Origin of the sequence: Oryzicola mucosus, assembly GCF_014534685.1 — a bacterium.
Taxonomy (GTDB): Bacteria; Pseudomonadota; Alphaproteobacteria; order Rhizobiales; family Rhizobiaceae; genus Oryzicola; species Oryzicola mucosus.
In genome coordinates, this window is record NZ_JACVVX010000004.1 from 57,672 (window position 1) to 113,358 (window position 55,687).

The following is a 55,687-nucleotide window of genomic DNA, read 5'->3' on the forward strand; positions in this document are numbered from 1 at the left end:
CTACAGCATCGCTTACCCAATGACCGGCAGCGCCGCAGAGGAATGGCTGCGGTCACGCACGGCCACGAACGACGTCAAACGCAGCGTCAGCAATAACGGCTGAAGCAGGATAGGCTCGGCGCCTCACTCGCTTTCGCAGTAAAACTCGCTCAGCCGCCAGTCGCCGGACTTGGAGGCGATATCCGTGATCTTCCAGGCGCCGCCGATGGTCTTGAGCGACCAGACGATCTGACGATCGGCATCGTCGTCTTCCGCGAATATCCGGAACCGCGCAGTGACCTCGGCATTGTCGCCCGAGATCTTTTCGTCGAGCTTGAGCGAGCGGGCGACTTCGCCCTCGTCATAATCCTGCGCGTCGAGTGACAGGGAAAAATCGATGCAACCGACCTTATCCTCGCTCTCGATCAGTTGGTCGTTCTCTTCGAACTTTGTTCTGGCAGGATCGGCGAAGCGATCGCGCACCTCGGGAGCGCCCTCGAATTTGAAGGTATCGTAAAAATACCGCACGGCATCCGACGCCGGGCCTGCCGAGGCAGAGACCGGCAACACAAGCATGGCGGAAAGCAGCGCGAAACGGTTCAAGGCATCCTCCATGGCCGGGAATCGCTCCCGCCTTTTCTTGTGCGCAGCCTATCTGCGAAAGCGGCTAAAAAATGAAGGGGCATCGGCTTGCGTCACGCATCGCCCGCTATCGCCGTTTCACCGAATCCGCGTATAGTCCGCCCATGCCGATCCGCCAGCTTACCGAAACGATGATCAACCAGATCGCCGCAGGCGAGGTCGTGGAACGGCCTGCCAGCGTGGTCAAGGAACTGGTTGAAAATGCGCTCGATGCCGGGGCATCCCGCATCGAAGTCGCGACAGCAGGGGGCGGGCTCGGTCTCATCCGCGTCACCGACGATGGATCGGGCATTCCCGAGGAAGAGCTGGAACTCGCCGTATCGCGGCACTGCACCTCGAAATTGTCCACCGACATCCACGATATCCGCTCGCTCGGCTTTCGCGGCGAGGCCCTGCCGTCCATCGGTTCTGTGGCGCGGCTGACCATCCGCTCGCGCACCAGGGACGCCAGCAGCGGCGCGGAGATCGGCATCGAAGGCGGCGAGCCGACGGGCACCCGCCCCGCGCCCGCCAACCGCGGCACCTCGGTCGAGGTACGGGATCTGTTTTACGCCACGCCTGCCCGGCTGAAATTCATGAAGGGCGAGCGCGCCGAGACCTCCGCGATCACCGAAATCGTCAAGCGCATCGCCATCGCCTTCCCAGCCGTGCGCTTCACCCTGTCGGGCACGGACCGCAGCACTACCGATATGCCAGCCACCGGTGACGACGAAAAAGGCCGGCTCGCCCGCATCGCGCAGGTGATGGGCAAGGATTTTCCGGACAATTCGATCGCGGTGGATGCCATGCGCGAGGGCGTGCGGCTGCATGGTCACGTTTCGATCCCGTCTTACACCCGGGCCAATGCCCTGCAGCAATATGCCTATGTCAACGGCCGCCCGGTGCGCGACAAGCTGATCGCAGGCGCCTTACGTGGCGCTTTCGCCGACGTGTTGCCGCGCGACCGGCACGCGGTCACCGTGCTGTTTCTCAGCCTCGATCCGGCTCTTGTCGACGTTAATGTGCATCCTGCCAAGGCCGACGTGCGTTTCCGCGATCCTGGCCTCGTACGCGGGCTGATCGTCGGCGCTGTCCGCGAGGCGCTTGCCGCGTCGGGTGTCCGCTCGTCCACCGCGGGCGCAAGCTCGATGATGAGCGCGTTCCGCGCCGGCGCGCCCGCCTATGCGCATGGCGGACCTGCGGGCGGGCATCGCAGCTTCAATCCCGAGCTTCGCGCAGCAACCGGCGGGTTCGATGCTGCGCGGTCGTTCCAGAGGCCGTTCGAGGCGGGCTTTGCCGAGTCGAAGCAGGCAGCCTTCGATGCCGGTCCGACCCACAGCGCCGACGCCCGCGCTGGCATGGCCGAGATAGCGGAAACGCTGCTGCAGACAGAATTGGGGGCGGCGCGGGCGCAGGTCCACGAAAACTACATCGTTGCGCAGACCAGGGACTCGCTCGTCATCGTCGACCAGCATGCGGCGCATGAGCGGCTGGTCTATGAAGCGCTGAAAACAGCGCTGCACAGCCGTCCGGTGCCAAGCCAGATGCTGCTCCTGCCGGAAATCGTCGACCTGCCGGAAGAGGACGCCGAGCGGCTGGCCATGCACGCCGACACCTTGCGTCGCTTCGGGCTCGGGATCGAACGCTTCGGACCGGGCGCGGTCGCCGTGCGGGAAACGCCCGCAATGCTGGGCGAGACCGATGTGCAGCAATTGGTGCGCGATCTCGCCGACGAAATCGCCGACCACGACACCACCGACACGCTGAAGGACAAGCTCGATCACATCGCCGCCACGATGGCCTGCCACGGCTCGGTGCGCTCCGGGCGGCGGCTTCTGCCCGACGAGATGAACGCGCTTTTGCGGCAGATGGAAGCAACGCCCGGCTCGGGCACCTGCAATCACGGCCGTCCGACCTATATCGAACTCAAGCTGGCCGACATCGAACGCCTGTTCGGTCGGCGATAAGCTTGACCTCCAACCGCTTTTGTGGCGGATGGACGGCTTGAATTTACGCGTCGCAGACGGATTGACCACGCAGGATCGACGATGAACCGTTTTGAAGGCCCCGGCGCGCGCGAAGCACGCATCCGCTATCTGGACGGCGACTTCCAGGTCACCAGCCCCGGCGCATTCGTGCGCTGCGCCGTGACCAGCGATTCCATCCCTCTCGACGAATTGAAATATTGGAGCGTCGCCCGTCAGGAGGCCTATCGCGACGCGGAAATCTCGCTCGCCCGCGAGATCGAGATCAACCCGGACCTGCGCAAGCGCCGATAAAGCGTCAGACCTTCAGCCGACGATCTTTCCAGGCTTTCACTGTAGTCATCACGATGCGCTCGGGCGTGTGGTCCAGATCGAAGCGCGCGTCGACTTCGAGCACGTTCAGCCGCGTGAGGAACGCATCGCCCGCACCGCCATGCCGCAGTCGGGCGGCGTCCTTGGCCGTGGTGATCAGTTCCAACTGTCCGACGCTGGCTGCGGTTGCGAGATCGTCCAGTTCATCGCTGCTGAAGACGTGATGGTCGGGAAACGGATGCGCCAGCACGACGGTGGCGCCAGTCGCAGCCAGCGTGTCGAAGAATTTCTGCGGATGTCCTATGCCGGCAAAGGCGAGAAACCTGCGGCCGGCGAATTTTTCCGGCGCGCGCGGCTCAGCGCGTGCTTCGAACACCGGCTTGGCGGCACGGGCGGCTTGTCGGACCACAATGTCGGCGGCGTCGCCGATGCCCATCTTCAGAAGCGCATCCGCGTAGGAAAACTGCATTGCCAGCGGCGCCCGCAGCGGTCCGGCCGGAACGACGCGGCCATTGCCAAGTCCGCGCAGCGCATCCACGACGACAAGCGCGTAGTCGATATGGATGCGTGCGCTCTGGAAGCCATCGTCCATGATGAGGAAATCGCAGTGACGGTCGGCGATCAACAGCCTGGCTCCGGCTGCCCGGTCTGGGCTGACCGCGACCGCCGCATGCTCGGCCAAAAGCAGTGGCTCATCGCCGACATGCTTGGCCGCATCGTGGGCGGGGTCGACGATATGAGGCGCTGCGAAGCTGCCGCCATGGCCGCGCGACAGGATTCCCGGCGTCAGCCCCATCCGGCGCGCCTGCTGCGCCAACGCGATTGCAACGGGCGTCTTTCCCGTTCCCCCGACCGTGAAGTTGCCGACGCACAGCACCGGCGCGTCGATCCGTTCGCGCCGGGCGTTCTTCATGCGGCGGCCGGCGACCATGCCGTAAAGTGCCGAGGCGGGCCATAGCGCTCTGGCGCGCCAGTCCGTCTGCCCCCACCAGAACGGAGGAGCTTCGCTGACCATCAGCGTCGGCCCGAACCGTTCAGCCGCGCCTGGACGATGAGCGGCTGGATGAAGGGTTCGAGCGCCTTGAGCGTACGGGCAAGCGCGCCGCGCATATCCTGAACGGTGGCCGAGCCGGCGGCGATCATGGCATAGCGCGCGGCATCGTTGGCGAGCAGGAAGTTGACCGCGCCGGCCAGCATCTCGCGGTCGCGAACGATCTTCGCCCCCCCGCTGTCGATCAGCCGCTGGTAGGATTCACGGAAATTCTGCACGTTGCGGCCGGACAAAACGGCCGTGTCCAGCATCGCCGGCTCGAGCGGATTCTGCCCGCCCTGCCCGGTCATGGACCGGCCGACAAAGGCGATTTCGGTCAGCCGAAGGTAAAGCCCCATCTCGCCGATGGTATCGCCCATAAGAATATCGGTATCGGCATCGATTCGGTCGCGACGGCTGCGCCGGGCCACGGTGAGGCCCTTGCCCGTGATCATCGCCTCCAACGCATCGCCGCGTTCGGGGTGGCGCGGCACGATGATGGTGAGCAGGCCTTTGCGCCTGTTGCGCACCATCGCATGCACCTCGGCGGCAATGTCTTCCTCGCCCTCATGCGTCGAGATGGCGGCCCAGGTGGGACGCGTACCGATTTGCTTCCGCAAGGTATCGAGCGCCTTCTCGTCCACCGGCGGCGGGTTGGTGTCGACCTTCAAATTGCCCGAAACCGAAACCGGCCGCGCGCCCAAGGTGTGGAACCGCTCCCCGTCGACATCCGATTGCGCGACGACATGAGCTAAGTTTTCAAACAGGGCTTCCGCGACGAAGGGCCGTTTCTTCCAGGATTTGAACGAACGGTCCGACAGCCTGCCATTGACCAGCACCTGGGGCACGCGTCGCGCGCCGAGTTCCAGGAGGGTCATCGGCCAAATCTCCGATTCGGCGATAATCGCCAGATCGGGGCGCCAATGATCGAGGAATTTGCTGATCGCCGGCTTGAGGTCGAGCGGCACATATTGGTGGATGACGCGGTCGCCGAGCCGATCCTGCACCACCTGGGCCGAGGTCACCGTGCCGGTTGTCAGCACAATGTTGACGCCGTAGGACAGGATGCTCTCTATCAGGGGAATGACGGCGATGGTCTCGCCGACGCTCGCCGCATGCGCCCAGATCAGCGGGCCGGACGGGCGCTCGCGGCTTGCCACGCCATAGCGCTCGCGCCGGCGCGCACGGTCTTCCTTGCCCCTGGAACTGCGCCAGGTGACATAGCCGCCCACGAAGGGATAGGCAGCGGCACCTGCGAGGCGGTACCCTCTGAGCAAGGCCCGTGCCCAGCGTTCACTCATGTGCGGCGATCCACAAGCCTGTAGGCCTCGACCGTCGCGGCATTCAGCGATGCCGTCAGTTCAAGACGCTTTTCTTCCATTTCCGCCTCGGTGGCATCCGGGGAGACCTCGACAGGCGTGCCGGCGACGATGGCGGAACGGCCGAACGGTAGGCTGATCGTGGTCTTGTCCCAACTGCGTTCCAGCACCTTGCGCCGGCTGGTGGTAATGGCCGCGGGCACGATGGGGCGGCCTGACAGGCGCGCCAGAAGGATGATGCCCATGCCGGAGTCGCGGGGGGTACCATGAGGAATGTCGGCGATCATGCAGACGTTCTTGCCGCCATCGAGCGCCTTTTTCAGGGCAATGAGCGCGGTGGCGCCACCTTTTTCACGGCCGCGCGTGTTTTCGCGCCCACCCGAGCCGCGCACGGCATCGATGCCGAAACGCTGGATGACCATGGCGTTGAGTTCGGCGTCGGCGCTGCGCGAGACCATGGCAACGAGACCGCGCTTGCTGGGATAAATGGTCGGCGCCATGAGATGCTGGCCGTGCCAGAGCGCGATGATCACCGGCTCCAGGCTGGCATGAGCGCCGGCCATCAGCGCCCGCGATTCCGGCACCAGCGGATTGGTCAGCCGGATAAACCTGAGCGCACCCGACAGCAGGCTGGCTATCGCGCTCTTGGAGAAGCGTGACTGCGCCAGCGGCTGACGAATGCGACGCCAGAAGGATTTCGACGCGGAGCTTCCGCGCGCCTTTTTGCCCGACGGACGCGATGCCGCCGGCGGTACCGGTCGCTGATCCATCACTCCTTACCAGCGGTCTTCACATCCGGTTCCAGGAGACGATGCAGGTGAACGACGAAGTAGCGCATATGCGCGTTGTCCACGGAGCCCTGCGCCTTTGCCTTCCAGGCCAGTTCCGCCGACTTGTAATCGGGAAACACCCCGACAATATCGAGATCGTTCAGATCCCGAAACTCGGTGCCGCCGAGTTTGGTCAACTCTCCACCGAACACCAGATGCAGAAGCTGCTTCTTTTCGCTTTCCTCGGCCATTTCAGTCCTTAACATTTCGCGAGAATGTCGCTTTTCCTAAACGAAAGCGCGTGAATTTGAAACCATTTCCGAACGGTCAGCGATCAAGGCGAGCCAAGGTAGAAACCATGACATGCAGAAGTTCGCCACTACCTGCCGCCAAAGCGCCGTGTTGCACGCGCGCGCTCGCATAATGCGGCCGTTCGCCCGACGGATCGAGCAGCCTTCCGCCCGCTTCCCAAAGGATGAGATCGGCAGCCGCGATGTCCCAATCATGGGAATTGGGCCTTACGAAGGTCGCATCCAGTCGACCCGCTGCAATCATGGCAACGCGATAGGCCAGCGACGGGACATAAGATATGTGCCGCATCCTAGCCTTGAGCGGCGCGGGCAGCGCACTGAGCAACGGATTGGGACCGCCGATGGATGGCGCGGCACCGATGGGCGGCACCGCAAGCCGCTCCCCATTCAGGAAGGCCCCGCCCCCGGGCAAGGCTGTGAATGTCTCGCCCTTGGCAGGGCACTCCAGCACACCGGCAATCGTACGTCCGTTGTCGACCACGGCGGCACTGACGCACCAGACATCGCCGCCGGCGAGGAACCCGCGTGTACCGTCGATCGGGTCGACCACGAAGGTGCGCCGCCGGTCCAGCCGCGAAAGATCGTCAGCCGTCTCCTCGGACAGCCAGCCATAGTCGGGGCGGGCGGCCAGAAGCGTTTCGCGGAGAAATTTGTCCGCAGCGTAATCGGCCTCGCTGACCGGCGATTGGCCGGTCTTCATCCACACCTCTGGATCCTTGCGGAAATAACGCAGCGCGATGCGCCCGGCCTCGGCAGCGGCCTCGCGCAAAAGCTCCAGGTCGGCTTCCGCGTCCGGATATGTCTCAACTGCCTGCAAGGGTCATCCCTTCGATCAGCAGCGTGGGGGCGGCGGTGCCGAAATGGCGGTCGATATCGCTGGCCGGAACCATGCGCAGGAACATGTCCTTGAGATTGGAGGCGATGGTCACTTCCGAGACCGGATAGGCCAGCTCGCCATTCTCGATCCAGAAGCCGGATGCGCCGCGGCTGTATTCGCCCGTGACCATGTCGACGCCCTGGCCGAACACCTCGGTGACGTAGAAGCCGCTCTTGATGCCGGCAATCATGTCCTTCGGCGCCATGTCGCCGGGCTCGATGGAAAAATTGGTCGAAGACGGCGAGACCGACGAGCCGCCGCGTGCGCCGCGCCCGTTGGTCTTGAGGCCGAGTTCACGCGCGACCGAGGTCGACAGAAACCAGTGGTTGAGCACGCCTTTTTCGACCATGATGAGCGTTTCACCCTCGACACCCTCGCCGTCGAACGGGCGTGAGGCCTGGCCGCGGCGCTTCAGTGGCTCGTCGATGGCGGTAATGCCTGCGGAGGCCACCTGCTTGCCCATCATCTCGCGCAGGAAGCTGGTCTTGCGCGCAACCGATGCGCCGTTGATCGCACCGGCGAGATGTCCTGCAATGCCGCGTGCCACGCGCGGATCGAACACGACGTCGACCTGCCCAGTCGCAGCCTTGCGCGCATTCAGCCGGCGCACGGCGCGCTCTCCCGCGCTGCGGCCGATAGTCTGGGGGTCTTCGAGATCGGAGAAATGCTGACGCGAGGAGAAGTCGTAATCGCGCTCCATACCGGTCCCCTCGCCGGCGATGACGCTGACGGAGCGTGAAAAGCGCGAGCCGACATAATGGCCGACGAAACCGCTCGAGGTAGCCAGAACCAGCCCGCCGAGACCGGCGCTTGCGCCACTGCCTGCGGAGTTTGCTACGCCTTTCACCGAAAGCGCCGCCTCCTCCATGGCAAGCGCGGCGTCCTTGAGCTGCTCGGCGGAAACAGTCGTCGCGTCGAACAGGTCGAGATCGCGGATCTTGGTGGCGAGCAGCGCCGGATCGGCAAGCCCCTGATAGGGATCTTCAGGTGAAACCTTGGCCATGGCGATGGCGCGCTCGGCAAGCGTCGCCGGATCGGAGGCAACCGTCGCGGACACGCTTGCGACGCGATTGCCGACGAAGACACGCAGCGACATGTCCTCGCTTTCCGAGGCCTCGGTGTTTTCCACCTTGCCCAGACGCACGGAGACGCCCGCCGAGCGGCCGCGCACCGCCACCGCATCGGCTGCGTCGGCGCCGGCTTTGCGGGCGGCTTCGACCAAAGCGGCAACGCGATCGGTCAATTTTGCGGCGTCGGTGGTGTCAGTCATGAAATCCTATCCGGCTCACCCATAAGGGCGCGACAACTCAGTTCGTCTGCACCATCTATTGTCCTGCATCGGCTTGTGCAATGGCCCGGCTCATGGTCAAACCGCTGCGAAGCTGTCGGCAGGCCCACAAATCCGGGAGGAGAAATCATGGCGGATGCTCGCGTGTTGGGCAACGACGCCAAGTTCACCACCGGATCGACCATGCGCCATGTGATCGTCATGGCGGGTACGGGCTCGATCGGCCTGATCGCGGTTTTCATCGTCGATGCGCTGAACCTTTTCTACATTTCCATGCTCGGTGTGGAGGAACTCGCCGCCGCCATCGGCTTCGCGTCGACCCTTCTGTTCTTCACCGTCTCGATCTCGATCGGCTTCACCATTGCCTGCAGCGCGCTGGTCTCGCGCGCGCTTGGACGCGGCAGCCGCGAGGATGCGGCGCGTATGGCCGGCGCATCACTGGTCTATACCGGTCTCGCCTCGGGCTTGCTGGTGACCCTCGCCTGGCCCTTCCTGCACACGCTTTTGGGCTGGATCGGGGCAACCGGCGAGACGCTGCGGCTGTCGACGCGCTTCCTGCAGATCGTCCTGCCGTCGATGGTGGTGATGTCGCTTGGCATGTGCACAACCGGCATCCTGCGCGGCGTGGGCGATGCGCGGCGCGCCATGTATGTGACGCTCGGCGGCGGGATCGCGGCTGCGGTGCTCGACCCGCTGTTCATCTTCGGCTTCGACCTCGGGCTCGATGGCGCGGCCATCTCGACGGTGCTGTCGCGCTTCGTGCTGCTCGGCATCGGCCTGCATGGCGCCCACATCGTGCATCGGCTTATCCGCTTTCCCGACCTTACCCGGCTCAGGGAAGCCGCCAGACCGTTTTTCGCCATCGGCCTGCCTGCCCTGCTGACGCAGATCGCAACGCCCATCGGCAACACCTTCGTGACGGTGCAGATCGCTGCCTTCGGCGACCAGGCGGTTGCAGGCTGGGCTGTCATCGGCCGCATCATTCCGGTTGCCTTCGGCGTCATCTTCGCGCTCTCGGGCGCCGTCGGGCCGATCCTGGGACAGAATTTCGGCGCCCGGAAATACGACCGTCTCATCGGCACGATGCGCGATTCGCTGACTTTCACCGTGATCTACGTTCTCGCGGTCTGGGCGCTTCTGGCAATCTTCGCCAACTCCATCGCCGATCTGTTCGGCACCCAGGCGCTGGCGCGCGACCTGATCCTGTTCTTCTGCCATTTCGCGGCCGGCAGCTTCCTGTTCAACGGGGCGATTTTCGTTTCCAGCGCTGCCTTCAACAATCTCGGCTACCCCACCTATTCGACCGTCTTCAACTGGGGCCGCTCGACGCTGGGCGTCATCCCCTTCGTCTGGATCGGCGCGCATTATTGGGGCGTGTTCGGCGCGCTCGCCGGTTGGGGCCTCGGCGCTGTTGTGTTCGGTATCCTGTCGGTCGTGGTCTGTTTCAGGGTGTTGCGCGGCATCGCCGCCCAGCCGCCCGCGCCCGATCCGCACATGCCGGCGCCGCCGCCGTCAGGCGATTCGCCGTTTTCCAGCGACAAAGCCGCGACCATTTCCTGATTAGATCAAGCTTCGAGCAGTGGCGTCAGCGCCCGCTTGAGGTCGTCCTTGGTCGAAACGGTCGCGGCCATGATCTGATCGGCTTTCAGGAAGTCGAGCACGCGAAAGCGCGACACCGGCGGGCGCAGGAGAATGTCGGGCTGGCATCGCTGCAGTTGGCCGGTGATAATGGACTGCATCATCAACTGGCCGGCGCCGAACATCAGGTCGAGAGTGCTCGGGCGCTTGTCTTCGCTCGGCACTGGCCCGCCAACGACCTCGACGGCAATGACGATATCGGCCTTGCTCATCAGGATGTCGAAAGGCACCGGATTGTAGATGCCGCCGTCGATATAGAGACAGCCGTCACGGGTGACGGGCCGGAACGCCGCCGGGATGGCAGAGGATGCGGCAATCGCGGAGTTCAGGTCGCCGCTGTCGAAGACCGCAAGCTTGTGACCGAAATAGTCGGTCGCGGTGACATGCAACGGGATGTGCAATTCCTCAAACGTATCCGGCACCGCTTCAGGCAGGAAAGCCTTTAGAACGCGCTCGATGTTGAATTGCCCGAGCCGGAAGCCGCGGTCGACGATCTCGGCAAACGAACCCGGCCGCGCCTTCCAGATGCGGCTGGCCACCTCGGCCCGCCGCCCCAGCATGGTCAAGGCGTAGTGGTGGATGTCCTTGCCGGTCATGCCCGACGCCATGGCCGCCCCCATGATCGAGCCGATCGAGGATCCGGCGATGGCCACGGGTTTTACCCCAAGGTCGTCCAGAGCCTCGATGGCGTGGATATGGGCGAGCCCGCGCGCGCCTCCGCCACCGAACGCGACGGCAACGGACCTGCTCATCCCTTGCTCTCACCCAGCGTGCCGGCCGGGCCGAGGATCATGACGGCCGGCTCGGTGGTCAACAGACGCTTGGCAGCGGCCTTGACCTGGTCGAGCGTGATTGCCTCAAGCAGCGCGGTACGCTTTTCCATATAATCGATACCGAGATTGTCGCGCTGCATCACCAGAAGTGTGCCGGCGATAGCCTGCGACGAGTCGAGATTGTTGATGGCATAGGCGCCGATGACGTATTTCTTGGCGGCATCCAGTTCCTCCTGCGTCGGGCCCTTCTCGGCCATGTCGCGAATCACGTCGCGCATCACCTGAAGCGCCTCGGCCGCACGGTCCGATCGCGTTGCGGTGCCGATGGTCAGGCTGGTCGAGTGGCTCTGGTTGGAAAGGCCGGAGTTTACGCCATAGGCCAGGCCTCGCTTCTCGCGAACCTCTTGAAACAGCCGGGACGTAAACGTGCCGCCGCCCAAAATCTGATTCATCAGCGCAGCGGCCAGATACTCGGAATCGCCACGCTTCAGGCCGGGATAATAGAGGTGCAGGGAGGTCTGCGGCAGGTCGTACTCATATTGCGAGACTTGGTCGAGCTTCGGGTCGACATCGGCAACCGGCACAAGATCGGCCTTCTCGGGCAGATCGCCGAACACCTCGTCGAGCTTCTTCTTCAGCGTGTCCGCGTCGATGGCGCCGACGACGGCGACGCGCAAATTGTCACGCGCGAAATTCGCCTTGTGGAACGCCTTCAGATCGTCGCGGGTAATCGAGGCCAGCGTGGGCTGGGTGCCCTGATCATCCCGCGCATAGGGATGGTCGCCGTAAAGCGCCTTGGCCCATTGCCGGCCCGCCAAAGTCTGCGGATCACGCGCGGAAGCGACGATGCCCGACACGATCTGGTTGCGGATGCGGTCCATCGGCGCCTGGTCGAAGCGCGGCTGCTGAACGGCTAGCTTGAGAAGATCGAAGGCCTCGTCCTTCTTGTCCGCCAGCATGCGCATCGAGCCGCTGACGGCGTCGTTGCTCTCCTTGAAGCTCATTTCGGCGCCCGCATCGTCCAGTTTGATCTGGAACGCATCGCTGTCGAGGTCGCCAGCACCTTCGTCGAACAGGCCGGTCATCAGGTTGGCGAGGCCCTCCTTGCCAACGGGATCCTGCGTGCTGCCGCCTTCGAACGCGAATTGCACAGCCACGATCGGCACCGAATAGTCCTCGACCAGCCAGGCGGTGACGCCCTTGTCGGATTTGACCTCCTGGATCTTCACCGCGGCCTGCGACGCAGCGGCAAAGGCCAGCACGAAGGCCATGGAAGCGGCAAGCAGGATGGATGGGGCAGCAAGCCTTGCACGGAGCATATTGGTCATATCAGTTCTCCACCGGCTGTGCGGGCATGAGGTAGCCGGCAACGGACCTTGCCGGGTTCAGATAGCGAGCGGCGACCGCCTTCACCTGATCGGCGGTGACGGCCTGGATACGGTCGGGCCATTTCTCGACATCCTCGACGGTGCTGCCTGTGCTCAGCGCGCTGCCGTAAATCCGGGCCATGCCGGACTGGTTGTCGCGTGCAAAGATCATGCTGCGGACGAAACGGTCCTTGGCGCGCTGCAGTTCGTCGTCGGTGACGCCGTCCTTGACGATGCGGGCGAGCTGCGCATCAACCGCTTCCTCGACCTCATCGATCTTGTTCTCGCCCAGCGGCGCGCCATAGACGGTGAAGCTGGTGTCGTCGAGCATCGAGCCTTGGAAGTAAGCGCCAGCCGACGATGCCAGACCGTTCTTGACCACCAGTTCCTGATAAAGGCGGCTGCGCATTCCACCACCCAGAATTTCCGACAGCAGGTCGAGGGCTTCGGCCTCGCCGTCCTTTGCCGTCCTGTAGGATGGAACCACCCATGACTTCGAAAAGCTCGGCACGGAGACACGGGGATCGGACATGACCACGGTGCGCTTGGTGTTCTGCTCGGGTTCGCTGGGGCGGATACGTGGCGGCAGATCCGGACCGCGCGGCACCTTGCCATAGGTCTCCTCGGCGAGCTTCTTCACCTGTTCGGGCTCGACATCGCCGGCGACCACCAGCACCGCGTTGTTGGGTGCATAAAAGGCGTCGTAAAATGCCGTTGCATCGACCCGATTCAGCTTTTCCATCTCGTGCATCCAGCCGATGACCGGTATCCGATACGGCTGATTCTGATAAAGCGTGGCATTGACTTCCTCATCCAGAAGCGCGTCGGGGCTGCCTTCGATGCGCATGCGCCGCTCTTCGAGCACCACGTCGCGCTCGGGACCGATGACATCGTCGGTGAGGATCAGATTGCGCATCCGGTCCGCCTCGTAGGTCATCATCGTCTGAAGCACGTCAGGGGCTACCGTCTGGAAATAGGCGGTGTAGTCATAGGACGTGAAGGCGTTCTGCTCGCCGCCGATCTCGGAGACCTTGGCGTCGAACTCGCCGGCCTTGTGCGTCTTGGTGCCTTTGAACATCAGATGTTCGAAGAAATGAGCGATGCCAGACTTGCCGGGCGGCTCATCCGCGCTGCCTGCCTTGTACCACACCATATGGGTGACGATGGGCGCGCGATGATCGGGAATGACCACGACCTCCATGCCATTGTCCAACTTGAAGTCGGTGACTTTCCATTCGCTCGCCGGCGCTTCTGCCAGGACTGGAACGGAGAACGTCAGGCACAGTGCGACTGAGGCCGACAGCAGGCGTCCGGCCCGCAACACTTCCAAATTCATCGATGACTCCCTGCAGGAACTGCGATGGCAGGCTTATAAGCCGAACCGCTTATAGTCGAAAGTTAAGTCTTGGTCATAATGGGATTGAAAGAGGCCGAACTTCGACGGGCCGCCAAAAGCTCTGACGTAATCCGCCCATTCAGGCCGAAAGCCCGCAGGGTCGGGCGCGCGTGCGGTCAACACCTCGTGACAGGAAACCGACTAAAGCGAGACGCTCGTCCAATCCTGTCAAAAACATGTCAACAAAATGCCGATTGCCCTTGAACGGTCCAAATTCACGAATACATAGCCTCCTAATAATATGGAAAAGCCCTCGGACATCGTGGCACGCATGGATTCGTTGACCGTAAAGACCGTCTTCGTCGAGGAACTCCTGAAAGCGAACAGGAAGCTGCAGGCTATTTTCGAAGCGAAAGCCAAAGAGCAAGGCCTCACCTTCTCGCGGGCGCGCATGCTGATCTATCTGGCGCATCATGAAGGCGTCACCCAGTCCGAACTTGCTACCGTCTTCGAAATTGAACAGCCGTCCGTCGTAGGGCTTATCGATGCACTGGAGAAGAAAGGCTTCGTCGAGAGGCGTTCCGTGGCGGGCGACCGACGCGCCAAGGGCATTGTGCTGACTGACGTCGCGCGCGCCGAGGCCAAGAAGATGTTTCTCTTTCTGGATCAGGCCCGAGTTCAAATGCTGGATGGAATTAAAGACGATGAAATCCAGGTGGCGGCGAGTGTTATACTTCGGCTGTCGATGAATATTGAATCAGGAATGCTACATATGATGTAATTTTAGAAATTGTATTTCAATATATATTTTATACTTTTTATTTTTACAATATAATTAGGTTAGCTAATATAATTATTGGTATTTCTAACTCTTTTTTTTATTGTATTTTTCTTTTTAAGTCCTTCCAATTTCCAAAATAGCGATTACATACGCTACACCGAATGAGAGTTCATAAGGCATTCGGGGGAAATATTTTAAGGAAGATGAATATGAAGAAGATAGCTATTGCAGTCGCCGCCGTTGCTCTGTTTGCTGGAGCAGCCAATGCGGCAAGTTCAGTAAGTGGTACTGTCAGTGCTTATAATGCAGAAGCACGCGTGATCACCTTCGACAACGGCAAGAGCGTCAGCGTTCCTCTGGATGTTGCCATTCCTGCCAGCCTGCAGGTCGGTGGTCAGGCGTCCATTGCTTTTGACAGCGAGGGTGATCGGGTCAACGCGGTTTTCACACGCTGATCGACCTCAGCAGGGCTGCGTTCAGGCGCGGCCCATAAAACCAGCCTGCCTCCAGCCCGGAGGCAGGCTTTTTTTCTGCAATGTGTCAGTCGAGCCTGATGAAGCGGATAACGGTTTCGCCATAGGCGCGTTCGTCGATCACCGAAAACCCCTCGCCCGGTTCGAAGCTTACGGCCGCGGTTTCCTCGACCACGCACAGCGCGCCCGGCGCAAGCCATCCGCCTGTGCGCGCCGATTGCAGCGCTTTTTCACCAAGGCCTTTGCCATAGGGTGGGTCGGCAAAGATCAAGGTGAACGGCGCAAGCGTGCCGGCCGCACCCATGCCCGTGGCGTCGCGCCGGAAAATCTTTGTCCGGCCGGTCAAGCCGAATGCCTCGACATTGGTACGGATGAGCCCCCGGCCTTCAGCCGATTCCTCGATGAAGACACAGTAGGACGCGCCGCGAGACAGAGCCTCGATTCCCAATGCGCCGGTGCCGGCGAACAGATCGAGGACGCGGGCGCCTTCGAGCACGTCGCCGAAGCGATGCGCCAGCACGTTGAACACGGCCTCCCGCGCGCGGTCGGTGGTCGGGCGTATCGCGGCATCACGCGGGGTGGCGAGCGGCCGACCCCTCAGGTCGCCGCCGACAACCCGCATTATGGACGATCCTTGCGCGGTCCGCGCGGACGGTCGCCCGAGGGACGGCCACGCGGCTTATCGCCGCCTCGGTCATCGTCGCGAGGCGGACGGCTCGGCGCCGATTTCGCGCCTTGCGGCCGCGCACCGGGCGCCATCCAGACATTGGCCTTGCGCACGCCGGGCGGATCGATCGGCTTCTGGTCGCGATCGTCCTTCTTGCGGCCACCGCCGGCAGGCTTGCCCGCGAACTTGCCGCCACCGGCGCCGCGGTCGGGCTTGGTCGACAGACGGCCCAGCATGTCCTCGCGGTGGCGTTCCTGGTCGCGCTTGCGGTTCTTGATCAGCCCGCCCTCGCCGATGCGGCCGCGCTCGCCGTCGCGCATGATGCGCGGCTTGGCGGGTGCCTCCTCCTCCGGCCGCTCATTGCGCTTGACCGGGCGGTTTGAGAACGGGGTGGCGATGTCGGCCTCGAAATTCGCCCCCGATTCCTCCACCAGCTTGTCGCCGAGCTGGTCGCGCAGCGTACGGCCCTTGATCTCCTGGACATGGCCTTCGGCCAGTTCGCCGAGCTGGAACGGCCCGTAGGAGATGCGAATCAGACGATTCACGTCCAGCCCCAACGCGCCGAGGATGTTCTTGACCTCGCGGTTCTTGCCTTCGCGCAGACCGATGGTGATCCAGGCATTGGAGCCCTGCTCGCGGTCGAGCGTGGCTTCGATCGAGCCGTAGAACACACCGTCGACGGCAATGCCGTCCTTCAGCCCATCGAGCGTCTTCTGCTCGACCTTGCCATGAACGCGGACGCGGTAGCGGCGCAGCCAGCCGGTGGCCGGCAATTCCAGCACACGAGACAGTCCGCCGTCATTGGTCAACAGCAGCAGGCCTTCGGTGTTGATGTCGAGCCGGCCGATGGTCATCAGACGCGGCAGACCTTCCGGCAGCACGTCGAAAACCGTCTTGCGGCCTTCCGGGTCGCGGTTGGTCGTCACCACGCCCGAAGGCTTGTGGAACAGGAACAGGCGTGTGCGCTCAGGCGCGGGAATCAGCGTTTCGTCGAGATGGATGACATCCTCGGGCATCACGTTGAACGCGGGCGATGCCAGAACCTTGCCATTGACGCGGACACGACCCGCGGCGATCAGCTCTTCCGCATCGCGGCGCGAGGCGATGCCGGCGCGCGCTAGGCGCTTGGCGATGCGTTCGCCGGGCTCGACCTCTTCCTCGGTGGAGCGGGGTGCGAATTTGCGCGGCGCGCTGTCGCGCTTTTCGAAGCCGCGATCCTCATCCCTTCTCCCCTCGGGCCGTGGCCCGGAGCGGAACGGCCTGTCGCCGCGCGGCGGACGCGCTTCGCCGTCACGTGGGCGTTCGCTGCGCTGAAACTCGCGCGGCGCGCGTTCGCCCTCTTCCCGGCGCGGACGGAAGGGCTTGCCTTCGCCACCCTCGCGCGGACGGAACTCCCTGTTGGGCCTGTCGCCATCCTCGCGGCGGGCGCGGTATGGCTTCGCGTCACCACCGGCGCCGTCAGCGGGCTTGCGTTCGAAGCGGCCGGGACGCGCGGCACCGCCTTCGCGCGGCTTGAAGTCGCCGCCCTCACGTGGTGGCCCCTTGCGATACGGCGTATCCGAGCGCTGGGCGCGTGCCTCGCCGTCGCGGGACCGGAATTCCCGGTTCGGCCTGTCGCCGTCCTCGCGGCGCGCGCGGTATGGTTTTGCTTCTCCGCTGGCAGCGCCATCGGCAGGCTTGCGGTCGAAGCGGCCGGGCCGTGCACTGCCGCCTTCGCGCGGCTTGAAATCGCCCCCTTGGCGTTTCGGGCCTTTGCGGAATGGGGCTTCCGACCGTTCCGGCCGAGCTTCACCGTCCCGCGCGCGGAAATCGCGCTTGGGGCGCTCGCCGGTGCTGGCGCCTTCGGCGGGTCGCGCCGCATAGGGTTTCTTGCCGAAGGGCTTGCCGCCCCCGGCTGCGACCGGCTTGCCGAACTTGCGCGAGCCGTCGCTCCGCGCCACGCCGGCGGGTTTACGGTCACCAGCCTTTTTAAATCCGCCCTTGCGCGGCTGGTTTTTCTTGTCGTCGTCCATAAGAATGTGGCCTTTGTTCTTCCGCACGCTCCATGCGGGGCAACCGTGAACACGCAAAAAGACGCTCGATGGGTCTACGATTGCGCTTGATCGGTTCCGGCTTCCGGGGTCAAGCGGTCAATAACAGGATCATCCGCCGGTTGCGAGGGATATTATGGACGGTATGACTGCATGACGCGGCCGGATTTCATGGCGCTGGCCTTCGCCGAGGCGCGGGCGGCGCAGGCGCGCGGCGAAGTGCCGATCGGCGCCGTGGTTGTGCGCGACGGAACGGTGGTTGGCGCGGGCGGCAACCGGACGCGCGAACTGTCGGACCCGACCGCCCATGCCGAGATCGTCGCGATCCGCCAGGCGGCTGAAACACTGGGCTCTGAGCGGCTTGTCGGACACGACCTCTATGTGACGCTGGAACCCTGCCCGATGTGCGCGGCGGCGATATCCTTCGCGCGCATCCGGCGGCTCTATTTTGGTGCTACCGACGAAAAGGGCGGCGCGGTGACAAGTGGCGTCAGGCTCTATGCGCAGCCGACCTGCCATCACGCGCCGGACGTCTATTCAGGCATCGGCGAGATCGAGGCTCAGGTGCTGCTGAAAGATTTCTTTCGCGAGCGGCGCGAGCCCTGACCACCGTAAGCCCGCGTGAAAATGGGAAAGCGGGTGACAGGCCTGCCCTGTTCGGATAATTCCGGCGTTCCAGAATGTTCATCCAGACCTGTTGAGGAGCCGCAATGGCGACACATCCCCTGACCATCGCCTCGCTTGCTTCGATCAGTGGCCGCTATTCCGCCCTGCTCTGCGACGTCTGGGGCGTGGTCCACAACGGCGTCGAGCATTTCCCGGTCGCTACGGCGGCGCTCAAGGCTGCGCGCGAACGCGGCCTGGCGGTCGTCTTCATCACCAATGCCCCGCGTCCGCGCGACGGTGTGATCACCCAGATCGAAGCGCTCGGCGTGCCTCGCGACGCCTGGGACCGGATCATCACCTCCGGCGACGTCACCCGTGACCTCATCGCCGAAGGCCCGCGACGCATCTTCCATATCGGGCCGGAGCGCGATTACGCGCTTTATGAAGGGCTGGATGTCGACATCGTCGAGGAATTCGAGGCTTCCGCCGTCGTCTGCACCGGCCTGTTCGACGACGAGACCGAGACGCCGGACGATTACGCCGAAATGCTGCGCCGCCTGCGCGCCCGCAACATTCCCTTTATCTGTGCAAACCCCGACATCGTTGTGGAACGCGGCGAAGATCTGGTCTGGTGCGCCGGGGCACTGGCCCGCGACTATGGTCAGCTCGGCGGTCGCACCCTGGTTTCCGGCAAACCGCATGCGCCGATCTACGAAGCAGCGCTGAAGGCTGCCGGCGAGGTCCTGGGCCGCACTGTGAACAAGGACGAGGTTCTGGCCATCGGCGACGGCATGGTCACCGACGTCAAGGGTGCGGCCGACAACGGCATCGACGTGCTCTATGTCTCCGGCGGCATCCACTCGCGCGACTATGGCGACCCGCTCGCCCCCAATGCGGAACGTCTGGCCGACTTCCTCGGCCAGCACGGCTATGAGCCGGTCGCGACATTGCCGAGACTGCGGTAACGGCCATGGCGGGCACCGTGGTTCACCTGCGCGGACACGAACCAGTTCCGGCCGAGCTGCGCGGCGGCGTGGTCGCTATCGGCAATTTCGACGGCATCCATCGCGGCCATCAATCGGTGCTGGAAAAGGCGATCGAGGAAGCCGGCAGGCTCGACGTGCCGGCCCTGGTCCTCACCTTCGAGCCGCATCCGCGAAAAGTGTTCCGGCCCGAGGTGCCGCTGTTCATCCTGACGCCGCCGCCGATGAAAAGCCGGCTCTTGTCGAAGCTCGGTTTCGCTGGTCTTGTCGAGCAGCCCTTCACGCGAGACTTCGCCGCGCGCACGGCGGAAGATTTCATCTCGGGCGTTCTCATCGACAGGCTCGGTATCCGGCATGTCGTGACCGGCTTCGACTTTCATTTCGGCAAGGACCGGCAGGGCGGCCCGGCCTTCCTGATGCAGTCCGGGGAACGCCATGGCTTCGGCGTCACCCTGGTCGACGCCTTCCGCGACGAAGGCACGGAGATCGTCTCGTCAAGCCGTATTCGCGGCCTTCTGGCCGAGGGCGACGTCTCGCAGGCGGCTGGCCTGCTGGGCTATCGCTACACGGTCGAGGCCGAGGTGATCGGCGGTAAGCGATTGGGCCGAACGCTCGGCTATCCCACGGCCAACATGAAACTGTCAGCCGAAAACGGCCTACGCGAAGGCATCTATGCGGTGCGTTTCCGCCGCCCGGACGGCTCCCTACACGATGGGGTGGCGAGCTTCGGCCGGCGCCCGACCGTGACCGAGGATGGCGCGCCGCTGCTGGAAACCTTCCTGTTCGACTTTTCCGGCGATCTCTATGGCGAAATCGCCGCGGTATCGTTCTTCGGCTGGATCAGGGGCGAGGAAAAATTCGACGGGCTAGGACCGCTCGTGGCCCGGATGAAGCAGGACGAGGCGGAAGCCCGTGCGCTTCTCGCAGGCGTGCGCCCCATCTCCGGTCTCGACTCCACCATCTGCTTCTGAGTGCAGGCCGATAGCCGTGCCAAAGCGCGCTGCGGCGGGGTCGCGCCATCACGCCTTGCGAAGGCCAAGGCCGAAGGCAATGAAGGTGACGCCCTGAAAGATCAGGTCGACTGCAAGGAAGATGCCCAGGACCCACAGGCTGTTGGCAGGCCAACCGCTGAAGATGATGAAACCGGCGAGCACGGTGATGACGCCGCCGAAGGCGACCCAGCCCGAGCCATTGCCGACGCGACCCGAGACGGCCACCCAGATGCGCAGCAGACCCGATGCCACGAGGCTCACGGCAATGAAGACAGTCAGCACGCCCGCCGCCAGAATGGGATTGTAGAAAACCAGCAGGCCGGCAATGGCATAAAAGATACCGCTCAAAAGCCACAGGAAGAATTTTCCCCAGCTCTTCACGCCGAAGGCATGGATGATCTCGACGATGCCCGCGGCCAGCATCAGCATGCCGACGAACCAGACCGAAGCAACGGTTGCCACCAGCAGGTTTCCGGCAGCGATGAAGCCAAAGATCAGCAGCAGCACGCCAAGTGCGACGAACCATCCCCACTTGGCTTTTAGTTCCGAACTGTCGAAAGTCTGGCTTGCCAACACCATGGTCCCTGTCTCCCCTGGAGTATTGATATCCAATCCGCCAGCAACGACGTTACTCCTCGGCCTGTCGAGCGTCCAGCGACGCCTGGTGCAAACATGCCGCAGCCCTAACGAAACCCATCCCGATTAAATCAAATTTTACCGCATATGCGGCAAAGGCATGTATAGGCTTTGTTTTGAGTGTGCCTGTGGAGTGATGCTATGAGCATTGTGCGATATTCTGCTGCGGTGTCTTTGGCTGCGCTGATGATGGTGCCCGCCGCCGCCTCGGCTGAGACATTCGACTGGATTGCCGGCGAATGGTCCCTGGAGCTGGGCGCCACCGGCATGATCGCTCCGGGCTTCGAAGGCTCCAAGAAATACAAATTCACCGCCATCCCCGTCTTCTCACTGGGCAAGTCGGGCAACGACACCCGCTTTTCCTCGCGCAACGACAGCATTTCCTTCGCGCTGATCGACGATGGGAACGTTCGCGTTGGTCTCGCCGGACAGTTTCTCTGGAAAGAGGAATTCGACGGCATCGATGGGCTCGACCCGGTGCGCTGGGGCGGCGAGCTCGGCGGCTTCTTCGAATTCTATCCGCTGGACTGGATGCGCGCCCGCGCCGAACTGCGCTACGGCATCCGCGCCCATAACGGCTTCGTGGCCGACTTTTCGGCGGACGTGTTCAAGGACGTCACGCCCGACATTCGCATTTCCGCCGGCCCACGCGTCTCGCTCGCCAGCGCGGATTTCTTCGACACCTATTTTGGCGTCAGCGCCGAGGAATCCCAGCGCTCGGGCGTCAGCGAATACGATCCCGGCGGCGGTTTCCGCTCCGCCGGCGTTGGCGGTGCCATCAGTTGGAAAGCCACCGACAACATCACCGCCAACCTGTTCGGCGAATATTCGCGCCTGATGGGGCCGGCAGCCGATTCCAGCATCGTGCAGGAGCGTGGCTCGCGCGACCAGTTCACCATCGGCCTTTCCACCTCCTACCGCTTCGACTTTCGGCTGTAGAAGGCCTTTTCAATCCTTGCACGCTCCACTAAAAGCGCTGCTATGATGACGCTGGCGCCCTTCGCGGCCACGATACGAATTACCGGCCCGGTGTTCCGGGCGGCTTGAGGCCGCCGGAACAGCCGGGTTTTTGCGCGCCTCCCCTCGCGCTTTTTTCATTTCATGGTAGTTGAACGCCCGAGGCGCCCTGCCCGGCAACCCATTTGGCAAGACAGATGACCGATACGTCCGAAAAGCTCGATTATTCGAAGACCCTCAATTTGCCGCAGACGGATTTCCCGATGCGCGCCGGCCTGCCCGAAAAAGAGCCGGCAACCGTTGCCCGCTGGCAGAAGATGGACCTCTACAAGCGCCTCCGCGAAAGTGCCGCCGGCCGCGAGAAATACGTGCTGCATGACGGCCCGCCCTATGCCAACGGCAACATCCATATCGGCCATGCGCTGAACAAGATCCTCAAGGATGTCATCACCCGCTCGTTCCAGATGCGCGGCTACGACAGCAACTACGTGCCCGGCTGGGACTGCCACGGCCTGCCGATCGAATGGAAGATCGAGGAAAAATACCGCGCCAACGGCAAGAACAAGGACGAGGTGCCGATCAACGAATTCCGCAAGGAATGCCGTGAATTCGCCGGCGGCTGGATCAAGGTTCAGGCCGAAGAATTCCAGCGGCTCGGCGTCATCGGCGATTTCAAGAATCCGTATCTGACGATGAGCTACCACGCGGAATCGCGCATCGCCGGCGAATTGTTGAAGTTCGCCATGTCGGACCAGCTCTATCGCGGCTCCAAGCCGGTGATGTGGAGCGTGGTCGAGCGCACCGCCTTGGCCGAAGCCGAGGTCGAGTACCACGACTATGAGAGCGACACGATCTGGGTGAAGTTTCCTGTCGCTGGAATGGTTAGCATCTATGATTATGATAGCATCAAGGCTCGGTCCGTCCCGACTTCTGATGTAGAACCATTCGCCAAAGATAGTCCATTTAACGGCGCCTCCGTCGTCATCTGGACCACAACCCCTTGGACCATCCCAGGCAACCGGGCCGTGGCTTATTCGCCGCGTGTTTCCTACGGGCTCTACGAGGTGACAGCCGCCGAAAACGATTTCGGTCCTCGCCCCGGCGAAAAGCTGATCTTCGCGGACGCACTGGCCGAAGACTCGTTCTCGAAGGCAAAGCTCGAGTACAAACGGCTGCGGGGCGTGAGTGCCGACGAACTCGCGGGCCTGACGCTCGCGCATCCGCTGGCGGGTATGCGCCCAATCTCCCCCCATGCGGGGGAGATGTCGGCGCAGCCGACAGAGGGGGGCGCTGTCCCGCAACCCGTTCAGCCATATGACATGACACATGGGCACTCCACAAAGCTGGAGTTTGGTGAGGCGGTCGCCTACTCATTCCCTGTCCCCATGCTGGCCGGCGACCACGTCACCGATGATGCCGGCACGGGCTTCGTGCACACCGCGCCCGGTCACGGACGCGAGGACTTCGACGCCTGGATGGACGCAGCGCCCGCCTTGCGCCAGCGCGGCATCGAAACGCTGATCCCTTTCACCGTCGACGATGCCGGCTTCTTCACCAAGGATGCGCCGGGTTTCGGTCCGGATCGCCAGGGCGGGCCTGCGCGCGTCATCGACGACAACGGCAAGAAGGGGGACGCCAACAAGGCCGTGATCGACGCGCTGATCGCCCAAAACGCGCTGTTTGCGCGCGGACGGCTGAAGCACAGCTATCCGCACAGCTGGCGCTCCAAGAAGCCGGTGATCTTCCGCAACACGCCGCAATGGTTCGTCCATATGGACAAGGAACTGGGCGACGGCACGACGCTGCGCAGCCGCGCTCTGTCGGCCATCGACGCCACGCGTTTCGTGCCCGAGGCCGGTCAGACGCGCCTGCGCGCCATGATCGCCGACCGTCCCGATTGGGTGCTGTCGCGGCAGCGCGCCTGGGGCGTGCCGATCGCTGTCTTCGCCGACGAGGACGGCAAGGTTCTGAAGGACGAAGCCGTCAACCAGCGCATTCTCGATGCCTTCGAGGCCGAAGGCGCCGACGCCTGGTTTGCCGAGGGCGCGCGCGAGCGCTTCCTCGGCAACCGCGCCAATGAACCGTGGACGATGGTCACCGACATTCTCGACGTGTGGTTCGACTCGGGCTCGACCCACACCTTCACGCTGGAAGATCGTCCCGACCTGAAATGGCCGGCCGACGTCTATCTCGAAGGCTCCGACCAGCATCGCGGCTGGTTCCATTCCTCGCTGCTGGAAAGCTGCGGCACACGCGGTCGCGCGCCCTACAATGCGGTCGTAACCCATGGCTTCACCATGGACGAGGAAGGCCGCAAGATGTCGAAGTCGCTCGGCAATACGGTCGTTCCGCAGGATGTCATGAAGCAGTCCGGCGCCGATATATTGCGCCTGTGGGTCATGACCACCGACTATTGGGAAGACCAGCGCCTCGGCAAGAACGTGCTGCAGACCAATATCGACGCCTATCGCAAGCTGCGCAACACCATACGCTGGATGCTGGGCACGCTCGCGCATGACGACGGCTCAGAGGTCGCGGTCAAGGACATGCCGGAACTGGAGCAGCTGATGCTGCACCGGCTGGCCGAGCTGGACGCACTCGTCCGCGCCGGCTACGACGCCTTCGAGTTCAAGCGCATCACGCGCGCCCTGCTCGACTTCATGGTGGTGGAACTGTCGGCCTTCTATTTCGACATCCGCAAGGACTCGCTCTACTGCGATGCGCCGTCCTCGACCAAGCGCAAGGCTTCGATGCAGGTGGTGCGCCATCTCTTCGACTGCGTGGTGAAGTGGCTCGCGCCGATGCTGCCCTTCACCACCGAGGAAGCCTGGCTCGACCGCAACCCCGGTGCCGAATCCGTGCATCTCGAGCAGTTCCCGGAAATTCCGGCCGACTGGAAGAACGAGGCGTTGGCCGCCAAGTGGCAGAAGGTGCGCCAGGTGCGCCGCGTCGTCACCGGTGCGCTGGAAATCGCCCGCGCGCAGAAGGTCATCGGCTCGTCGCTGGAAGCCGTGCCGGTGGTTTATCTGACGGACGATGCTTTGGCCCAAGCGATTGCGGGCGTCGACATGGCCGAAATGGCGATCACCAGCGATCTGGTGATCTCGCGCGAGGCAGCGCCCGCGGGCGCGTTCACCCTGGACGACGTGGCGGGTGTATCCGTCGTCGTGGAAAAGGCGGTGGACCATGGCCTGGTCAAGTGCGCGCGGTCGTGGCGCTACACCGCCGATGTCGGCTCCGACGCCGACTTCCCCGAGGTTTCGGCGCGTGACGCGGCTGTTCTGCACGAGTTGCAGGCGCTTGAACGGATCTGATCGGGTTGCGCAAATGCAACGGCTTGGGGGCGAAAGCCCCTCCGCCGTTGCCCTTGACGGACCGTTAAGGTAAAAGCGCAAAACTCCGCAGACAAATTGTCGCCGGATTTTGGTCGGATGAGCAAGTAGCGGCGCAGCTTTTGGATGGCTGGGTCGAAATGGATGGTGAGCGCGGTCTCCACCGGGCTCTGGCGAGAGGCGATCGAGTGGATTTTGTTGGCATGACGGATCGTAAAATTCTGCGCGGCCTTTGGCTCGCGCCGCTCGTGGTCTCCGGCTTGGCCATGACGGGCTGCGCCAGCGCACCGACCTACGGCACCGACAAGTCGGCCAGCGAGCAGCTCGCGGGCGATTTGACCGGCATGTTCTCGCTGGCTCCCAAGACCAACAACATCAACTACAAGCCGCGTCCCGAACTGGTGAAACCCGCGCCGGGCCAGAGGGAACAACTTCCCGCGCCGCAGGAAAACATCGTCGTCGCGGATGCCGCGCAATGGCCCGAATCGCCCGAAGAGCGCCGCAAGCGCATTCGCGACGAGGCCACCGCCAACCAGAACAACCCGTTCTACAAGCCCCAGGTCGTCAACGACATGACCGCGCTGAACGGCCCCGACATGAGCACATGGACGCCTGCGCAGCGCAAGGCCGAGATCGAGCGCCGCCTGCGCGAAAGCAAGCAGGGCAGCAGCAACACCCGCCGCTATCTCAGCGAACCGCCGCTGGCCTATCGCGCGCCTGCCGCGACAGCCGCGCAGAACGAGTTGGGCGAGGACGAGTTCAAGAAGGAACGCGCCCGCAAGCGCGCCGCCAAGGGCGGCAGCGGCCTGTTCGATTGGCTGCCCAGCTTCTAAAACAGTACGGCAATCAACCTGATTTAACGAAGACGCGAGGGTCCTGCCCTCGCGTTTTTCGTTTCGGGGTAAGCCGAAAGCGCGGCCCTATTCGCCCTGCGCCTCGATAAGCTGCCGGGCGCTCTGCTCGTCCGTGATCAATACGGTGGGGCTGACGAGTTTCATCGCGCCCAGCAGCGCGTCGATCTTTTCCGGGCCGCCCGAAGTCAGGATGCGCATCGGCGCCTTGCGGATACGGTCGACGTCGACCGACATGCCGAGATCGTTGATGCGGTGGTCGACCAGTTTTCCGGCCTTGTCGAAGAAATGGAACAGCAGATCGCCCACAGCGCCGCTGGCGGCCAGCTTGAGGCGCTCGTCCTCTGTCAGAAACCCGCCGCGATAGAAGGTGCTGGCCGAGGCGATGTCGCCGACGCTGACCAGCACCGCATCGAGCTTGTCGGCGAGCGTGAAGATTTCCGACAAGCCGCAGCGCTCGATCAGCGCGCGCTTGGTCTCCACGCTGTCGACGACGGCGGGCGCCGGGATAAGGTAGCCATCGCCCTGGAATATCTGCGCGAAGCGCCAGGCGAATTCAGCGGGATTGGATTTGCGCGCCACGCCAACGCCGCCGAGCAGCGAGATGACGCGGAAATCGGCCAGCGGCCTTGGGCTGATATGCGGCAAGGTGCCGAACAGCGTGCGGCCCCAGCCGACGCCCACCGACATGCCCGGCTTCATCGCTTCCGAGAGAAAATAACCGGTGGCCGCTCCGATGACCGGAATGGGATTGTCGCCGCCGGAGGAGAACGGCGCGACGATGGCGCGCTCGATGCCGAATTTCTGCTCGAGCGCCCTCTCCTGCCGGATGATGTCGGAGAGCTCGCCCTCGATGGCGATCCGCACTTCGTTGCGCGCGCGGGCTTCCGCCAGCATCCGCACAACGGTGACGCGTCCGACGCCGAGCACCTCGGCGATGTCGTTCTGGGTCATCTGCTCGACGAAATACATCCAGGCGGCACGGACCCTGAGTCTGTCCGAGCGGCTGTCGGAAGGGCCAGCATCGGTGCCGGCGGTTTCCACAGCCTGTGATTTTCCGCTTCTGCCCTTTGATTCCGTTTTCACGCCGATCCCCCGTCTCAGCTCATGATGTTTCAAGGAAAGCGGCCGGGGTCAAGAACGGAAGTATCCGAGCCGGTCTGGCGGGCGGACCATCGGCGATGCCGGCCGTCGCGATCTGGGTCACGAAGAATCGCTTATCGTGCAGCGGCAGAATCCAGTATGATGAATCGGCTCGCTTGCTGAAGACGACAGGAGGATATCGCTATGCTGAGAAGCTTTTCCGAGGAGGTTGTGGTCAACCTGAAGGATCGCCTTCGCGATGTGCGTCATTTCGTCCGCTCGAGCCGGCACGATCATCCCGGCGGTCCGCGTCGTCCCGCGGCGGCCGACCCATTCGCGCCTCCGGTCGAGATCGAGCGATTGCTGAGCCGCGCCGCCAGCGTCGTCGATGACACGCTGACCGTGGCTGAAACCGTGTCGCGCTCGCTGCTTCCGGTCGTTCGGGGCGACGATGGACGGCACCTGCACGGCTTCGACAGCTATTTCCCGACGGGCGGCGGCATAGACGGGGAGCGGCTGTTCCGTCGCGACCTCTATGCCGCGCTCAAGGCCTGGCAGCGCCATGGCGGCGACGACCGCGAGCCCGTGCACGAAGCGAATTTCGCCCAGGTTCATCTGACGATCCGCCGCCATCATGCCGCGTTGCTGACCGCCATGCGCGCGGCGGAGGGCGAAGACCGCATCGATGCGGTAGCCAGCATCGCAGCGGCTGTTCTGGTGGCGCTGCTTGCCAGCCGGCCGTTCATGGCCGATTCGGAAGGCGATGGACTGCATCCCGACCTGCGTTCGCTCGCGCCGGTGGTGCTGGCCGCGGGCATCGTCACGCTCTCGCCATCGGACATGGGCGAAGCCGAACTGGTCGAGACTGCCGCCATGGCCGTGGATGCAAGGCTCGACCGCATCGCAACGGCCCTTGCCGGGCCCCGACCCATAGAAGACGTAGCTACTGTGTTCAGCGTTCTTCTGGCGCATCTTCCGTGACCTGAAAGACGAATCGAAGCAATGGCTTGCAACCGTCTATTGCATCAGCCTGGCAACCCCTTGCGATAGTGGGTAAGTTTGAAATTTGAGACTGCCTACTCAACGCGGACGCGAGCTACCTTCGAGTCGTAGCCGAAAACACGCTTGCCATCGTCGTACTCCGCTCGCTCTCCATCGAGCAGCCAGATCAAGGCAGGGTGCTGACAATCAGTGCGCCCGCACATGGTCGAGGTCTCAGGGTAGCCGAGAGGATTTACAGGGTCGCGGCTATAGACGTTACCGTTGCGGCCTTCAGGATATCCGTGAGCAGAGCAGCGTGCCAATGCCATTAAAGCCTCCATTTGTTGAGAGGCTTCCTAGTAAGAGCATTTTCTCGTGGGAAACTAGTTCAGGAAACGAAATTATTTTCGTACGTCTTACCCGATAGTGATTCAAGCAGCAGGTCGAACCTGAGCCTCACTTGCCGAGGTCCATGACGCATTTCTTCGCCCGCTGGATCGAGGCCGGGCTCATGCTGAGTTCGGTCAGGCCCATCCGAATGAATTCAGGGATCAGGTCGGGACGGCCCGCCGCCTCGCCGCACATGCCGACCATGATGCCGGCTTCCCGGCCCGCCCGCGCAGTCATCTCTATGGCCATCATGACGGCAGCGTTCGAGACGTCGTTGAGCCGCGCCACGGTCGGATTGAGCCGGTCGGCCGCCATAATGTACTGGGTCAGGTCGTTGGTGCCGATCGAGAAGAAGGCGGATTCCTTGGCCAGCATGGGAGCCACCAGCACGGCGGCCGGCGTCTCGATCATGACTCCGAGCTGAAAATCCCCGAAGGCGATGTTTTCGGCGGCGAGTTCCGTCTTGCACGTCTCGACCAGCGCGCGAGTCCGGCGGATTTCCTCGATGTCGGCAACCATCGGCAGCATCACCTTGACGTTGCCATGCACCGCCGCGCGCAAGAGCGCCCTGAGCTGCGGCTTGAAGATGTCGGGACGGTCCAGGCACATGCGGATGCCGCGCCAGCCGAGGAAAGGGTTTTCCTCCTCGGGAAACTCGATGCCGGAAATCGGCTTGTCGCCGCCGATGTCGAGCGTTCGCACGATCACCGGATAGGGCGCAAACGCCTTGGCCAGCGCCGAATAGGTCTCCGCCTGCATGTCTTCGGACGGCAGGTGCATGTGGCGCATGAACAGGAGTTCTGTGCGGAACAGGCCGACCCCCATCGCGCCGGCATCGAGCGCGGCCTCGATCTCCTCGAGCGATCCGAGATTGGCCGCGATTTCGATGATGGTGCCATCGGCGCGCCTGGGCGTGCTGTCGCGGAACGCCTTGAGCGCTTCGCGCTCGCGCGCGGCTTCCTCGATACGCGACCGAAAATCCGCCAGAACCTTGCCTTCGGGATTGGCCACCGCCTGGCCGCGATGACCGTCGATCGCAACCTCGCGGGCATCGCGCAGCTGTTCGATCCTGGCGCCCATGCCGAGAATGGCCGGAATGCCGTGGGAGCGCGCGATGATGGCGATATGCGATGTCGCCCCGCCCTGCCCGCAGACGATGCCGCCAATGCGCTTCAGCGGTGCGCGGGCGAGATCCCAGGCGCCGATATCGTCGGCAATGAGGATGGCGCCGTCGGGAATGTCTTCGAGGCTGGCGTCGGACTGGCCGAGCAGCGCCAGGCATATCTGCCGTCCCACGGAATGCACATCGTCGGCTCGCGCATTGAGATAGGGATCGTCGACCTTACCGAATTCGGCGGCGATTCGGGACGACGCCGCGATGACGGCGGAGACCGCGTCGCTCCCGCCTCGGATTTCGGCCGCGACGCCGTCGCGCAATTCGTCATCGGCGGCTATGTCGCGAAGCGCGGCGACAATGCCCCTGTCGTTGCCCGACAGCGTATCCGACGCCAGCGAGGCGTTCATACGCGCCTGCACCGTCTCGACCGCCTCGGCGAATCGCTGAAGTTCCGGTTCGATCTCGGCGGGGGACAGCGTACGGCTCTCCGGCTTGATGACGGCGGGAAAGTGCGGAAAGGCGGCGCCAACAGCATAGCCCTCGCTGGCGGCGACGCCCTTCAGCGCACCGGCGATGTCTTCGGCAAAGGCTTGAGCTTTCGACGGCTCATCCCGGAGCGTGTCGCCGGCCGAAGGCTGCGGCTCGGCAGGGGCTGCATCTTCAACCATGCCCGAAAGAGGGTTTTCGAGATAGCCGATCAACGCTTCGACGGCCTCGATCTCGTCGGCACCGCTCGTGCGAATCGTGACCTCGTCGTTTTCCTTGACGGCCAGAAGCATCAGCTTGACCGCGCTCTTGGCGCTGGCGGCCTTGCCGCTCTTGATAATCTCGACCTCGCTTTCGAAGCTCTTTGCGAGCTTGACGAAACGGGTGGCCGGCCGGGCGTGCAGCCCTTCATGCACTCTGACGATCGTCGAGCGTTCCATGATCAGATCTCTCTTGCGTTGAAGCTTGCCGCCCAGAAGTTTTGGGAGGCATGCTCGACCTCCTGCGGGGCGATCAGCTGCCGATGGTGATCGTCGTCCCGGGCTTCAGCGCCGCGACAAGCGCCTCGCTGTCCAATGCCGAAGCGCAGATTTCGCCGGGCCGTTCGGCAGCGTCCGAACCGTTGAAATTGATGACGACATGGCCGATCTCGACCACTTTGCTCCAGGCGCTGTTGCCCAAAGCGGTAATCTCGCCGGACAGAGCGCCAATGGAAATGGCAGCGCCCACAGCGGGCGCCTCGTCGCTGGGGCCGACCTCGCTCTTGTGCAGGACCGAGACCTCTGCCAGTTCCGGCGGCGCACCGTCCGCGAACAGGATCAGAACGCCGCCCTCGGCCAGTTCCGCGACCTCGGGACCGACTGCCGTGATGAGCGTCTTGAGATGAACTGCCATGATCGAAGCCTCTCGAACTTTCCAGCCGGGCGAAAGCGCCCGGGACATTGATGCCCGGATAAAGGGCCGGATCGGCGAAAAAATGTCCGACGGCGCGGAAAACACCGCACCGTCGGACTCATATCAGAACACCACCAGGCTGACGGCCCAGGCGATCAGCACCGAGACCGGGCCCATCACCTGACGGCTGATCAGGACGGCGGGAACGCCGATCTCGATGGTTCGGGGCTTGGCTTCGCCAAGCGCCAGACCGACGGGCACGAAATCGCAGCCGACCTGGGTGTTGTAGGCAAACAGCGCAGGCAGCGCCATGGCCGGCGAGATCGTGCCGTTGGCGATCTGCGGACCGATGATGGCCACGCCGATGACCTGTGCGATAACAGCCCCTGGCCCGAGTATGGGAGACAGGAACGGCAGGCCGCAAATTGCCGAGATGATCAGCAGGCCGACGATGTTGTTGGCCAGCGGGCCCATCGGCTGGGCCAGTATGTCGCCGATGCCGGTGTAGAGGATCAGGCCGATCAGCATCGTCACGAACGCCATGAACGGCAGGACGTTGCGGACGACCTGATCGATGGTGCGGCGGCCGGCATTGAAGAAGATGCCGACGACCCGGCCCATGACGCGGCCGACGCTGGCGATCATGTTGACGAGACCGTTGTCGCTCCCCGACGCTTCAGCAGCACGGGCGGAAGCCGCAGCCGACGCGCTTGCTGCGGTTGCCGCGGCGGTGGTTGCCGAAGCGGATGCCGCACCCGCCGTCGTTGCCGGCTCGGAACCGTCCGCGAGTACGATGTCGCTTTCCTTCACGCCCGAGACATAGATGTCTTCGGTGATGAACTGGGCGAGCGGACCTGCCTGGCCGACCGGCGTCAGGTTGACGGTCGGGATGCGCTTGCGCGGATAGACGCCGCAACGGGCCGTACCGCCGCAATCGACGACCACCACAGCCATTTCGCCTTCGACCGGCGGGGCTTTGAAACCGTCGACGGCTTCCGCGCCGGTCAGTTCCGCAATGCGCCGGGCCACCGGATGGATGCCGCCGCCGGTGACCGAAACCACCTTGTTGCGCTGCATCGTCGGTTCGACCACCAACGGGCCGCCCCAGCCGCTCTTGCCGCGCGTAATCTTGACTGCCTTATAGGTTTTTACCATTTCGCCCTCCCGCCCTTAAAGCTCGATGCCCTGGCGGCGTGCCATGAAGGCCGTGATGCGTTCGGTGAGCATGCCCTTGAGCAGGATCACGACGAGACCGACGATGGCGTACCAGATGGCGACCTGAATGTGGTAGCCGGTGGGAACCGCGCCCTTGCGCTCCAGTTCGAGCAACGCAACCAGAATGCCTCCCCAGACGAAATATTCGCCGGGATTGACGTGCGGGAACAGGCCGAGCGGCGGATGCACATAAGACACTGCCGCATCGTAGAAGGCGGGCTTGTGCTTCTCTTCGAGGAAAGAACCGAAGGTGTAGCACATCGGGTTCGTCAGGAAGAAAACGGAGATGACCGGCAGGACCGTATAGCGGGTCAGCGCGATGCGGCCCGCGCCGCGGGCAAGGCCATGCACCCGCTCTTCGCCGACCAGTTCGGTAAGCGCATAGAAGGCGGTCATCAGCACGACGAGCGTGGGGATGATGCCCGTGACGAAGCCGGCGAAAACCTCGCCGCCCTTCTGGAAGATGCCGATGAAGTATTTGCCGGCGCTGGTCAGCCAGCCCAGCTGCTCTTCCTGCTGCAGCGTATCGAGCCGCTGCTTGAACTGGTCGACGGTAAGGTCGCCGCTCGCCTGGGCAAGCACGACCATGTCATGGGCAGCGCCCTTGACGGCGAGCTTGCCGTGAATGGCAGCATCCGTGGCCATGGAACCCGCGACATGCAGGTTCTGTACGGCCATGTCGGCATGCTGCGCCAACATAGATAGGACTGACATTTCTCCTCCTTTGAATCCTCACGCCGGCGGCTCCCCCGAACGGCGTCCCTACTCACCCACAGTCTTGAGGCCCGATAGACCAGGTCCCTTAGGCTCCAGCCGCGAACGGTCGATCTGTTCGACCGCCCTCTCCACGGCTTTCGTCACACCGGCTTCCCCCTCTCCCAGCACTGCGGGATTGGACCGGAGCTGATCGAGGGTCATCCCCTCGAATTGTTCATGACGGCTGAACTTGGCGAAGACCGAGCGACCGGTCATCGTCAAAAGCCGCTGCACCGAAAGGTCGGGCGCCACCACGATCAACGCGATGGTTCCCTTGCCGAACCGGCCGCGGCTGTTGCCGGCGCCGACATAGCCGTCCTTGTACTTGTTGGTGATGCCCTTGAAGACGTCGGTGTAGTGGCGCATCTGCAACCAGACGCCCAGCGACTGGAGCGCCCAAACAGCGCCCAGAGCCAGCAACCCCCATTGCCAGATCGCCATCAGCTACGTCCTCCCGAAGCCTCCCAGGAACAGCATCCTACAACACCATTCGATTGCCAATCAAAGAACATTTGTCTTTCCTAATGTCAATATGTATAACTCGTGGCGTTCCGGCAGGACATGCCAATCCGAAGCATCGGTTGGATTTTAGCGCATCGGTGCTATCCTCCGGAAGGAAGGAGCACGCCGAAGATGGACCTGATTTTCAAAAAAGAGCTGGCCCTCGTGCCGGATCTCGGCCACCGGCTCCGGCAGTTGCGCTGGTTCCGCACCACGTTCCGCAACAGCGCCCGCTCCGTCACCCAGCATTACGGTCTGCGATTCGCCATCGACGAGAAGAAGCTGACGCGCATCTTTCTCGATTGGGTGGAGATCGTGAACGCCCAGAAGGCTTATGCACAGCTCGATCGCGCCGATTTCATCGTCTTTTCGGCGGGCCTGGCCCTCAAGGAGTTGATCCGGCAGGCGCCGGTCAGCCTCGCCGCCGACAGCCCCGTCAAGCCGGAGGTGGAACTGCCCGAGCCGGTGCGCTTCTGGCCGGAGGGGTTTGTCTACACCAACTACTGCGTCTGCGCGATCGCCGCCGTCTTCGAGCAGGAGTTCGGCGAAACGCCCGAACTCGATGCCTGCGCCGACGATCTCAGGACGTGGTGGTCCTATCGCGAAAACACCTCTGAAGTGCCGAGCTATGCCGTCGCCTATCTCGACCGCTTCCTCGGCGCCGAGCCGAACTGGCTCGCTCCCGACCTTCCCGCCGAACGCGCCGCCATGCAGCGCGCGCTGGTCGCGGCGGGTCAGACACGGACCATCGCGCCGCGCTGACCCTTATCGCAAATCAGCCCCTTGATCTCTCCCGATCGACGCCATATGGCGGCACTGCCCTTGACCCAGGAGATGGACTTGGCGAACGACCGGCTTGTGATTTTCGACTGCGACGGGGTGCTGGTGGACAGCGAACCGCTCGCCGCCATCGCCTATGAGCGTGCCTATGCCCGCAACGGCCTGACCATCAAGCCCGAGGTCGTCGCCCATGGCGTCGGCATGAAACAGGCCGACATCATCGTCAAAATTCACGAACTCACCGGCCAATTGCTGCCCGATACGGCAGCGGGCGACATCTGGCTGGAAACCAAGGACCTGTTCACCGAACAGCTCAAGCCGACGCCGGGCCTGCCGGAATTTCTCGCAGCCCTCAAGACGGCGCGCTGCGTGGCCTCCTCCTCGTCGGTCGAGCGCATCATTCACAGCCTCGCCGTCACCGGCCTGGCGCGATATTTCGGCGATGCGATCTTCAGCTCTTCGATGGTCGCGCGCGGCAAGCCCGCACCCGACATCTTCCTCCATGCCGCCCGGCAGATGGGTGCGGAGCCCTCGCACTGCGTGGTGATCGAGGATTCCCGCTACGGCGTCCAGGGTGCCGTCGCCGCCGGCATGACGGCCATCGGCTACACCGGCGGCGGGCATACATTTGCTGCCCACCGCGCCGAGCTCGAAGCGGCCGGCGCCAATGTCGTCTGCCGAAGCTGGGACGAGATCGAAGCCGTACTGCGAGAGCGCGGCTTTATCTGAACCGACGCTGTCGCGCCGATCAGGCCCGCGCCATCTCCAGCAGAATCCTCAGCACCGCTTCGCGCTGCTCAAGCTGCGGCATGTGGCCGGTGGCGGCAAACACATGCAACGCGATCTCGCCGGGCAGGCCGAACGCCTGGCTGGACGGAATGATCCGGTCGCCCGCGCCGAACATCACACGCACCGGAATGCGCAGGCCTGCGAGCTGCTTGCGGATGTCGAAGGTCTGGGTGCCGTCGGCGAAGAACCGATCCGCAATCGCAGCCTGCACGCCACGGAGCTCGCTGTCGGCTGATTGCGCCAGTGTGGCGTTGACGAAAGGTTTTGACAGCAGTTGCTCATCAGCGACCAGCAGCTTCAGCCACGGCACGAGGCTCGCCTCGCTTCTGGCACGGACGAAGCCGTCGAGGAAAGCGCCGTTGATCTCCGGCCCGAGGCCCGCCGGCGCAATCAGCGCGAGCGCCCGAACGTCGGCTATGCCGCGCGAGGCCACCGCCGCTGCGACGGCACCGCCGAAGGAATGCCCGACCAAAAGCAGCGGACCGACATCGAGCGCTGCAAGCGTTGCCTCGACCTGGGCGGCGATAGCATCCAGATCGGCGGGTACCGTACGGCCCGAGCCGCCATGGCCCGGAAGGTCGAGCGCGAGCACCGGCGCGTCGACCGGACCAGCCTGCAGCAGCGGTCGCCAGCTGTTGAGGTCGGCGCCGAAGCCATGCAGCAGCACAATCGGCCGTCCCGAACCCTGGCGCAGCCAGGCATGGTTGAGGACGGCGCCATCTGTCGGCAGCGCCTGGGAGGATGCGCTTGGCTGGCCGTTGGGTCGACGCGGCGCATCCGGCGCTTTGGCCTCCGTCCGCCCGGCCGGCGCTGAGATGATGGCCTCGACGTCGCTGCGTGTCACCCTGCCCTTGGGGCCGGACCCGGCAATGGCATCGAGCGACAAGCCGGCCTCGGCGGCAAGGCGGCGAGCCAGCGGCGTCGCGCGCGCGCCTTCTCCCTTGGCGGCTGTCGCCGCGGGTTGAGCCTGCACCATGGGCTCGGCCTGAACCGGCTTGGTGTCCTCGCGCTTCGGTTCTTCGGTCGCAGGAGCCGCCACGGCAGCGACCGGTCTGTCCTGCGCCTCGCCTTCGGCATAGATCCAGGCAACGGGCTCGCCGACCGGAATGTCGATGCCTTCCTTGCCGGTAACGTCCCGCAAAATTCCGCTCGCCGGTGCGTCGATTTCCATTGCCGCCTTGTCGGTCTCGATCTCGAACAGCACGTCGCCCTTCTTGACCGGAGCGCCTTCCTCGACATACCAGCGCGAAATCTTGCCGGTCGCCATGTCCATGTCGACCTTGGGGAGAATGACTTCCGTCGGCATCGCTAGCGCCTCCCTGAAACGAGATCGCGCGCGGCCTTGAGGATGTCCGGAACCTGCGGCACGGTGGCCTTTTCCAGCTCGGGATTGTAGGGGATCGGCGTCTCCGCCCCACCCAGACGCACGATGGGCGCATCGAGGAAATCGAACGCGTCGCTTTCGGCGATGGCGGCGCTGACCTCCGCGCCCACGCCCAGCGTCTTCACGCCCTCATAGACGCAAAGCAGCCGCGAGGTCTTCTTGACGCTGTCGATGACGGTCTGCGTGTCCATCGGGCGGATGGTGCGCAGGTCGACGACCTCGACATCGATGCCTTCGGCTTCCAGCGTCTTGGCCGCTTCCAGCGCCTTGTGCACCATGATCGAGGTGGCGACGATGGTCAGGTCGCGACCCTCTCGACGTATCTCGGCCTTGCCGATGGGCACGGTGTAGTAGCCTTCGGGAACCGGCCCCTTCATCTTGTAGAGCAGCTTGTGCTCGAAGATCATCACCGGATCGGGGTCGGCGACAGCCGCCAGAAGCATGCCCTTGGCGTCATGCGGCGTGGCCGGCTGGATCACCTTGAGCCCCGGCACGTGGCCAAGCCAGGCTTCCAGGCTCTGGCTGTGCTGGGCCGCGGCCCCCGTGCCGGAACCGGCGGGAAAGCGCATGACGACCGGCACAGACACCGCGCCGCCGAGCATGTAGCGCATCTTGGCGGCCTGGTTGACGATCTGCTCCATGGCAAGCGTCGCGAAATCGGAGAACTGGAACTCGAAGATCGGGCGCAGCCCTGTGACGGCCGCGCCCACGGCGACGCCCGCGCCGCCAAGCTCGGAAATCGGCGTGTCTATGACACGGTCCGCGCCGAAGCGTTCGACCAGATCGCCCGTCACCTGGAAGGCGCCGCCATAGACGCCGATATCCTCACCCATCAAGAAGACGCGCTCGTCCTGCTCCATGGCAATCGCCATGGCTTCCTGGATCGCCTGGGCGTAGCTCAGTTCCCGCACTGGCTGATCCATTACAGGGACTCCGTATAGACGTAGCGCTCGAGATTGGCGATTTCCGGCGAAGGGCTTGCCTTGGCGAATTCGATGGCGTCGGCGATTTCCTGACGCACCGCCTCGCGGATACCCTCGATGCCGGCCTGGTCGATGACGCCGAATTCCTGCAGCTGGGTTTCGTAAAGCGTGATCGGATCGCGGTTTGTCATCCAATCCTCGATCTCTTCCTTGGTGCGATAGCGGTTGCGGTCGCTCTTGGAATGGCCGCGGTGGCGATAGGTCTTGGATTCGATCAGCGTCGGCCCTTCGCCTGCACGCGCGCGCTTCACCGCCTCATGCGAGGCTTCCGCCACCTCCGACAGATTGTTGCCGTCGACAATCACGCCCGGCATCGCATAAGCCGCAGCACGGTCGGCGATGTTGGCGACAGCCGTGGAGCGCGCCGTCGAGGTCGACATGCCGTAGCCGTTGTTTTCGCAGACGAAGATCACCGGCAGTTTCCAGATCGAGGCCATGTTCAGCGCCTCGTGGAAAGCGCCCTCATTGTTGGCGCCGTCGCCGAAGAAAGAGACCACGACGCGCTCGGATTTGGTCCGCTTGGCGGTAAGGGCTGCGCCCACCGCAATCGGCAGGCCGCCGCCGACGATGCCGTTGGCGCCGAGATTGCCTGTCGTCACGTCTGCGATGTGCATCGAGCCGCCGCGTCCACGGCAATAGCCCGTGGTCTTGCCGAAGAACTCGGCGAACATCTTCGCCACTTCCGCGCCCTTGGCGATGCAGTGGCCATGGCCGCGATGGGTCGAGGTGATCTGGTCGTCCAGTGTCAGCGGCATGCAGATGCCCATGGCGCTCGCCTCCTGGCCGATGGACAGGTGCATCGTGCCGTGGATCAGGCCGCGCGTGTAGGAATCCTCAGCACCTTCCTCGAAACGCCGGATCAGGTACATCTTGTGCAGCGCCTGCTTGAGCTGCTCCGGGCTGTATTCGCGGTAGATGAAGGGCAGATTTGCGCCCGTCGCCTTGCCGGCTGTCGCTTGCGCCATGATCAAGCCCCTGCCCCGTAGACGATCTTGTCCTGCCTGGCCCTGAGTTCGGCGATCTTGGAGCCGGGGGCGACGGCTGAATTGGCGTAGGTGAGCAGCTCGCCTTTCCTGATCGGCGCGGTCACCGTGCCGCCCTGCAAGAGCCCGCACGGAATGGCCTTGGCGGCGCGCGCTTCCGGCACCGTCATGATCCAGGCGCGGTAGCAATACTCCCCGATCGCATCCAGCGTCTCGCCCGGCTGCATGTCCTTCTTGGCCACCGCGCAGACCTCCGCCACCGGCGTCGCCAAAGGCACCATGTCCGCCTTGCCGTAGAGAACCACCCGCGCGCAGGTCAGCGGCACTTCCAGCGAGGTCAGATGATAGGGCCGGTGGAAGGTGAAATACGGGCCGTGGCCCATCTTCAGATCCTCCATCCGCTCCGAAATCCGCGGATGCGACATATCGGCGATGACGAACACGCCGGGCGCCACACCCTTGCCGATGGAATAGTCGACCACGCCGACCTTCGACAGCACGCCGCCATCCTTCTCAGGCACCAGCGTCTTGTTGAGTTCGCCCAGCGTCGCCGCCGGACCGTGCATGCCGGGCTTGTCGGGCACCAGGCCGGTGGCATTCGCAATCGCCGCCATCTCGACCATCGTCTTGGAGCCGTCGACGAACTCCACCAGCATCCGCACATTCATGTTGCGGCGCTTGGCTTCCTCGGCATAGTCGTGCGGCACCGCATCGATGTTGAGCGGGTTGTTCTTGCCCTTGCCCGCCGCCACGATGGTGTGGCCCATCGCCGAGACGAACTCGATCAGCTCCATGCAGGACGACGGCTCGTCGCCCGCGCCCAGCGAATAGGTCACCCCAAGACGGTCGGCCTCGTGCTTGAGATAGGCGCCGATGGTGACATCGGCCTCGACATTCATCATCACCAGATGCTTGCCGTGCTCCATCGCGCGCAGGCCGATCTCGGCCCCCACGGCCGGAACGCCGGTGGCGTCGATCACCACGTCGATCAGCCCGCTTTCCAGCACCAGGGACGCATCGCTGGTCACCGCAACCTTGCCCGCCTCGATCGCCTCGTTCAGCGCCGAACCGGTGGTCACCTCGCGCGAATGGCCCTCTTCCTGATAGGCGATGCTGACCGCCTTGCCGGCATTGGGCAGGTTCAGCTCCGAAATCGCACCGATCTCGATGCCGGGCATATGCGCCACCCGAGCCACGATGTCGGTGCCCATCTCGCCCGCGCCGATCAGGCCGATCCGGATCGGCTTGCCCGTCTTGCCACGCTCAATCAAATCCCGCGCCAGTCCAACCGGTGCTACATTGATAGCCATAGGCAATTCCTCCCAGAGCGAGCTTGTGCGTGCTTTTAGGCCTCAAGTCGTATTGAACATATGTATTTCTGTCAATACGAATGTCCATATTTTGGATCTGAGATCAGCCGGCTAAACGGACGCGGCTGTGGGTATGGGCTCCCGATTGTGCGCTCTGTCGCGCGGCGGGCACGTATGTTTGCTTGGTCGCAAGCCGCCGTTCCAGGGAAAGATTTTCGGGTTCGACGAGTGGCCGCAGCACCCTGCCCGCCAAAAGCCACGATCTGGCTGTTTGCATGCGCGGATGATCGATTCGACCGCTCCCCTTTCCCGGCACGGCTCTTCCCGCCTTCGTTTCAGATCCGCCAGCCTGGCCCTGGCGGCCAGTTTATGCGCAGCCCTTCTGTCGGCCTGCCAGACCGGCGGCAGGATCGAAGGCGGCGCCGTGGTCTCCGCGCAGGGCCAAAGCTACCTCAACGACATCCGCACCGGGCAAGGCATGTCCGCGATGACGCCCGACGCCAAGTTGGGCCAGGCTGCTTTGCAGCAGGCCGGCTACATGGCCGGAAGCGGCAAGATGGTCCACACCACCGGGCGGGGCAAGGATTTCGCCACGCGCATCAAAGACAACGGCATTGAAGGTGCCGCCTCTGAAAACATCGCACAGGGCCGTATGGACATGGCCAAGCTGTTCCAGATGTGGCGGGATTCCCCGGCCCACCGCCGCAACATGCTGGACGAGCGTTTCAACCGCTTCGGCCTGGCTTATGTGACCCGCGGCGGCGAGCGCTACTGGGCGCTCGTCATGGGGCGGTAGGGGGTACCGAGGGCTATTAGGGATTGGCGGGCGCCGTAGAGAACGAGCCGACGGATTACATCAACCCGGTCCTCAATCCATATGCGCGGCCGGTGCGGCGCCGGCCATGGCGGCCTTGGGTTTGCGCAGCAGCAAGGCGAGCGGGATGGCGCAGAGCGTGACGATCATCATCAGCTTGAAGTCGTCGACGTAGGAGATCATCAGCGACTGGATGGTGACCAGATTGTCCATCTGCTGCAATGCCGACGGATCGCCGGCCACCGCCTGCGGCGAGATCGCCACGAGATTGGGATTGAATGGCGAGATCGCCGTGCTCAGCTCGGCATGGTTGATTTGCGTGTTGCGGGTCAACAAGAGCGTTACGATCGAGATGCCGATGGACGAGCCGATATTGCGCACCAGGCTGAACAGGCTCGCCGCATCCGTCCGGTGGCGCGGGTGCAAAGTGGCGAAGGCGACCGTCGACAGCGGCACGAAGACCAGCCCCAGCCCAAGACCCTGGATGACGCCGCTGACGATGATCAGATAGTCGTCCATCTGCGGCGTGAAGCCGGTCATCATGTAAAGCGACACAGCTGTCAGCGACAGGCCGGCGACGACGAGATAGCGCGAATCGACCATGCGCACCAACCGGCCAACCATGATCATCGACACCATCGTGCCGACGCCGCGCGGCGCCATGACCAGGCCCGTCGTCGTCGTGGGATAGCCGAAGATGCGCGACAGCATCGGCGGCAGCAACGCAAGGCTCGCCAGAAGGATGATGCCGATAATGAAGATGAACACCAGCCCGGTCACGAAATTGCGGTCGAGGAAGATTTCGGGATCGAGGAACGGGGTCTTCGCCGATGCCATATGCACCGCGAAAATCCAGAAGCCGCTGATGGCGATAGCCATTTCGATCCAGATTTCGGGCGACGAGAACCAGTCGACCTCGCCGCCGCGATCAAGCATGAGCTGGAGCGCGCCGACGCCGAGCGACAGCATGGCGAAGCCGAAGAAGTCGAAGCCGCGCAGGCGCTTGACCACCGTGGGCAGATAGGCTGCGCAGCCCATGAAGGCTACAATGCCGACGGGCAGATTGATGAAGAACACCCAGCGCCAGTCGAAGCTTTCGGTCAGCCAGCCGCCCAGCGTCGGCCCGATGATCGGTCCGACCATGATGCCGGCGCCCCACATCGCCATGGCCGAGCCGTGGCGTTCCTTGGGGTTGATGTCGAGCAGGAAGGTCTGCGACAGCGGCACGATCGAGGCGCCGAAGATGCCTTGAAGGATGCGGAACGCCACCATCGACTCCAGGCTCCAGGCGATGCCGCAGAGCATGGAGGAAACGGTGAAGCCGACGACGGAGGTGAGGAACAGCTCCTTGCGGCCGAAGCGGTCGGACAGCCAGCCGGTGACCGGCGTCATGATCGCGGCGGCCACGATGTAGGACGTCAGCACCCAGTTGATCGTATCCTGGGAAGCGCCGAGATCGCCCACCATCGACGGCAGCGCGACATTGGCAATGGTGGTGTCGAGCACCTGCATGATCGTGGCCAGCATCACCGATACGGTGATCAGGCCGCGATGCGGCACCTCGACGAAACCCGTCGATGCTTGCGACTGGCTCATGACATCACGACTTTCTGCCGTTTACTGCCCGGCGTAGGCTTTCCCGAACAGGCTTGCGAAGCCGCGCGAAGCACCCGTGTCGACGGAGACGTCGGCGCTCATGCCGGTGCGCAGCGCCACATCGGCGCCCTCCGTGTCGATCTTGACCCGCACCGGGATGCGCTGGGTCACCTTGACCCAGTTGCCGGTGGCGTTCTGGGCGGGAAGCAGTGAGAACTCTGCGCCCGTACCCGCACCAATGGCCTGGACCGTGCCTTTGAAGGTGCGGTCGGGATAGGTGTCGAGCACGACGTCAACCTCCTGGCCCGGCTTGATGTGGGTCAGCTGCGTTTCCTTGAAATTGGCATCCACCCAGGTGTCGCCGGTTTCCACCAGGCTGAAAAGCGCCGTGCCGGCGGTGACGAACTGGCCGACCTTGACCGACGAAGCCTGGTACACCACGCCGTCGCCGGGCGCCCGCACCGTGGTCTGCGACAGCGTGTACGCCGCCTTGTCGCGGGCGGCGAGTGCTGCCAGCACGGCGGGATGCTGGTCGGTCACGATATCGGGATCGCCGCCAAGGCCGGCACGCGCGCTGGCGATGCCCTGGATGGCCGACAGGTGCTCGTCCTGGGCGCGCTGCAGGTCGCGACGCGCTTCGTCCAGCGACGACTTGGCGCTGATGCCCTTGCTGGCAAGATCCTCGCTGCGGTCGAACTGCGACTTGAGATAGTCCACCTCGCCCGCCGCGACGCGTTCCTGCGCCATAGCCTGGCTGTAGGCCGCACGAAGCTGCTCGACCTGAAGGCGCGCCTGGGCAAGCGCTGCGTCCGCCTGGGCAAGCGCGATGCGATAGGGCTCGGGATCGATCTCGAACAGTTCGTCGCCGGCCTTGACCTGCGCGTTGTCCGTTATGCCGATCTTGACGATGCGGCCCGCCGCCTCCGACGCGATATTGACGCGCGCCTGGCGCAGATTGGCGTTTTCGGTTTCCTGGTAACGCCCGCCGGTGATCCAGACATAGCTGCCTCCGGCGATAAAGGCCAAGGGCAATGCCGCCATCAGCAGGAAACGGCCGCGACCGCGCTTCTTCACTGGCTTTTCGGTCGGGGCAGGAGCAGCGGTCGGCTGCGGATCCCCGGTAATTTTCTCTGCGTTTTCATCGATCTTAGCAACCGCGTTCATGCTGGCGTGCCTTCCTTAAGCTGTGCCTCGCCGAGAGACGCACCGTCCGTCTCGGAGAGATTTGCAATGATCGTTTCAAGCCCGTGCACAAAGGCGTGGCGCTGGTCCAAGGACAGCCCCGTCAGCGCTTCGTCGAAAATCTGGTGGGCCATGCCCTTGACCTCGGTGAACACGCCACGGCTGCGAGCGGTCGGGAACACCATGCGCACGCGTCGATCGTTGTCGTCGGCGCGACGCTCGACCCAGCCGGCTTCCGCCATCCGGTCGACCAGGCGCGAGACACTGATCGGCTCGATCTCGAGCAGTTCGGCAAGGCGCGCCTGGGCAATGCCCGGCTCCTTGACGACACGCACCATTAGTCGCCACTGCGCCGAGGAAAGGCCGTATTGCGCCGCGTTCGCATCGAAGCGCTTGCGCAGCAGCCTTTGGGCGTCATGCAGCAGAAAACCGATTTTCTCGATGGGTTCCGTATTCATGAGCGTCATATATTGTGAGCATGCTCATGAAACAAGCCGTCATTTTTGCATAGCAGCATCGCCGCCAGCGAATAGCTGACGGCGACCAAAAATCAGGAGACGGGATTCGGGAATTACGCCTGGACGACGACGACCTGAGCGCCGACCTCGGCGCGGGCATAGAGGTCGATGACGTCATGGTTGAGCATGCGCACGCAGCCGCTCGACATGGCATGCCCGATCGACTTGGGCTGGTTGGTGCCGTGGATGCGGAACATGGTGTCGTTGCCGCCGCGATAGAGATAAAGCGCGCGTGCGCCGAGCGGATTGTTGAGGCCTCCCGCCATGCCGCCGGCAAAGCGCTTGTTGCGGGGATCGCGGCGAATCATGTTGCCGGTCGGCGTCCAGCTCGGCCATTCCGCCTTGCGGCCCACCTTGGCGCTGCCGCTGAGCGCGAGCCCCGCCTTGCCGACGCCGATGCCGTAGCGCATCGCCTCCCCGCCCTCCATCACATAGTAAAGACGCCGCTCCGGCGTGTTGACCACGATGGTGCCGGGAGCATGCGGCCCGGAATACGCGACCTTCTGGCGGCGAAGCTCCGGCGCGATCTGGTCGAGAGGCATCGCCGGCAGCGGATATTTGTCGTCGGGCACCGGGCCATAGGCCAGCACGGCCGGATTTTGAAATGTCCTGGTGGCGCAACCGGCCAGAAACAACGGCATGCCGATCAGCAAACCCCGCCGCGACAACGTCATGCGAATCCCCCGTCAAATTCATCGAACCTGACGTTGGTTAATGCGGTTATGGTTAATGAACGGCTAACACGCCGCCAATCCAGCGCGCCCCCGCGCCTTCCCTGCTTCCTCCGTCCGGCTCACTCCGGGGCGTGGCAGACGGCCTCGACGTTGAACCCGTCGGGGTCAATGACGAAGGCGCCATAGTAGTTCGGATGGTAGTGCGGCCTGAGGCCCGGCGCGCCATTGTCCTGTCCGCCATGCGCCATCGCAGCGGCATAAAACGCGTCGACCGCCGCGCGGCTTTCGGCGGCGAAGGCGATGTGGATGCCCGTTCCCGTCACGGCGCTGCGCTCACCCGGGCGGCGATCGTTGGACAGCCAGAAGAACGGCTTGCCTTTGCCATAGCCGATACCGTGATAGCCGCCGCTTTCTTCCGGGGTCACTTCCATGATTCCGGCCAAGCCCAGCGGTTCGAGCGCCGCATCGTAAAACCGACGCGATAGCTCGAAATCAGTGGCGGTGATTCCCATATGGTCGATCATGGACCGTCCTTCCTCTTCGCCAAACCCAACGTGGTCCCTGCGGCATATCTTGCCCGACCGGAGGGCGGATTGCGCTGGATCAACCATTTTGGACGCTTTCGGCGATTCCGGCCAGCCGTTCGAATACGACTGGCTCATCCTGAAAAGCAGCTGATGAGGCGACTGTTTTGCTTGACTTGTCCGATGGCGTGGACTATCTCAGCGACGCGTTAGCACTCCCCCACGGAGAGTGCTAACAGCAGTCCGGTAAGCCGGATACAGAACGTTTCTTACCAGTTCACCGAGGAAATTCACATGGCTAACTCGAACTTCCGCCCGCTTCATGACCGCGTGGTCGTCAAGCGGCTCGAATCCGAAGAGAAGACCAAGGGCGGCATCATCATCCCCGACACCGCCAAGGAGAAGCCGCAGGAAGGCGAAATCGTCGCCGTTGGCTCCGGCGCGCGCGACGAAGCTGGCAAGCTGGTCCCGCTGGACGTCAAGGCTGGCGACAAGGTTCTGTTCGGCAAGTGGTCCGGTACGGAAGTCAAGCTCAATGGCGAAGACCTTCTGATCATGAAGGAATCCGACATCATGGGCATCATCGGCTGATCCAGCCGGTTTTCCGCACCATCAACGAAATTTCGGGCCTTTGAAATACAGGGTTCAACAAGGAGCTAAAAATGGCTGCTAAAGACGTAAAATTCTCCCGCGACGCTCGTGAGCGCATGCTCAACGGCATCAACATCCTCGCCGACGCCGTGAAGGTCACGCTCGGTCCCAAGGGCCGCAACGTCGTCATCGACAAGTCGTTCGGCGCACCGCGCATCACCAAGGACGGCGTCACCGTCGCCAAGGAAATCGAGCTTTCCGACAAGTTCGAGAACATGGGCGCACAGATGATCCGCGAAGTCGCGTCGAAGACGAACGACATCGCTGGTGACGGCACCACCACCGCTACCGTTCTGGCACAGGCTATCGTTCAGGAAGGCCACAAGGCCGTTGCCGCTGGCATGAACCCGATGGACCTGAAGCGCGGCATCGACCTGGCCGTTGCCGAAGTCGTCGCCGACCTCGTCAAGAAGGCCAAGAAGATCCAGACCTCGGAAGAAGTCGCCCAGGTCGGCACCATCTCGGCAAATGGCGAGAAGGAAATCGGCTCGATGATCGCGGAAGCGATGCAGAAGGTCGGCAACGAGGGTGTCATCACCGTCGAGGAAGCCAAGACTGCCGAGACCGAACTCGAAGTCGTCGAAGGCATGCAGTTCGACCGCGGCTACCTCAGCCCCTACTTCGTCACTAACCCCGACAAGATGGTTGCTGACCTCGAAGACGCCTACATCCTTCTCCACGAGAAGAAGCTGTCGAACCTCCAGGCCATGCTGCCGGTTCTCGAAGCCGTCGTGCAGACCTCCAAGCCGCTCCTCATCATCTCGGAAGACGTCGAAGGCGAGGCTCTGGCCACGCTCGTCGTCAACAAGCTGCGCGGTGGCCTGAAGATCGCCGCCGTCAAGGCTCCGGGCTTCGGCGACCGCCGCAAGGCCATGCTGGAAGACATCGCCATCCTCACGGGCGGCCAGGTGATTTCCGAAGACCTCGGCATCAAGCTCGAGAACGTTGGCCTCGACATGCTCGGCCGCGCCAAGAAGGTGTCGATCTCCAAGGAGAACACCACCATCGTCGACGGCGCCGGTCGTAAGGAAGAGATCCAGGGCCGCGTTGCCCAGATCAAGCAGCAGATCGAAGAGACCACCTCGGACTACGACAAGGAAAAGCTGCAGGAGCGTCTCGCCAAGCTGGCAGGCGGCGTTGCGGTCATCCGCGTCGGCGGTGCGACGGAAGTGGAAGTCAAGGAGCGCAAGGACCGCGTCGACGACGCGCTGAACGCTACCCGCGCTGCGGTTGAAGAAGGCATCGTCCCCGGCGGCGGCACCGCGCTTCTGCGCTCGTCGGCTGGCATCACGGTCAAGGGCGAAAACGCCGACCAGGACGCAGGCATCAACATCGTTCGCCGCGCTCTGCAGGCTCCGGCCCGCCAGATCGCCACGAACGCTGGCGCCGAAGCTTCGATCGTCGCAGGCAAGATCCTCGAGAACTCGTCGGCAACCTTCGGCTACAACGCTCAGACCGGCGAGTACGGCGATCTGATCACGCTCGGCATCGTCGACCCGGTCAAGGTCGTGCGCACCGCTCTGCAGGACGCAGCTTCGGTTGCCGGTCTCCTGGTCACCACCGAGGCCATGATCGCCGAGTCCCCGAAGAAGGAAAGCGGCGGCATGCCTGGCGGTATGCCCGGCGGCGGCATGGGCGGCATGGGTGGCATGGACTTCTAAGTCCAGCCTCTCCAAGGCTTTACGGAAAGGGCGGCTCGCAAGAGCCGCCCTTTTTGTTTGGTACAGAATATGGTCACGGCGACGGGCGAATGGCCGGAAACTCGCCGCCATTTGCTGCGAGCACGATCTCCGTCAGATGCTTCCGCATCAGTTCGACCGCTGCAACTCCGATTGCAGCGCCCCACTCCGCTTCGAGCTCCGCATATATACATTCGACCGCAGCCAGCAGTTCCCAGCCGCGCGGCGCAAGCTCGACGATCTTCACCCTCGCATCTTCCGGATCGACCGACCGGCGCACATAGCCTGCGGCGTCCATCGGATCGAGAATCTTCGACGCCGCTTGTTTGGTGACACCAAGCAGCGACGCCAGCTCGACCGAGGTGGTTGACCGGTCCCGCGTCGCCAGCAGCACGAAGCCATATGCCGGCCGAACGTCATGCCATCCTTCTTCGCGCAGCCGCTGATGCATGCCGTCGATCAATAGACGGTAAGACATCAAAAGGAGCCTGGCCAGCGGAACCGGCTTCCCGCGTTCGCTCATTCCGCCCATGGCGGGGTAAAGGCCTTATCGCCGACCCGCGCCTGGCCGCCAACCGGAAAGCAGCACATCAGCCGCAACATGTCATCGCCCTCATTGGTGAGTTCGAACTCGGTGTCCGACGGCACGACGATTGCGTCGCCCTTCGCGGCAATGCCCGCTTTGCCGCCGATTCGGACCGATGCCTTGCCGTCCAGGACGACGAATACCTCCTCGCGCGACAGCGAATGCGGCGTTGCCGGCGTGCCTGGCTCGATCTCGACCTGCCAGATGGCGGTTTCGTTGCTTCCCCGGCTCGGTGTTGCCAGGGAAGTGAACCGAGCTCCTCCGAGTATGTGCGTTGGACTGGGTGGGGACTTGATGATGGACATGAGGCTTTTCCTTTTCGTCAACAAGGTTGACCATTTATAGCCTGCTTTGCCATTCCGTCAACTAGGTTGACCAGCTTGCATGGAATCTCTTGATCGGGACTTCGGAATTGGAGCGCGGCAAAAAAATGCCAACGGTCTGGAACCAATCTCTTGCACGCGCATTGTTATGATGTCTGAGGCAGTTGAATAGACAGCCAAAGGACAAAAAGACGCCTCCCGCGTTCCAACGATGCGAGAGGCGTTTTTGTTTGTCCAACTCAGTCGTTGGTGAGTTGCACGTCCGGACGCGGAGCGCCTTTAGGCCAGACGCCGGACACGACCTCTTGGATGATCTTGCTCGTCTCGACTGTTTTCCGGCCGGCTTCGACCAGTTCGTCGATCTGCTCAACAGGCAGAGCGAGCCGCGTCGGGACATTGTTCAGCTTCGCTTCCAGTGCGGGGTCGAGATCGTTGAAGGCAAGGCGCTCGACCACCATGTGCACGTCGCGGCAGTCCCAGCCCGCTGTCGTGCCGCGAATTTTGCGGACTGTGGCCAGCGGCAGGCCGCAACGGTACTGGACGAGCTTCCCCGACCATTCCTGCACGGCGAAGTTCAGCGCATCGAGTTCGTCGCGGACCGAGGATGCCATGCCGGTTTCGACCACCGCCCCCATCAGCGGCATCATGCCCGGCCCGTGCATGGTCGACCCCCACTTCGCGGTCTGGCCCCTGCCCGCGTCGGCGACGATCAGCACGAAATTGCGCAGCCTGACGGCCTCTTCCGCCGAAAGCGGACCGTGCGGCGTGCTCGATGCTGCGCGCTCCAGCACGAAGCCGGTGATGCCGAGATTGTCGGTCAAGCCGCCATCCATCAGCCTGATATAATTCAGATTGTCCTTGTTCTGGTAGGAATCGAGCGCCTGGGCATAGGCCTGGAGGCGCAGCGAGACGTTGTCGCGCCTGAGCGCCGTCTTCAGCCATGCCGGCTGCTGGTAGCCGCATTGCGGATTCTTGGCCGTGATGATGACCGGCGTGAACACCACGGGCACGGCCGCGGAAGCTGCAACCGCGTCCGACAGTTTCAGCGCGTTCAGGTCGCTGCACAGTGCGGCGAAGGTATCGTAGGTGAACAGGAACGGCGTGCGGTTGTAGATGTCGGAGGCGCTGAGCCAGACGATCGGCGCATTGGCCCAGCGGAAGCTGCTGAAGGTGGCGCCGTTGAACAGGTTCTCGTCGAGCCAGCGTGCGAAGGTGTCGAGGTCGTTGACGCCGCCATTCCAGGCGCGCGACAGGTTCGCGGGCGAAATGCTGGTCCGCATGCTGGATTCGGCATTCTGGCGCAGGAAACGCTGATCGAAATCGCGGTAATCGTCCCGGCCCCGATAGCCGAAATAGGCAGCGGTTATGGCGCCGCCCGACACGCCCGAAATCATGCGGATGTCGTCGACCAAGGTGCGGCGAGATGGCTTCTCATCGACGACAATGTCATCCAGGGCGCGCAATACGCCATAGGAAAAGGCCGAGGCCCGCATGCCGCCGCCGGAAAAGGCAAGGCCGATAACGGTCGAGCCGTCATCGCCGGAATCGGGAATGAAATCGGGTGAAGGCGGTTGAGGCAGATGCGTCTGAGTGTTGATCGGGCCGACATCCATCGCCACGCAACCCGTCAGAAGCATCGCGCTGCCGATCACGGCACCGCGCAACCCCTTCATCATCCCGCGCATGCTTCGCCCCCAGCGTCCCGTCCGCCATAATAGAGGCAGCAAATATCGCCCGCAAGTTAAGGAACCCACTGCACCAGCGTCCGTTGTTTGCGAGCAACAGAGGAGATTTGCGATGGTGAACAAGGATCAGGTCAAAGGCGCCGCCAAACAGGCAACCGGCGCGGTCAAGGAAGCGGCCGGCAAAGCCACCGGCAGCAAGAAAACCGAAGCAAAGGGCGCAGCCGAAAAGACTTCCGGCAAAGTCCAGAAGACCGTTGGCGATGCCAAGGAAAAGGTCAAGAAAGCTCTTTAACATTCAAGTCTCCCGAAAAGAGGCGGGCGCGCAGTCGCCTGCCTCCTTCTTTTGCAGGGGTCCGAAGGGTGATTTGAGGGGTTCCAAACGTGCCGGAGGCACCCTCCGAATTGCCTTTTGAGGGGGTCGAAAACGGCTCTTTTCGCCTCTTCACACCTTTGAACCGATTAGGTCGGCAACCGTCTCGATTCTCCGCTTGAAGCCCTCAAGGCAACGCGATAAGCCGTTGCGCGAAAAGAGTTTTCCGGAGAGACGCCGTGACCGCCAAGACCACCAGAACCGAGACCGACACCTTCGGCCCCATCGAGGTCGAAAACGACCGTTACTGGGGCGCACAGGCGCAGCGTTCGCTCGGAAACTTCAAGATCGGCTGGGAAAAGCAGCCTTTGCCGGTGGTCCGCGCGCTCGGCATAGTCAAGAAAGCGGCGGCTATCACCAATCGCGACCTCGGTCGTCTCGATGCCAAGCTGGCCGACGCCATCATCCAGGCCGCGCAGGAAGTCATCGAGGGCAAGCTCGACGCGCATTTCCCGCTCGCGGTCTGGCAGACAGGCTCGGGCACGCAGTCCAACATGAACGCCAACGAGGTGATTTCCAACCGCGCCATCGAGATGCTGGGCGGCGAGATGGGTTCGAAGAAGCCGGTTCACCCCAACGACCACGTCAATATGAGCCAGTCGTCCAACGATACCTATCCGACGGCGATGCATGTCGCCTGCGCGGAGGAAATCGTCCATCGCCTGCTGCCGGCGCTGCAGAAGCTGCGCAACGCGCTCAACGACAAGGCGCAGGAGTTCGCCCCGATCGTCAAGATCGGCCGCACCCACACCCAGGACGCCACCCCGCTGACGCTGGGTCAGGAGTTTTCCGGCTACACCCAGCAGGTCGAGAACGGCATCAAGCGGATCGAGCAGACCTTGCCGGCGCTGATGGAACTGGCCCAGGGCGGCACGGCGGTCGGCACAGGCCTGAATGCGCCTATCGGGTTCGCCGAGAAGGTGGCGGAAAACATCGCCGCGATCACGCAGCTGCCGTTCACCACAGCCCCGAACAAGTTCGAAGCGCTGGCAGCGCATGACGCGATGGTGTTCAGCCATGGCGCGATCAACACCGTCGCAGGCTCGCTGTTCAAGATCGCCAACGACATCCGCCTGCTCGGCTCCGGCCCGCGTTCGGGCCTGGGCGAGTTATCCCTACCCGAGAACGAGCCCGGTTCTTCGATTATGCCGGGCAAGGTCAACCCGACCCAATGCGAAGCGCTGACGCAGGTCTGCGTGCAGATTTTCGGCAACAACGCGGCGCTGACCTTCGCGGGCAGCCAGGGCCATTTCGAGCTCAATGTCTACAATCCCGTGATGGCCTACAACTTCCTGCAGTCGGTACGGCTCATGGCCGACGCAGCCGTGTCCTTCACCGACAATTGCGTCGTCGGTATCAAGGCGCGCAAGGACAACATCAAGGCAGCGCTCGAACGCTCGCTGATGCTGGTGACCGCGCTTGCCCCGACCATCGGCTACGACAATGCAGCCAAGATCGCCAAAACCGCTCATAAGAACGGCACGACGCTGCGTGAGGAAGCCGTCGGCGGCGGATATGTGTCCGACGAGGATTTCGACCGCATCGTCCGCCCGGAAGAAATGATCCATCCCGGCTGATGCTCAAATTGTGAACGCTGCGTCGTAAATTATGCATCTTTGGTGAACGGCGGAGATCGGCTAGAAGAGCACATCGAATAGTGCTCTCTGGAGATCTCCGTCATGTCCCTTTCCACCACATCGTCTTCCGGTACGACCGGCGTCAGCGCTCCTCTCGCGCTTATCGGCCGCCTGCTTCTGTCTTCGCTCTTCATTCTCGCCGGCTTTGGCAAGCTCACTGCCATCGGCGCCACCGCGGGATGGTTCGGCTCGCTCGGCCTGCCAGTGCCCACCGTGACGACCGTGGTCGTCGGCCTTGTCGAACTGCTCGGCGGCCTCGCCATCCTGGTCGGCTTCCAGACCCGCATCGCAGCCTTGGTGCTGGCCGTGTTCACCGTGGCAGCCACGCTTGTGGCGCATACCGATTTCGCCGACGGCATGCAGATGCTGCTGTTCCAGAAAAACATCTCGATCACCGGCGGCCTGCTTCTGGTCGCAGCACTCGGTGCGGGCGGCTTGTCGGTCGACGGACGTCGCAAATAATCAAGCCGACTACTGCCTATACATCTTCTTTGAGCTGGTTTTGTTCAGTTCCTTGAAGGATGTAGAAGCTGATCGGTATCGTGAAAAAGCCGCCTGCAGGACACTGCCGGCGGCTTTTTGCGTCATAATCTTTCACAGTATTCGTTCTCACACTGGTTTCACCGGACAACAACGTCCTCCAAAAATCAACTGCCACACATTTTGTTCTTTATATGTTCTAATTTTCATGGCATTCTACAACTGTGAACTGCTGGATTTTACCGACCGATGATAGACGTCAGAACAGATTTTCGCTTGCTGCATGAAGAGCCGGGAGCGTTCATCATCCCCAATCCCTGGGATATTGGAACAGCGCGAATACTCGCCACCTTGGGTTTCAAAGCACTGGCGACGACAAGTGCCGGCATGGCTTTTTCCTACGGGGTAGCCGAGGGGCAAACGTCTCGCGAAGTCGTCTTGAACCACTGCGGCACGCTTGTGTCCGCTACTTCTCTTCCAGTCTCCGCCGATCTGGAAAAAGGGTTTGGGGATAGTCCCGAAAGCGCTGGAGAAACCGTCGTTGCCGCCGCGGATATCGGTCTCGCCGGCTGTTCTCTTGAAGATCATACCGGCGATCCCAGCAATCCAATTTACGATTTTTCTCTTGCCGTCGAACGGATTCAGGCTGCGTGCGAAGCAAAAACGGCTCTGGCGCATGATTTCGTCTTCACCGCGCGCTGTGAGAACTTCATGTGGGGGAAAGCCGATCTGGACGACACGATAAGGCGGCTGCAGGCATTCGAAGCCGCCGGCGCTGATGTGCTCTATGCACCGGGCCTGAAGGATTTGGATACGATTCGCACCGTCTGCCAGGCCGTCTCCAAGCCGGTGAACGTCGTGATGGGTTTACCCGGCACAACCTTCAGTTTCGATGAGCTGGCGTCTGCCGGTGTCAAAAGGATCAGTGTCGGCTCGGCACTGGCGCGTCTCGCTTATGGCGCCTTCGTGACCGCTGCGCGAGAGATGGCAACAGGCGGCACGTTTCGGTTCGCGGAGCGGGCCATGAGTTTTGCGGAACTGGAGAGCTTTTTCACGGGCACTGCAAAGCCATAAGCGGGGCGCTCGAAACTGTCGATACGCCACGCCAAGCCGAACTGTTTGCGAACCGGTCTTTCCTACTTCGCCGAGCTGCTGGGGCCGCCATCCACGGCAAGCACGAGTTTCTTGCCTGTGAGCTTCCCAAGCTGCGCCAGGCGACCGGCAGGGCGTTCGCCATAGAGCGCGGCGAGATCAGCGGGCAGGACGAGCGCCAGGGCGCCATTGGGACGCTTTTCCCAGCGCAGCCTCGGCATGACGCCCGGCATCGAGGCCGTCAGCAGATAGACGACGCGCATCATGGCGCCGAGCACTCTGGCACGCTCGGTATAACGCGGCGGCGCAAGCGCCTTGATCTCGGCGGCGATGTTCTCGTCCGTTATCCCTTCGTGGCGATAGAGATTGGCCAGCGCGATGAAAGCCCGGCCCGGATGGTCGACGCCGATGAACGAGGCATGTGCAATGATGTTGAGCGACTGCTTCCCGCGATAATCGGGATGCGCGCGCCAACCGATATCGGCAAGAAGACAAGCGGCATGCCGGCAGCGGGCTTCCTCCTCCGTCTCGTCGATACCAAAAACAGCGAAGCTTTTGGCGGTCCATTCGGCCAGCTCGTGCGAATGCCCCACAGACCGCGCGCGCAGCAGCGCCAGTTCCTCGGAGGCTGCGATCAGCGGATCCTGCTTTTGCTGCTCCGGCGACAGGAGCGAGTAGAGAAAGCCCTCGCGAACACCCAGTGCGGACACAACAATGCGCGACGGCTTCATCGTCGCAATGATCTTTTGCAGCACGACTGCACCGTAAGGCAGCAGCGCACGCCGGTTCTTGGAGACGTGCTCGATGCCCTTGATCTTTTCGATATCGCCGCGCGCCACCTGCCGCAAGAACGCTTCGGAGTCGGCGATGCCGAGTTCGTAGTGGTGCATGACCTCGAGCGGATAGTTGGTCATGCTCATATGCAGCCGAGCGAGGTTTCGCCAGGTGCCACCCACGGCATAGAAGGTCCTGCCCTGTCCGCCGGCGAGGAGCTTTGCCTTCGCCAGTTCGGTCTCGGCGATACGGGCCGATTGCACGGTGGAATTCTTGGAAGCGTCCTGCAGCCTCAGGCCGCCCAAGGGCAATGTGATGCCGTCGCCAATGGTCGTGCCCTTTATGTCGACGAGTTCCAAGCTGCCGCCGCCCAGATCGCCGGCGATGCCGTCGGCGGGATGGAAGCCTGAAATGATGCCCATCGCCGAGTAATAGGCTTCCTCGCGGCCGGTCAGCACGCGAATCTTCGTCCCGAGCACCTCTTCGGCTCGGCGAATGAAGTCGGGGCCGTTGACCGCCTCGCGTGCGGCGGCCGTGGCAAGTACGTGCATTTCGCTCGCTCCCGCCTGTTCCGAGAGCGCGCGGAAACGGCGAAACTCCTCCATCGACCGGGTGACGGCCTCCGGGTCCAGCTTGCCCGTCGAAACAATGCCACGGCCAAGTCCCGCAAGCATCTTCTCGTTGAAGATGAGCGTAGGCGAGCGGGCAAGGCCTTCGAACACTACAAGACGGATCGAGTTCGACCCGATATCGACGATGGACAGTGGCCGGCGATCCTTGAGCCGGCCCTGCGAAAATTGCGCCATTAACTGCTTGCCAATTCAGACTTTTTGCGCCGCTTGAACTGCGCGATGCGCTTCGGTGCATGGGATTTCAACGCATCACCCCGTCCCGATAGACTCGGATTGGTCATGAAATATTCCTGAGCGTTGAACGGCTCTTCGCCCTCATCCAGCGTTATCCGCCGCGAGGTACCGTCTGCCAATACTTCGAAACTCTGCTGGTTGTCCATGATGTTTCCCAGCATGATCTGTCCCAGCACCTGTTCATGCACAGTCGGATTGGTGATTGGGAACATACATTCGACGCGGCGGTCGAGATTGCGCGGCATCAGGTCGGCCGAGGACAGATAGACGATCGCCTCGTCGGACGGCAGACCATGGCCGTTGCCGAAACAATAGATGCGGCTGTGTTCCAGGAAGCGACCGACGATCGACTTCACGCGGATGTTCTCGGACAGGCCGGGCACCTGCGGACGCAGGCAGCAGATGCCGCGCACCACGAGATCGACCTCGACCCCAGCCCGGCTCGCATCGTAGAGCGCGTCGATGATGGCTGGATCGACCAACGAGTTCATCTTCATCCAGATGCGCGCCGGGCGGCCGGCCCCGGCATGCTTGATCTCGTCCTCGATATGGCCGAGCAACCGGCTGCGCAGCGTATAGGGCGACAGCGCCACGGACATCTTCTCAGCCGGCTCGGCATAGCCGGTGATGAAATTGAAGATCTGGGCGACGTCGATGGCGATTTTCGGAT

The 55,687-nt window shown here is 63.1% G+C and carries 55 protein-coding genes (2 of these 55 only partly in view); 22 read left to right on the forward strand and 33 right to left on the reverse strand.

Features of this window, described 5'->3' with window-relative positions; genetic code table 11:
• On the forward strand, positions 1-103 hold the end of the coding sequence (locus ICI42_RS13565) for a putative bifunctional diguanylate cyclase/phosphodiesterase (RefSeq protein WP_230980355.1). The gene continues 2,246 nt to the left of window position 1, outside the view; the window shows 103 of its 2,349 coding nt (coding positions 2,247-2,349); its start codon lies beyond the left edge, outside the window; it ends in the stop codon at positions 101-103.
• 20 nt (positions 104-123) lie between these two features.
• Here ICI42_RS13565 and ICI42_RS13570 read toward each other — a convergent pair whose 3' ends face one another.
• Positions 124-582, reverse strand: coding sequence for a DUF3828 domain-containing protein (locus ICI42_RS13570; RefSeq protein WP_230980356.1), 459 nt, complete (start codon positions 580-582; stop codon positions 124-126).
• Positions 583-725: 143 nt separating this feature from the next.
• Here ICI42_RS13570 and mutL point away from each other — a divergent pair, with 143 nt between their 5' ends.
• Positions 726-2,567, forward strand: coding sequence for a DNA mismatch repair endonuclease MutL (gene mutL / locus ICI42_RS13575; RefSeq protein WP_188165535.1), 1,842 nt, complete (start codon positions 726-728; stop codon positions 2,565-2,567).
• A gap of 81 nt (positions 2,568-2,648) precedes the next feature.
• Positions 2,649-2,879 carry a DUF2093 domain-containing protein gene (locus ICI42_RS13580; protein WP_188165132.1) on the forward strand — a complete coding sequence of 77 codons (231 nt, stop codon included), beginning with the start codon at positions 2,649-2,651 and terminating at the stop codon, positions 2,877-2,879.
• A gap of 4 nt (positions 2,880-2,883) precedes the next feature.
• On the opposite strand, the gene lpxK is transcribed toward ICI42_RS13580, so the two are convergent.
• The 6 genes from lpxK to ICI42_RS13610 form a co-directional block, all read right to left on the reverse strand.
• Positions 2,884-3,912 carry a tetraacyldisaccharide 4'-kinase gene (gene lpxK / locus ICI42_RS13585; protein WP_188165133.1) on the reverse strand — a complete coding sequence of 343 codons (1,029 nt, stop codon included), beginning with the start codon at positions 3,910-3,912 and terminating at the stop codon, positions 2,884-2,886.
• Complete coding sequence (gene waaA / locus ICI42_RS13590; protein WP_188165134.1) at positions 3,912-5,228, reverse strand: lipid IV(A) 3-deoxy-D-manno-octulosonic acid transferase; 1,317 nt, start codon at positions 5,226-5,228, stop codon at positions 3,912-3,914. The genes lpxK and waaA overlap by 1 nt, the downstream gene beginning before the upstream one ends.
• A complete protein-coding gene (locus ICI42_RS13595; protein WP_188165135.1) occupies positions 5,225-6,016 on the reverse strand; it encodes a lysophospholipid acyltransferase family protein in 792 nt (263 codons plus the stop codon). The genes waaA and ICI42_RS13595 overlap by 4 nt, the downstream gene beginning before the upstream one ends.
• Positions 6,016-6,267: a DUF4170 domain-containing protein gene (locus tag ICI42_RS13600; protein WP_188165136.1), complete on the reverse strand. Its 252-nt coding sequence runs from the start codon at positions 6,265-6,267 to the stop codon at positions 6,016-6,018. Before ICI42_RS13600 ends, ICI42_RS13595 begins: the two co-directional genes overlap by 1 nt.
• A gap of 76 nt (positions 6,268-6,343) precedes the next feature.
• Positions 6,344-7,144 carry a 3'(2'),5'-bisphosphate nucleotidase CysQ gene (locus ICI42_RS13605; protein ID WP_188165137.1) on the reverse strand — a complete coding sequence of 267 codons (801 nt, stop codon included), beginning with the start codon at positions 7,142-7,144 and terminating at the stop codon, positions 6,344-6,346.
• Positions 7,131-8,474: a TldD/PmbA family protein gene (locus ICI42_RS13610; RefSeq protein WP_188165138.1), complete on the reverse strand. Its 1,344-nt coding sequence runs from the start codon at positions 8,472-8,474 to the stop codon at positions 7,131-7,133. The genes ICI42_RS13605 and ICI42_RS13610 overlap by 14 nt, the downstream gene beginning before the upstream one ends.
• A gap of 147 nt (positions 8,475-8,621) precedes the next feature.
• On the opposite strand from ICI42_RS13610, the gene ICI42_RS13615 reads away from it, so the two are divergent.
• Positions 8,622-10,052 (forward strand): MATE family efflux transporter, encoded by a 1,431-nt coding sequence (locus ICI42_RS13615; protein ID WP_230980357.1) that lies wholly within the window; start codon positions 8,622-8,624, stop codon positions 10,050-10,052.
• Between the two features lie 5 nt (positions 10,053-10,057).
• Here ICI42_RS13615 and ICI42_RS13620 read toward each other — a convergent pair whose 3' ends face one another.
• Genes ICI42_RS13620 through ICI42_RS13630 form a run of 3 tightly spaced genes read right to left on the reverse strand, consistent with a single transcriptional unit; the run spans position 10,058 to position 13,606 of the window.
• Positions 10,058-10,882 (reverse strand): patatin-like phospholipase family protein, encoded by an 825-nt coding sequence (locus ICI42_RS13620; RefSeq protein ID WP_188165139.1) that lies wholly within the window; start codon positions 10,880-10,882, stop codon positions 10,058-10,060.
• Positions 10,879-12,231, reverse strand: a complete 1,353-nt coding sequence (locus tag ICI42_RS13625) for a M16 family metallopeptidase (RefSeq protein ID WP_188165140.1) — start codon at positions 12,229-12,231, stop codon at positions 10,879-10,881. The genes ICI42_RS13620 and ICI42_RS13625 overlap by 4 nt, the downstream gene beginning before the upstream one ends.
• A 1-nt stretch (position 12,232) precedes the next feature.
• On the reverse strand, positions 12,233-13,606 hold the full coding sequence (locus ICI42_RS13630) for a M16 family metallopeptidase (protein WP_188165141.1): 1,374 nt from the start codon (positions 13,604-13,606) through the stop codon (positions 12,233-12,235).
• A 331-nt stretch (positions 13,607-13,937) separates the two neighbouring features.
• Here ICI42_RS13630 and ICI42_RS13635 point away from each other — a divergent pair, with 331 nt between their 5' ends.
• On the forward strand, positions 13,938-14,387 hold the full coding sequence (locus tag ICI42_RS13635) for a MarR family winged helix-turn-helix transcriptional regulator (protein ID WP_188165142.1): 450 nt from the start codon (positions 13,938-13,940) through the stop codon (positions 14,385-14,387).
• A gap of 209 nt (positions 14,388-14,596) precedes the next feature.
• On the forward strand, positions 14,597-14,842 hold the full coding sequence (locus ICI42_RS13640; protein WP_188165143.1) for a hypothetical protein: 246 nt from the start codon (positions 14,597-14,599) through the stop codon (positions 14,840-14,842).
• A gap of 85 nt (positions 14,843-14,927) precedes the next feature.
• Here ICI42_RS13640 and rsmD read toward each other — a convergent pair whose 3' ends face one another.
• Together rsmD and ICI42_RS13650 are read right to left on the reverse strand one after the other, a co-directional pair.
• The gene (gene rsmD / locus ICI42_RS13645; RefSeq protein WP_188165144.1) at positions 14,928-15,482 is read right to left on the reverse strand and encodes a 16S rRNA (guanine(966)-N(2))-methyltransferase RsmD; all 555 of its coding nucleotides are present in this window, start codon (positions 15,480-15,482) and stop codon (positions 14,928-14,930) included.
• Entirely contained in the window at positions 15,482-17,539 is a 2,058-nt protein-coding gene (locus ICI42_RS13650) for a pseudouridine synthase (protein WP_188165145.1), read from the reverse strand. The genes rsmD and ICI42_RS13650 overlap by 1 nt, the downstream gene beginning before the upstream one ends.
• Positions 17,540-17,710: 171 nt before the next feature.
• Between ICI42_RS13650 and ICI42_RS13655 the strand changes: the two genes are divergently transcribed.
• The 3 genes from ICI42_RS13655 to ICI42_RS13665 all read left to right on the forward strand — a co-directional run bounded on the left by ICI42_RS13655 (position 17,711) and on the right by ICI42_RS13665 (position 20,117).
• Positions 17,711-18,163, forward strand: a complete 453-nt coding sequence (locus ICI42_RS13655; RefSeq protein WP_188165146.1) for a nucleoside deaminase — start codon at positions 17,711-17,713, stop codon at positions 18,161-18,163.
• A 104-nt stretch (positions 18,164-18,267) separates the two neighbouring features.
• Complete coding sequence (locus tag ICI42_RS13660) at positions 18,268-19,128, forward strand: TIGR01459 family HAD-type hydrolase (protein ID WP_188165147.1); 861 nt, start codon at positions 18,268-18,270, stop codon at positions 19,126-19,128.
• Between the two features lie 5 nt (positions 19,129-19,133).
• On the forward strand, positions 19,134-20,117 hold the full coding sequence (locus tag ICI42_RS13665) for a bifunctional riboflavin kinase/FAD synthetase (RefSeq protein WP_188165148.1): 984 nt from the start codon (positions 19,134-19,136) through the stop codon (positions 20,115-20,117).
• Positions 20,118-20,165: 48 nt separating this feature from the next.
• Here ICI42_RS13665 and ICI42_RS13670 read toward each other — a convergent pair whose 3' ends face one another.
• Positions 20,166-20,717, reverse strand: coding sequence for an HdeD family acid-resistance protein (locus tag ICI42_RS13670; RefSeq protein ID WP_188165149.1), 552 nt, complete (start codon positions 20,715-20,717; stop codon positions 20,166-20,168).
• 198 nt (positions 20,718-20,915) lie between these two features.
• Between ICI42_RS13670 and ICI42_RS13675 the strand changes: the two genes are divergently transcribed.
• The 3 genes from ICI42_RS13675 to ICI42_RS13685 all read left to right on the forward strand — a co-directional run bounded on the left by ICI42_RS13675 (position 20,916) and on the right by ICI42_RS13685 (position 25,896).
• Positions 20,916-21,713: a MipA/OmpV family protein gene (locus tag ICI42_RS13675; protein ID WP_188165150.1), complete on the forward strand. Its 798-nt coding sequence runs from the start codon at positions 20,916-20,918 to the stop codon at positions 21,711-21,713.
• Positions 21,714-21,928: 215 nt separating this feature from the next.
• A complete protein-coding gene (gene ileS / locus ICI42_RS13680; protein WP_188165151.1) occupies positions 21,929-25,045 on the forward strand; it encodes an isoleucine--tRNA ligase in 3,117 nt (1,038 codons plus the stop codon).
• Between the two features lie 221 nt (positions 25,046-25,266).
• The gene (locus tag ICI42_RS13685; protein ID WP_188165152.1) at positions 25,267-25,896 is read left to right on the forward strand and encodes a hypothetical protein; all 630 of its coding nucleotides are present in this window, start codon (positions 25,267-25,269) and stop codon (positions 25,894-25,896) included.
• Positions 25,897-25,983: 87 nt separating this feature from the next.
• Here the strand turns inward: ICI42_RS13685 and ICI42_RS13690 are convergent, their stop codons facing one another.
• Positions 25,984-27,000 carry a sugar-binding transcriptional regulator gene (locus tag ICI42_RS13690; RefSeq protein ID WP_407945160.1) on the reverse strand — a complete coding sequence of 339 codons (1,017 nt, stop codon included), beginning with the start codon at positions 26,998-27,000 and terminating at the stop codon, positions 25,984-25,986.
• Between the two features lie 201 nt (positions 27,001-27,201).
• Between ICI42_RS13690 and ICI42_RS13695 the strand changes: the two genes are divergently transcribed.
• Positions 27,202-27,978, forward strand: a complete 777-nt coding sequence (locus ICI42_RS13695) for a hypothetical protein (protein WP_188165153.1) — start codon at positions 27,202-27,204, stop codon at positions 27,976-27,978.
• 456 nt (positions 27,979-28,434) lie between these two features.
• Here ICI42_RS13695 and ptsP read toward each other — a convergent pair whose 3' ends face one another.
• The 5 genes from ptsP to ICI42_RS13720 form a co-directional block, all read right to left on the reverse strand.
• The gene (gene ptsP, locus ICI42_RS13700; RefSeq protein WP_188165154.1) at positions 28,435-30,411 is read right to left on the reverse strand and encodes a phosphoenolpyruvate--protein phosphotransferase; all 1,977 of its coding nucleotides are present in this window, start codon (positions 30,409-30,411) and stop codon (positions 28,435-28,437) included.
• 73 nt (positions 30,412-30,484) lie between these two features.
• Positions 30,485-30,865, reverse strand: coding sequence for a PTS glucitol/sorbitol transporter subunit IIA (locus ICI42_RS13705; RefSeq protein WP_188165155.1), 381 nt, complete (start codon positions 30,863-30,865; stop codon positions 30,485-30,487).
• Between the two features lie 123 nt (positions 30,866-30,988).
• Positions 30,989-32,020: a PTS glucitol/sorbitol transporter subunit IIB gene (srlE, locus tag ICI42_RS13710; protein WP_188165156.1), complete on the reverse strand. Its 1,032-nt coding sequence runs from the start codon at positions 32,018-32,020 to the stop codon at positions 30,989-30,991.
• Between the two features lie 15 nt (positions 32,021-32,035).
• Entirely contained in the window at positions 32,036-32,794 is a 759-nt protein-coding gene (srlA, locus tag ICI42_RS13715; RefSeq protein WP_188165157.1) for a PTS glucitol/sorbitol transporter subunit IIC, read from the reverse strand.
• 48 nt (positions 32,795-32,842) lie between these two features.
• Complete coding sequence (locus tag ICI42_RS13720; protein ID WP_188165158.1) at positions 32,843-33,277, reverse strand: transcriptional regulator GutM; 435 nt, start codon at positions 33,275-33,277, stop codon at positions 32,843-32,845.
• Between the two features lie 192 nt (positions 33,278-33,469).
• Here ICI42_RS13720 and ICI42_RS13725 point away from each other — a divergent pair, with 192 nt between their 5' ends.
• Positions 33,470-34,099: a hypothetical protein gene (locus ICI42_RS13725; RefSeq protein ID WP_188165159.1), complete on the forward strand. Its 630-nt coding sequence runs from the start codon at positions 33,470-33,472 to the stop codon at positions 34,097-34,099.
• Between the two features lie 78 nt (positions 34,100-34,177).
• Positions 34,178-34,846, forward strand: a complete 669-nt coding sequence (locus tag ICI42_RS13730) for an HAD family hydrolase (protein WP_188165160.1) — start codon at positions 34,178-34,180, stop codon at positions 34,844-34,846.
• Positions 34,847-34,865: 19 nt separating this feature from the next.
• Here the strand turns inward: ICI42_RS13730 and ICI42_RS13735 are convergent, their stop codons facing one another.
• Genes ICI42_RS13735 through ICI42_RS13750 form a run of 4 tightly spaced genes read right to left on the reverse strand, consistent with a single transcriptional unit; the run spans position 34,866 to position 39,566 of the window.
• Positions 34,866-36,212: an acetoin dehydrogenase dihydrolipoyllysine-residue acetyltransferase subunit gene (locus ICI42_RS13735; RefSeq protein WP_188165161.1), complete on the reverse strand. Its 1,347-nt coding sequence runs from the start codon at positions 36,210-36,212 to the stop codon at positions 34,866-34,868.
• Between the two features lie 2 nt (positions 36,213-36,214).
• Positions 36,215-37,213, reverse strand: a complete 999-nt coding sequence (locus tag ICI42_RS13740; RefSeq protein ID WP_188165162.1) for an alpha-ketoacid dehydrogenase subunit beta — start codon at positions 37,211-37,213, stop codon at positions 36,215-36,217.
• Positions 37,213-38,238 carry a thiamine pyrophosphate-dependent dehydrogenase E1 component subunit alpha gene (locus ICI42_RS13745; RefSeq protein WP_188165163.1) on the reverse strand — a complete coding sequence of 342 codons (1,026 nt, stop codon included), beginning with the start codon at positions 38,236-38,238 and terminating at the stop codon, positions 37,213-37,215. Before ICI42_RS13745 ends, ICI42_RS13740 begins: the two co-directional genes overlap by 1 nt.
• 2 nt (positions 38,239-38,240) lie before the next feature.
• The gene (locus ICI42_RS13750; protein WP_188165164.1) at positions 38,241-39,566 is read right to left on the reverse strand and encodes an NAD(P)H-dependent oxidoreductase; all 1,326 of its coding nucleotides are present in this window, start codon (positions 39,564-39,566) and stop codon (positions 38,241-38,243) included.
• 283 nt (positions 39,567-39,849) lie between these two features.
• Here ICI42_RS13750 and ICI42_RS13755 point away from each other — a divergent pair, with 283 nt between their 5' ends.
• Positions 39,850-40,362, forward strand: coding sequence for a CAP domain-containing protein (locus tag ICI42_RS13755; protein WP_188165165.1), 513 nt, complete (start codon positions 39,850-39,852; stop codon positions 40,360-40,362).
• Positions 40,363-40,434: 72 nt separating this feature from the next.
• Here the strand turns inward: ICI42_RS13755 and ICI42_RS13760 are convergent, their stop codons facing one another.
• The 5 genes from ICI42_RS13760 to ICI42_RS13780 all read right to left on the reverse strand — a co-directional run bounded on the left by ICI42_RS13760 (position 40,435) and on the right by ICI42_RS13780 (position 44,874).
• Positions 40,435-41,976 (reverse strand): DHA2 family efflux MFS transporter permease subunit, encoded by a 1,542-nt coding sequence (locus ICI42_RS13760; RefSeq protein WP_188165166.1) that lies wholly within the window; start codon positions 41,974-41,976, stop codon positions 40,435-40,437.
• Between the two features lie 21 nt (positions 41,977-41,997).
• The gene (locus ICI42_RS13765; protein ID WP_188165167.1) at positions 41,998-43,140 is read right to left on the reverse strand and encodes an HlyD family secretion protein; all 1,143 of its coding nucleotides are present in this window, start codon (positions 43,138-43,140) and stop codon (positions 41,998-42,000) included.
• Positions 43,137-43,625, reverse strand: a complete 489-nt coding sequence (locus ICI42_RS13770) for a MarR family winged helix-turn-helix transcriptional regulator (protein ID WP_407945161.1) — start codon at positions 43,623-43,625, stop codon at positions 43,137-43,139. Before ICI42_RS13770 ends, ICI42_RS13765 begins: the two co-directional genes overlap by 4 nt.
• 104 nt (positions 43,626-43,729) lie before the next feature.
• Positions 43,730-44,350: a L,D-transpeptidase gene (locus ICI42_RS13775; RefSeq protein ID WP_188165168.1), complete on the reverse strand. Its 621-nt coding sequence runs from the start codon at positions 44,348-44,350 to the stop codon at positions 43,730-43,732.
• 119 nt (positions 44,351-44,469) lie between these two features.
• Positions 44,470-44,874 (reverse strand): VOC family protein, encoded by a 405-nt coding sequence (locus tag ICI42_RS13780; RefSeq protein WP_188165169.1) that lies wholly within the window; start codon positions 44,872-44,874, stop codon positions 44,470-44,472.
• Between the two features lie 294 nt (positions 44,875-45,168).
• On the opposite strand from ICI42_RS13780, the gene groES reads away from it, so the two are divergent.
• A complete protein-coding gene (gene groES / locus ICI42_RS13785) occupies positions 45,169-45,465 on the forward strand; it encodes a co-chaperone GroES (RefSeq protein WP_188165170.1) in 297 nt (98 codons plus the stop codon).
• 71 nt (positions 45,466-45,536) lie between these two features.
• Positions 45,537-47,186: a chaperonin GroEL gene (gene groL / locus ICI42_RS13790; RefSeq protein ID WP_188165171.1), complete on the forward strand. Its 1,650-nt coding sequence runs from the start codon at positions 45,537-45,539 to the stop codon at positions 47,184-47,186.
• A 73-nt stretch (positions 47,187-47,259) separates the two neighbouring features.
• On the opposite strand, the gene ICI42_RS13795 is transcribed toward groL, so the two are convergent.
• From ICI42_RS13795 to ICI42_RS13805, 3 genes are all read right to left on the reverse strand, one after another.
• On the reverse strand, positions 47,260-47,682 hold the full coding sequence (locus tag ICI42_RS13795) for a MarR family winged helix-turn-helix transcriptional regulator (protein WP_188165172.1): 423 nt from the start codon (positions 47,680-47,682) through the stop codon (positions 47,260-47,262).
• Positions 47,683-47,723: 41 nt separating this feature from the next.
• Positions 47,724-48,095, reverse strand: a complete 372-nt coding sequence (locus ICI42_RS13800) for a cupin domain-containing protein (RefSeq protein WP_188165173.1) — start codon at positions 48,093-48,095, stop codon at positions 47,724-47,726.
• 257 nt (positions 48,096-48,352) lie between these two features.
• The gene (locus ICI42_RS13805) at positions 48,353-49,798 is read right to left on the reverse strand and encodes a patatin-like phospholipase family protein (RefSeq protein WP_230980358.1); all 1,446 of its coding nucleotides are present in this window, start codon (positions 49,796-49,798) and stop codon (positions 48,353-48,355) included.
• Positions 49,799-49,910: 112 nt separating this feature from the next.
• On the opposite strand from ICI42_RS13805, the gene ICI42_RS13810 reads away from it, so the two are divergent.
• The 4 genes from ICI42_RS13810 (at position 49,911) to ICI42_RS13825 (ending at position 53,359) form a co-directional block, all read left to right on the forward strand.
• Complete coding sequence (locus ICI42_RS13810; RefSeq protein ID WP_188165174.1) at positions 49,911-50,090, forward strand: CsbD family protein; 180 nt, start codon at positions 49,911-49,913, stop codon at positions 50,088-50,090.
• Positions 50,091-50,347: 257 nt separating this feature from the next.
• Positions 50,348-51,745: a class II fumarate hydratase gene (fumC, locus tag ICI42_RS13815; protein WP_188165175.1), complete on the forward strand. Its 1,398-nt coding sequence runs from the start codon at positions 50,348-50,350 to the stop codon at positions 51,743-51,745.
• A gap of 102 nt (positions 51,746-51,847) precedes the next feature.
• A complete protein-coding gene (locus tag ICI42_RS13820; protein ID WP_188165176.1) occupies positions 51,848-52,267 on the forward strand; it encodes a DoxX family protein in 420 nt (139 codons plus the stop codon).
• Between the two features lie 267 nt (positions 52,268-52,534).
• Positions 52,535-53,359 (forward strand): isocitrate lyase/PEP mutase family protein, encoded by an 825-nt coding sequence (locus ICI42_RS13825; protein ID WP_188165177.1) that lies wholly within the window; start codon positions 52,535-52,537, stop codon positions 53,357-53,359.
• Positions 53,360-53,421: 62 nt separating this feature from the next.
• On the opposite strand, the gene ppx is transcribed toward ICI42_RS13825, so the two are convergent.
• Together ppx and ICI42_RS13835 are read right to left on the reverse strand one after the other, a co-directional pair.
• The gene (gene ppx / locus ICI42_RS13830; RefSeq protein ID WP_188165178.1) at positions 53,422-54,957 is read right to left on the reverse strand and encodes an exopolyphosphatase; all 1,536 of its coding nucleotides are present in this window, start codon (positions 54,955-54,957) and stop codon (positions 53,422-53,424) included.
• Positions 54,957-55,687, reverse strand: partial view of an RNA degradosome polyphosphate kinase gene (locus tag ICI42_RS13835; RefSeq protein ID WP_188165179.1) — the 3' portion only. The gene runs 1,474 nt beyond the window's last position; only the last 731 of its 2,205 coding nucleotides appear in the window; the start codon falls outside the window, past its right edge; the stop codon is at positions 54,957-54,959. Before ICI42_RS13835 ends, ppx begins: the two co-directional genes overlap by 1 nt.

Bases quoted from the DNA above. Each gene is read 5' to 3' on its own strand.
- ICI42_RS13675 (WP_188165150.1), top strand. From the start codon at position 20,916: ATGAGCATTGTGCGATATTCTGCTGCGGTGTCTTTGGCTGCGCTGATG.
- ICI42_RS13650 (WP_188165145.1), bottom strand. From the start codon at position 17,539: ATGGACGACGACAAGAAAAACCAGCCGCGCAAGGGCGGATTTAAAAAG.
- ICI42_RS13725 (WP_188165159.1), top strand. From the start codon at position 33,470: ATGGACCTGATTTTCAAAAAAGAGCTGGCCCTCGTGCCGGATCTCGGC.
- ptsP (WP_188165154.1), bottom strand. From the start codon at position 30,411: ATGGAACGCTCGACGATCGTCAGAGTGCATGAAGGGCTGCACGCCCGG.
- ICI42_RS13610 (WP_188165138.1), bottom strand. From the start codon at position 8,474: ATGACTGACACCACCGACGCCGCAAAATTGACCGATCGCGTTGCCGCT.
- ICI42_RS13750 (WP_188165164.1), bottom strand. From the start codon at position 39,566: ATGGCTATCAATGTAGCACCGGTTGGACTGGCGCGGGATTTGATTGAG.
- ICI42_RS13820 (WP_188165176.1), top strand. From the start codon at position 51,848: ATGTCCCTTTCCACCACATCGTCTTCCGGTACGACCGGCGTCAGCGCT.
- waaA (WP_188165134.1), bottom strand. From the start codon at position 5,228: ATGAGTGAACGCTGGGCACGGGCCTTGCTCAGAGGGTACCGCCTCGCA.
- ICI42_RS13775 (WP_188165168.1), bottom strand. From the start codon at position 44,350: ATGACGTTGTCGCGGCGGGGTTTGCTGATCGGCATGCCGTTGTTTCTG.
- ICI42_RS13800 (WP_188165173.1), bottom strand. From the start codon at position 48,095: ATGTCCATCATCAAGTCCCCACCCAGTCCAACGCACATACTCGGAGGA.
- ICI42_RS13665 (WP_188165148.1), top strand. From the start codon at position 19,134: ATGGCGGGCACCGTGGTTCACCTGCGCGGACACGAACCAGTTCCGGCC.
- ICI42_RS13755 (WP_188165165.1), top strand. From the start codon at position 39,850: ATGATCGATTCGACCGCTCCCCTTTCCCGGCACGGCTCTTCCCGCCTT.
- ICI42_RS13615 (WP_230980357.1), top strand. From the start codon at position 8,622: ATGGCGGATGCTCGCGTGTTGGGCAACGACGCCAAGTTCACCACCGGA.
- ICI42_RS13625 (WP_188165140.1), bottom strand. From the start codon at position 12,231: ATGACCAATATGCTCCGTGCAAGGCTTGCTGCCCCATCCATCCTGCTT.
- ICI42_RS13805 (WP_230980358.1), bottom strand. From the start codon at position 49,798: ATGCGCGGGATGATGAAGGGGTTGCGCGGTGCCGTGATCGGCAGCGCG.
- ICI42_RS13740 (WP_188165162.1), bottom strand. From the start codon at position 37,213: ATGGATCAGCCAGTGCGGGAACTGAGCTACGCCCAGGCGATCCAGGAA.
- ICI42_RS13745 (WP_188165163.1), bottom strand. From the start codon at position 38,238: ATGGCGCAAGCGACAGCCGGCAAGGCGACGGGCGCAAATCTGCCCTTC.
- ICI42_RS13635 (WP_188165142.1), top strand. From the start codon at position 13,938: ATGGATTCGTTGACCGTAAAGACCGTCTTCGTCGAGGAACTCCTGAAA.
- ICI42_RS13795 (WP_188165172.1), bottom strand. From the start codon at position 47,682: ATGTCTTACCGTCTATTGATCGACGGCATGCATCAGCGGCTGCGCGAA.
- ICI42_RS13810 (WP_188165174.1), top strand. From the start codon at position 49,911: ATGGTGAACAAGGATCAGGTCAAAGGCGCCGCCAAACAGGCAACCGGC.
- groES (WP_188165170.1), top strand. From the start codon at position 45,169: ATGGCTAACTCGAACTTCCGCCCGCTTCATGACCGCGTGGTCGTCAAG.
- mutL (WP_188165535.1), top strand. From the start codon at position 726: ATGCCGATCCGCCAGCTTACCGAAACGATGATCAACCAGATCGCCGCA.
- ICI42_RS13655 (WP_188165146.1), top strand. From the start codon at position 17,711: ATGACGCGGCCGGATTTCATGGCGCTGGCCTTCGCCGAGGCGCGGGCG.
- ICI42_RS13825 (WP_188165177.1), top strand. From the start codon at position 52,535: ATGATAGACGTCAGAACAGATTTTCGCTTGCTGCATGAAGAGCCGGGA.
- ICI42_RS13770 (WP_407945161.1), bottom strand. From the start codon at position 43,625: ATGACGCTCATGAATACGGAACCCATCGAGAAAATCGGTTTTCTGCTG.
- ileS (WP_188165151.1), top strand. From the start codon at position 21,929: ATGACCGATACGTCCGAAAAGCTCGATTATTCGAAGACCCTCAATTTG.
- ICI42_RS13695 (WP_188165153.1), top strand. From the start codon at position 27,202: ATGCTGAGAAGCTTTTCCGAGGAGGTTGTGGTCAACCTGAAGGATCGC.
- ICI42_RS13780 (WP_188165169.1), bottom strand. From the start codon at position 44,874: ATGATCGACCATATGGGAATCACCGCCACTGATTTCGAGCTATCGCGT.
- srlA (WP_188165157.1), bottom strand. From the start codon at position 32,794: ATGTCAGTCCTATCTATGTTGGCGCAGCATGCCGACATGGCCGTACAG.
- ICI42_RS13620 (WP_188165139.1), bottom strand. From the start codon at position 10,882: ATGAGCAGGTCCGTTGCCGTCGCGTTCGGTGGCGGAGGCGCGCGCGGG.
- ICI42_RS13720 (WP_188165158.1), bottom strand. From the start codon at position 33,277: ATGGCGATCTGGCAATGGGGGTTGCTGGCTCTGGGCGCTGTTTGGGCG.
- ICI42_RS13600 (WP_188165136.1), bottom strand. From the start codon at position 6,267: ATGGCCGAGGAAAGCGAAAAGAAGCAGCTTCTGCATCTGGTGTTCGGT.
- ICI42_RS13670 (WP_188165149.1), bottom strand. From the start codon at position 20,717: ATGGTGTTGGCAAGCCAGACTTTCGACAGTTCGGAACTAAAAGCCAAG.
- ICI42_RS13580 (WP_188165132.1), top strand. From the start codon at position 2,649: ATGAACCGTTTTGAAGGCCCCGGCGCGCGCGAAGCACGCATCCGCTAT.
- ICI42_RS13595 (WP_188165135.1), bottom strand. From the start codon at position 6,016: ATGGATCAGCGACCGGTACCGCCGGCGGCATCGCGTCCGTCGGGCAAA.
- ppx (WP_188165178.1), bottom strand. From the start codon at position 54,957: ATGGCGCAATTTTCGCAGGGCCGGCTCAAGGATCGCCGGCCACTGTCC.
- ICI42_RS13685 (WP_188165152.1), top strand. From the start codon at position 25,267: ATGACGGATCGTAAAATTCTGCGCGGCCTTTGGCTCGCGCCGCTCGTG.
- ICI42_RS13765 (WP_188165167.1), bottom strand. From the start codon at position 43,140: ATGAACGCGGTTGCTAAGATCGATGAAAACGCAGAGAAAATTACCGGG.
- ICI42_RS13640 (WP_188165143.1), top strand. From the start codon at position 14,597: ATGAAGAAGATAGCTATTGCAGTCGCCGCCGTTGCTCTGTTTGCTGGA.
- ICI42_RS13735 (WP_188165161.1), bottom strand. From the start codon at position 36,212: ATGCCGACGGAAGTCATTCTCCCCAAGGTCGACATGGACATGGCGACC.
- rsmD (WP_188165144.1), bottom strand. From the start codon at position 15,482: ATGCGGGTTGTCGGCGGCGACCTGAGGGGTCGGCCGCTCGCCACCCCG.
- ICI42_RS13760 (WP_188165166.1), bottom strand. From the start codon at position 41,976: ATGAGCCAGTCGCAAGCATCGACGGGTTTCGTCGAGGTGCCGCATCGC.
- srlE (WP_188165156.1), bottom strand. From the start codon at position 32,020: ATGGTAAAAACCTATAAGGCAGTCAAGATTACGCGCGGCAAGAGCGGC.
- groL (WP_188165171.1), top strand. From the start codon at position 45,537: ATGGCTGCTAAAGACGTAAAATTCTCCCGCGACGCTCGTGAGCGCATG.
- lpxK (WP_188165133.1), bottom strand. From the start codon at position 3,912: ATGGTCAGCGAAGCTCCTCCGTTCTGGTGGGGGCAGACGGACTGGCGC.
- ICI42_RS13660 (WP_188165147.1), top strand. From the start codon at position 18,268: ATGGCGACACATCCCCTGACCATCGCCTCGCTTGCTTCGATCAGTGGC.
- ICI42_RS13630 (WP_188165141.1), bottom strand. From the start codon at position 13,606: ATGAATTTGGAAGTGTTGCGGGCCGGACGCCTGCTGTCGGCCTCAGTC.
- ICI42_RS13705 (WP_188165155.1), bottom strand. From the start codon at position 30,865: ATGGCAGTTCATCTCAAGACGCTCATCACGGCAGTCGGTCCCGAGGTC.